Raw genomic sequence first — 56,704 nt, forward strand, 5'->3', positions numbered from 1 at the left:
GGCTGGCCGCGGGATAGCATCCGATAGACTGTTTTGACGCAATTCCGGACAAAAACCGTTTCACACTTTTCCTGGAATAGCTCTAGATGACGCCATCGAAAGACATTTCGCGCCTGATCGAGATCATGGCGGCGTTGCGAGCCCCAAAGACCGGTTGTCCCTGGGACATCGAACAGGATTTTTCGACCATCGCGCCCTATACGATCGAGGAAGCCTATGAGGTGGCGGATGCCATCGCGCGCGGCGACCTCGACGATCTGCGCGACGAGCTCGGCGATCTTCTGCTGCAGGTCGTCTACCACGCGCAAATGGCTGAAGAGGCGGGTGAATTCGCCTTCGGCGACGTGGTCCAGGCGATCACCACCAAGATGATCCGCCGCCACCCGCATGTCTTCGGCGACAAAAAGGCCCGCAGCGCCGGCATGGCCAAGGGCATGTGGGAAAAGATCAAGGCCGAGGAGAAGGCGGAGAAACGACAAGCACGCCTCGCCCGGGGCCTCGACCCCGAGGACAACGGCAAGGGGTTTCTCGACAGCGTGCCGGTCGCCCTGCCCGCTCTGACGCGAGCCCTGAAACTTCAGGAGAAGGCCGCTCGCGTCGGCTTCGACTGGAGCGAGGCAGCCCCCATCCTCGACAAGATCGAGGAAGAGATCGGCGAATTGCGCGAGGCTCTGGCGAAAGGCGAGACGGCCTCGATCAAGGACGAGTTCGGCGACATGCTGTTTGCCGTCGTCAATCTCGGCCGGCACCTTAAGCTCGATTCGGAAGCAGCGCTGAGTGGCACCAACGAGAAATTTCGCTCACGCTTCCATTATGTCGAACAGGCCCTGGAAAAATCCGGCAGCACGCTGGAAAAGGCTAATCTGGCCGAGATGGAAGCGCTGTGGCAGGAAGCCAAAGGCGTGAAATAACCCGCGTTAGCCGTTGTTTTTCCGACGCAATCTGCTTTCGATCTCTTCGCGGGCGCTTTGCGTGGCCTTGAGCGAGATCGTGGCGCTGCCATCATCATTGTCGCTTCGCGAAACGACATCGCCATTGCGATAGAGCCAGTCGACAAGGCCGAACTGCGCCGGCTCGATCGTCACCGTCAGGTCTTCGAGTTCGCCCGCCATCCGTGTCTCGATGATCGCCTTCAGCGCATCGATCCCCTCGCCGGTCACCGCCGACACCGCAATCGGCGGCGCCTTGCTGGCATCGGCGCCATCGGCGAGCAGCCGGCCTCTGTTGCCTTCGTCGAGCCGGTCGATCTTGTTCCAGACTTCGATGACCCGTTTGGCGTCACCGGCGTCGACACCGAGGTCGGCGAGGATGCGCTCGACATCCTCGGCCTGAGCCGCGGTGTCCGGATCGGAAATGTCGCGCAGGTGGATGACGAGATCGGCCTCGACCACCTCTTCCAGGGTGGCGCGGAAAGCCGCGATCAGATGCGTCGGCAGGTCCGAAATGAAGCCGACCGTGTCCGAAAGGATGATCGGCGTACCATGCGGCAGGCGCACGCGGCGAAGCGTCGGATCGAGCGTGGCGAACAGCATGTCCTGCGCCAGTACATCCGCTCCGGTCAGCCGGTTGAACAGCGTCGACTTGCCGGCGTTGGTGTAGCCGACGATCGCCACCACCGGAAACGGCACCTTCTTGCGCTTGGCGCGGTGCAGGTCGCGGGTGCGGCGCACCGTTTCCAGCTCTTGCTTCAGCTTGATGATCTTTTCCTGCAACTGCCGCCGGTCGGATTCGATCTGCGTTTCGCCAGGGCCGCCGAGGAAGCCGGCGCCGCCGCGCTGGCGCTCGAGGTGGGTCCAGCTGCGCACGAGGCGACCCTTCTGGTAGTTGAGATGGGCGAGCTCGACCTGCAGCGTGCCTTCCTTGGTGCGCGCGCGTTCGCCGAATATCTCGAGGATCAGCCCGGTGCGGTCCAGCACCTTGGCGTCCAGCTCTTTCTCGAGATTGCGCTGCTGCACCGGGGTCAGCGGATGGTCGACGATGACCACTTCGGCATGCCCCTCTTTGACGATTTCCGCGAATTCCGCGACCTTGCCGCTGCCGAGCAGCGTCGCCGGGCGCGGATCGTTGACGGTCACCACCGCGGTATGGATCAGATCAAGGTTGATGGCGCGGGCAAGGCCGACGGCCTCATCGTGACGAGCATCAGCCGAACGCATCAGCCGTGGACGGTTGGTCTCGTCGTCGTTGCGCTGGTGGCGGGTAAGGACGGGCACGATGACAACGGCCCGGGTCGGGCCCTTGGCTTCCGTCCCGGGATGATGCGCTGGTTTTCCGCGAACGGTAGCGTCCGCGTCTTTCTCACGTGCCAATCAGGCGCCCTGACTTTCCTCGCCATCGAACATCTGAACCGGCTGGCTCGGCATGATCGTGGAAATGGCATGCTTGTAGACGAGCTGGGAGTGACCGTCACGGCGCAGCAGGACACAGAAATTGTCGAACGAAGTGACCACGCCGGTCAGCTTGACGCCGTTGATGAGGAAGATGGTGAGCGGGTTCTTGCTCTTGCGAACTGAATTCAGGAACAGGTCCTGAAGGTTTTGCGATCGTTCCGCCATTGTTCTTGTCTTTCGCCGATCCCCTTCGGTTTGCAAGCCAATGCGCCAAATTAACGGGCGCATGTCAAGCTCGCAAACACCGTCTTGTCGTCAGTAACGACAAGCAGAACGAGATATATTGATGTTCATTCCACCTGTGCGGTTATCAGGCTGGACTTTTTTCCGCAATGTCAAAAAAGGCTTGCCGCAACGAAAGTGTTACTGAGCCGGGGTGCCCATTGGCGACCGGATCGCCGTCGATGGCCACGACCGGCATGGCGATTGTCGTTGCGGAGCTGATGAACGCCTCGCGTGCCGCCTTGGCCTCGGCGACGGAAAAGCCACGCTCCTCGATCTTCAGGCCTAGCTTGGCCGCCACTTCAAACATGGTCGTGCGGGTGATTCCGCGCAGGATGCCATGCTCGGCCGGCCTGGTGACAAGGACACCATCCCGGGTGACGATCCAGGCGTTGGACGACCCGCCTTCCTTGACGTTACCATCGGTGTCGACGAACCACGCCTCCTGCGCGCCAGCTTCCTTGGCCTTCTGCTTGGCCAGTACATTGGGCAGCAGCCCGACACTCTTGATGTCGACGCGATCCCAGCGGTTCTCCGGCACCGTGATGACCGAGATGCCGGTCTCGGCGCGCTTTGCTCCAGCGGCAGGATCGGCCTTCCTGGCGGTCACCACCAGGGATGGCTTGGTGTCGGCGGACGGGAAGACAAAGTCGCGGCTGGCGACGCCGCGCGTCACCTGGACATAGACCAGGCCGTTGGCGACATGATTGCGGTTGACCACCTCGCGCAGGATCAGCGGCAGCACGCCTGCAGTGACCGGCCAGGCGATCGACAATTCGGTCAGCGAGCGGTTCAGCCGGGCCAGATGGCGCGGCATGTCGACGATGAAGCCACGCGCCACCTCGCAGACCTCATAGACGCCGTCGGCGAACTGATAGCCACGATCCTCGATATGCACGGCAGCGTCCGCGTGAGCGACGTAGCGCCCGTTGACATAGGCAATGCGCGGCATTGGCGACCCCTCGGAAATTCTCGGGCTTTCTTATGCGATTCCGCCGCCGCCGTAACCGGCAAATGGTTGGCCCAAGTGCGGATGGCCGGACGCCGTGCTCAGACGCCCAGGGACTTCAGCTTGCGATGCAAGGCGGAGCGCTCCATGCCGATGAACTCGGCGGTTTTCGAGATGTTACCGCCGAAGCGATTGATCTGGGCGATCAGGTAGTCCTTCTCGAACTGTTCGCGCGCCTCGCGCAGCGGCAGCGCCATGATGTGCTGGTCGGATTGATTCGGCGTGCGCGGCATGACATCGCCGATCTCGGCCGGCAAAAGGTCGGCGGTGATCGGCGCATCGACGTCGTCGCCGCGGGCCAGGATCATGAGACGCTCGACATTGTTGCGCAGCTGACGAACGTTGCCCGGCCAATTGTGCGCCTGCAGTACGGCCAGCGCGTCATCGCCGATGCGGCGCGGCTTGATGCCGGCCTGGCGCGCGATCTGCTTCATGAAATTGTCGACGAGGTAGGGAATGTCCTCGCGCCGCTCGGCCAGTCCCGGCACCATGACCGGAACCACCGCCAGGCGGTGGTAAAGATCCTCGCGGAAACGGCCGTCGGCTATCATCGCTTCGAGGTTCTGCGAGGTCGACGAGATGATGCGGACATCGACCTTGACCCGCTTGGTGCCCCCTACCCGCTCGAACTGCTGCTCCACCAGCACGCGCAGGATCTTGTTTTGCGTTTCGCGCGGCATGTCGGCGACTTCATCGATGTAAAGGATGCCACGATGGGCCTCCTCCAGCGCGCCGACCTTGCGCTCGACACCGTTCGATTCGGTGCCGAACAGCTCGATCTCCATGCGCTCGGGCGTAATGTTGGCGGCGCTCAGCGTCACGAACGGCGCGGTTTTACGCGCCGACAGCGTGTGGATGGCACGCGCGGCCAGTTCCTTGCCCGAACCTGACGGGCCGATGATCATCACGCGGCTGTTGGTCGGGGCGACGCGTTCGATGGTCTGGCGCAACTGGCTCATCGCCGACGACATGCCGATCAGATCGAAGGTTTCGCCGCTGCGCAGCTTGAGGTCGGAAACCTCGCGCCGCAGTTTCGAGGTCTCGAGCGCACGCTCGGCAATGAGGATCAGCCTGTCGGCCTTGAACGGCTTTTCGATGAAGTCATAGGCGCCGCGACGGATGGCGGAGACCGCCGTTTCGATGTTGCCGTGGCCCGAGATCATCACCACCGGCAAGGTCGGGTGCATCGTCTTGATCTCGTCGAGCAGCGCTAGGCCGTCCAGACGCGAGCCCTGCAGCCAGATGTCGAGGAAAATCAGCCGCGGCGCCCGATCGGCGATCGCCGCCAGCGCGCTGTCGGCATCGAATGCCGTGCGGGTTTCGTGACCTTCGTCGCTCAGGATGCCCGCGACGAGTTCACGGATGTCTTCCTCGTCATCGACGATGAGAATATCAGACGCCATTACCGACCTTTTCAGTTTCTCTTTCGTTTTCCGTCCTGCTTTCGCCGCGTGGAGCCGCGGCGGCCGCGGGCGGCAGGATGATGCTGATCATCGCGCCGCGTCCGTCGTGGAAATCCGGGGGCGCATCGTGAAGTTCCAGCCTGCCACCATGGTCCTCCACGATCTTCTTGACGATAGCGAGGCCAAGCCCGGTACCTTTCTCGCGCGTCGTCATATAGGGCTCGAGCAACCGCTGGCGATTTTCGCGCGGCAGGCCTTTGCCATTGTCGATGACGTCGATGCGAATCGCACCATTCTGGCGCCCGGCTTGAATCCGGATTATGCCGTGCGAACCATCCTTTTGTTCCAATCCGTCAATCGCCTCGGCGGCGTTCTTGATCACATTGCCGAAAGCCTGCGCCATCAGACGGCTGTCGAAGGTGCCCTTGAGCGGCTCGTTGCCGAAGACGCGTTCGAAGGCAATGTCGGCCCGGCTGACTTCAACCAGGAACGAGGCCTCGCGCAACGATTCGCGCAGGTCGATAGCCTTCATCTCGGGCTTTGGCATACGGGCGAAAGCCGAGAATTCGTCGACCATGCGGCCAATGTCCTCGACCTGACGGATGATGGTGTCGGTGCACTGATCGAAAATTTCGCGGTCCTCGGTGATGACCTTGCCGAAGCGTCGCTTGATGCGCTCGGCCGAAAGCTGGATCGGCGTCAGCGGATTCTTGATTTCGTGGGCGATGCGCCGCGCCACGTCGGCCCAGGCGGAGGAGCGCTGCGCCTGAACCAGATCGGTGATGTCGTCGACCGTCACGACATAGGATTTTTCCTCCGAGCCGTCATCGCCGGCCTCGATGGTGATCTGCACGTTGAAGGTCCGCTCGGCACCCGCACGGTAGAAGGTCACCTGCTCGCGGTAGACAGGCTTGCCGGACTTGCGGCCGATCTCGAAGACGCGACCGACATGTGGCAGCACGGCTGAGAGGTTCTGCCCAAGGGCGGCGTTGGCTGAAATGGCCAGCATCGCCTCGGCCGAACGGTTGACGATGGTGACGATGCCGTAGGGGTCGACGCCGATGACGCCGGCGGTAACACCGGCAAGCACGGCTTCCGAAAAGCGGCGCCGTTCGTCGATCAGGTCCTTGGCCGACAGGATCTCGTTGCGCTGTGATTTCAGCTCCAGAAGCATCTTATTGAACGTGTCGCCGAGCGAGGCGACATCGCCATCCGATGGCCTGACGGGAACTGCAACGTCGAGATTGCCGGTCGCCACCTCGTCGGCGGCACCGATAAGCTGGCGAATAGGCCGGACCAGACGGTCGGCGACGGCGATGCCGGTCCAGATCGCGGACAGGATGATGATCAGCGTCAGCGACAGATAGGGCAGCGCGAAGGCCACCTGCGAAGTGCGGCGGTTGTCTTCCAGCCCGCGATATTCGTCGGTGTTGGACCTGACGATCTGCCTTGCCTTGATCACTTCCGGATCGACGAGGCGAATGGTGTAGAGATAGAGCCCTTCGATCTCGCGCAGCTTGACGATGGCGCCCATGATGTTGCGCGTTTTCGGCTCGATCAGCACCGGCTTGCCGTCGGCAGCGCTCGCCACGGCGCCTTCCGGCGGCTCGGGCATGGCGAAATTCGTATCGGTCTTGGCGCTCATCACGAAAGAGCCGTCAGGCTTGATCAACGCCGCATGCGCCAGCGACCGGCCCACGGCTTCCTTGTTCATCAGGTCGAGGAAACCGGTTCGATCGAGACCGTAGAGCGTGCGCGACGCATCGAGATCATAGGCCATCGACAGTGTCGTGCCCTGCAGGTTGCGGGCATTTTCCTGGACATAGGCGTCGGCGATCGACAGCGACGAATTGACGATCGTCTTGGTGCGGATCTCGAACCAGCGGTCGAGGCCGATATCGAGTGTGATCGAGGCGATGATGGCCACCATGATCGCGGGAATGGCGGCAACCAGAGCGAACATGGCGACGATGCGCACATGCAGCCGCGAGGCCGCCTTGCCGTGCCGGCGCGCCATCAGGATGCGGTGCACTTCACGCCCGACCAGCGCGATGAGGAACAGGACGAAAGCGGCGTTGAGGGCAATCAGCGCCAGCGTCGTCGACTCGTTCGGCGTGATCGGCGTGGCGCCGACAAGGATGGTGAACGAGATCGCCGCCGTCATCAGCGCGCCGACGACCGCGACCACGCCGGGCAGCGCCAGCAGCCGGCGCCCGTCACGCGCGCCGGGTTCGCTGAAAAGCGGTTGGTTTGTTGTCGGTGCCTGCGGAGCCATGTCGCCGTCTAGAGCCATGATTGCGTCGGATGTATGCAACGCATTGTGGCGATTATGCAACAAGTGTGACCGAGACGGAAATCTTTCGCGAGCCGTCCCCCGAAAAGAGAGCGAGGTTCGGATTGGGCTCAGCCCTGCCGCGACGATTTGTAGACGTTGACGCCGAGTTCGCGAATCTTCTTGCGCAGCGTGTTGCGGTTCAAGCCCAGCAATTCGGCGGCCTTGATCTGGTTGCCGCGGGTGGCCGTCATCGAGGCCAGGACCAACGGATATTCGACCTCGGCCAGAATGCGCTGGTAGAGGCCGGCGGGCGGCAATTCGCCGGCAAAGGAGGCGAAATAGCGCTGCAGGAAATGCTCGGCCGCCTGGCCGATCGACAGGTCGTCGGGAATGAGGTTGCCGCCGCCCGGCACTACCGGACGTTCGCCGGTCTTGAGCTCGGCTTCGATGATCTCGGCGGAAATCTCGTCCTGCGAATAGAGCGCGGCGAGCCTGCGAACCAGGTTTTCCAGTTCGCGCACATTGCCCGGCCACGGATAGCGCTTCATCAGTTCGATGCCGCCCGACGAGATGCGCTTGGTCTGCAGGCCTTCCATCTCGCCGAGCTTGAAGAAGTGGCGGACGAGGTCCGGCACGTCCTCGGAGCGCTCGCGCAACGCCGGCAGCCTGAGCGGCACGACGTTGAGGCGATAGAAGAGATCCTCGCGGAAAAGCCCCTGGTTGATCAGCGTGCGCAGATCCTTGTTGGTGGCGGCGACGATGCGTACGTCGGTCTTGATCGGCGTGCGTCCGCCAACGGTCGTGTACTCGCCCTGCTGCAGGACGCGCAGCAGGCGCGTCTGCGCCTCCATCGGCATGTCGCCGATCTCGTCGAGGAACAGCGTGCCACCCTCGGCCTGCTCGAAGCGGCCGGTCGAGCGGTTCTGCGCGCCGGTGAAGGCGCCCTTCTCGTGGCCGAACAGCTCCGATTCGATCAGATCGCGCGGGATTGCCGCCATGTTGATGGCAACGAACGGGCCGCCGCGACGGCGGCCATATTCATGCAGCGCGCGCGCCACCAGCTCCTTGCCGGTGCCGGATTCGCCCGAAATCATTACCGTCAGGTCGGTCTGCATCATGCGCGCCAGCATGCGGTAGATGTCCTGCATGGCTGCCGAGCGGCCGACCAGGGGCATTGCGTCGGGCTGTTCTTCCGGCCGCGCATCGATCTTCGGCCGCCGCGGTTCGGAAAGCGCCCGGTTGACGATGTTAAGCAGCTCGGTCAGGTCGAACGGCTTCGGCAGGTATTCGTAGGCGCCGGTTTCGGAGGCGCGGATCGCCGTCATGAAGGTGTTCTGGGCGCTCATGACGATAACCGGCAGTTCCGGCCGCGCCTTCTTGATGCGCGGCAGCATGTCGAAGGCATTCTCGTCCGGCATCACCACATCGGTGATGACCAGATCGCCCTCGCCCGCCGCCACCCAGCGCCATAGCGTCGAAGCGTTGGAGGTGACGCGCACCTCGTGGCCGACGCGCGATAGAGCCTGGTTTAGGACGGTGCGGATCGCCGCATCGTCGTCGGCGACGAGAATATTGCCGCGAACGGTCATTTGCGGTCTCCTTCACCGTCTTCATCGGCGCCGTGTGGCGTCTCTTTCCAGGCCGGCATCAGGATGCGGAATGTGGTCCCGCGCGGCGTCGATTCGCATTCGATGATGCCGCCATGCTCGCCGACGATCTTGGCGACCAGCGCCAACCCCAGCCCCGAGCCGTTTGGCTTGGTGGTGATGAACGGGTCGAACAGGATCGGCAAAATATCTTCCGAGACGCCCGAGCCGTTGTCGCGCACGCAGAATTCCAGCGGCAGCGAGACGCGGTCCTGCGTGCCCGGAACGGAAACGCGGATGCCCGGCCGGAAGGCGGTCGACAGAACGATCTCGCCCTGTGGGTCGCTGCCGATCGCCTCGGCGGCGTTCTTGACCAGGTTGAGGAACACCTGGATGAGCTGGTCACGGTTGGCAAACACCGGAGGCAATGAAGGATCATAATCCTCCAATATCTTGATTCTCTTGGCAAAACCGTTCTTGGCAATTGCCTTCACATGGTCGAGCACGACATGGATGTTGACGGGGTAGCGATCGATCGGCCGCTCGTCGGAAAACACCTCCATGCGGTCGACCAGCGACACGATGCGGTCGGTCTCGTCGGTGATCAGCCGCGTCAGCGCACGGTCCTCGTCGGAAGCCGACAGTTCGAGGAGCTGGGCAGCACCCCGGATGCCGGAGAGCGGGTTTTTGATCTCATGGGCTAGCATCGCCGCCAGACCGGTCACCGAGCGCGCCGCGCCCCGATGCGTCATCTGCCGGTCGATCTTGTCGGCCATCGACCGTTCCTGGAACATCACCACCACGGAACCCGGAAATTCCGGCACCGGCGCGACATAGAGATCGACGACCTTCTCGATGCCGAGGCGCGGCGACGATACGTCGACCCGGTATTCGTTGACCGGAGCCCGGCGCTCGCGCACCTGATCGACCAAGGTCAGTAAAGGGCTGCCGAACGGAATGAGCTTGGACAGGGTGTTGCGCGCCAGCATCGTCGCGCTCGAGCGAAAGAAATCCTCGGCATCGGCGTTGGCGTAGGTGATGAACCCGTCCGTATCGACCATGATTACCGGGCGGCGGATGGTGTTGAGCACGATATGGGCGGCGTCGGCCATCTCGCTGCCCTGTGTGACGTTGGCGTTCATGCCGCGCTCCGCAGGTTCAATGGTTGCGGATCGCGCGAAAACACGTCGCGCAGCAAGCCAATGACGCGCGCGGGCTCGAATGCGGTCAGTATGGCCCTTCGGCTGTCGTCGGCGACACCGCCGGCATGGCGGTCGAGATACCAGCCGAGGTGCTTGCGCGCCTGGCGTAGGCCGCTCTCGACGCCATAAAGTGCCAGCATGTCCTCATAGTGGGCGACGACATAGTCGGCCAGCGCCATCGGGCCCCGTGGAAGCTTTGGCGTCGTCTCGCCTGTCGCTTCCGCCGCAATGCCGCCGGCGATCCAGGGAGCACCACAATGCGCCCGGCCGACCATCACGGCATCGGCGCCGGATTGGTCGAGAATGTCGGCAGCTTCCGCTGGCGAAGAAACATCGCCATTGGCGACGACCGGGATGGACACGGCTTCCTTGACGCGGGCGATGGCGCGCCAGTCGGCCTTGCCTTGATAGAATTGGCAGCGCGTGCGGCCGTGCACGGTCACCATCCTGACGCCGGCCTGCTCGGCGCGGCGCGCCAGCATAGGCGCGTTGAGCGCGCCTTCGTCCCATCCGAGCCGCATCTTGACCGTCACCGGCACGTCGACCGCGCCGACAACGGCGTCGATCAGCGACAGCGCATGGTCGAGATCCAACATCAATGCCGAGCCGGCATAGCCGCCAGTAACCTTCTTGGCCGGGCAGCCCATGTTGATGTCGATGATGTCGGCGCCCTCGCCGGCGGCTATCCTGGCGCCTTCCGCCATGTGCGCAGCCTCGCGGCCGGCAAGCTGGACCATATGGACCGGCAGCCCGGAGTGGCGTATGCGCAGGTTGAAACCGGTCCTGCCCTTGGCAAGCTCGCCGCTGGCCACCATTTCGGACACGACCAGGCCTGCGCCATGCGCGTGGGCGCGTTGCCGGAACGGCTCGTCTGTAATCCCCGACATCGGCGCGAGGAACACGCGATTGCGGATTTTCACACCACCGACATCGAGCGGCGCGGCCAATTTGGTCAAGTTAACCATGCACAAAAACCAAGCACGTTCATTCGCTGCACATTCTCTAGCCAGAACCGCCGCAATGTGCAACGCGGAATGACGCCACATTAAGGCGCAATTGGAAAAATGCCGGCCTTCGGGATTGGCGGCGACCAAAGCGCCGCGCGTCACTCAGGACGGGCTTTGACACTTTGGAATTTCACACTTAGCGCATGATCTTTCCGAAAACCGATTACACTTTTCGGGATCGTACGTTAGGACCAGTCAACATGACTGACGCAAGTGAAAATCGCGTTTCAAGTGAGGATGGCAAGGTCGCCGTGGTGATCGTTGCGGCCGGCCGCGGCGCGCGTGCCGGACAGGCCAATGGGCCGAAGCAATATCAACACATTGGCGGCTATGCCGTCATCGCGCACACAATGGAAATTTTTCTGACCCACTCGCGAATCGGCGAGGTTGTTGTCGCCATCCATGCCGACGACCACGAACTGTTCCTGCAGGCGGTGGGCGCCAACGCCGAACGGGTCATCCTCATCATGGGCGGGGCGACCAGGCAGGCATCGGTCCGGCTGGGACTGCTTGCGCTGAGAAGCCACGCGCCAGGGCGGGTTCTGATCCACGACGCCGTCCGTCCGTTCGTCGACGCGGACCTTATCGACCGCACGATCGCTGCCATCGGCGAGCGCGAGGGGGCGTTGCCTGCCCTGCCCGTCGCCGACACGCTGAAACGTGAGTCGGCCTCTGGCGTGGTCGGAGAAACCGTTTCCCGCAGTGGGCTTCACGCGGCGCAAACGCCACAGGGCTTTCCGTTCTGGCCCATTCTTGCCGCGCACGAGAAAGCCCATCATCTGGGAAAAATGGATTTCACCGACGACGCCGCGATCGCCGAATGGGCGCATATTCCGGTCAGGATCGTTCCGGGCTCGCCGGATAATGTCAAACTCACCTGGGCACGGGATATTGCGATGGCGGACCAGAGACTTTCCGGCGAACGCGTGCGCTTTCCCGACATCCGGACCGGCAATGGTTACGACGTCCATGCCTTCGAGCCCGGCGACCATGTCACCCTGTGCGGCGTCGCCATTGCGCATGACAAGAAACTGTCCGGCCATTCCGACGCCGATGTCGGCCTGCACGCCTTGACCGATGCGCTGCTGGCGACTTGCGGCGCCGGCGACATCGGCACGCATTTCCCGCCGTCCGACCCGCAGTGGAAAGGCGCTGCGTCCAGGATATTCGTCGAGCATGCGGCAAGGCTGGTGCGCGAGCGCGGCGGACGCATCGCCAATGCCGATATCACGCTGATCTGCGAGGCGCCGCGTGTCGGCCCGCATCGTGACGCGATGACCGCGGCTCTGTCGCGGATGCTGGCAATTTCACCGGACCGCATCTCGATCAAGGCGACAACCAACGAGAAGCTCGGCTTTGTCGGGCGCGAGGAAGGCATAGCGGCGATCGCAACCGCCAGCGTGGTGTTTCCCGGCGAGGTGCCGGAATGAGTAACAACGAGTTGGCAAATGCCTTGCTGCAAGCCTGCCAAAAGCGCGGCATCATGCTGGCGACGGCGGAAAGCTGCACCGGCGGCATGATCATCGCCGCGTTGACCGACATCGCCGGCTCCTCCGCCGTGGTCGATCGCGGCTTCATCACCTATTCCAACGAAGCCAAGATGGACATGCTCGGTGTCTCCGCCGCCACGCTTGAGACATACGGCGCGGTTTCGCGCGAGACCGCGATTGAGATGGCGAAAGGCGCGCTTGCCCGTTCGCGCGCCGGGCTCACCCTTGCGGTCACCGGCATAGCCGGGCCAGGCGGCGGCTCCGTGGAAAAGCCTGTCGGCCTGGTCTGGTTCGGCATCGGCCTGGACGGCCAGGCCGTGACCGCCGAACACAAGATCTTTGCCGACAAAGGTCGCGATTTCATCCGCCGTGAAACGGTCCGGCACGCGTTGGAACTGGGTTTGCGTGTGCTTGGCTCGCGTCAAGTAGAAGGTGCTGCACCGTAGATGACGTCCGCGCGCTTCTCGAAAGCCTCGGCGAACATGCGGAAGGCGCGATCGAACATGGTTCCCATCACCGCGCCCAGAATGCGGCTTTTGAACTCATAGTCGATGAAGAAGCGGACCGTGCAGCCGGCGTTGCCGTCGGGCTCGAAACGCCAGACATTGCTCAGATATTTGAACGGGCCGTCGATGTATTTCACGTCGATGGTGTTCTCGTCGGGTTTCAGCAGCACCTGCGTCGTGAAGGTTTCGCGGATCGCCTTGTAGCCGATGCTCATGTCGGCGAGGAGAACCGTGCGTCCGTCACGCTCCTTGCGCGAGCGAACCGTCAGCGCCTCGCAAAGCGGCAGGAATTGCGGATAGGATTCTACATCGGCGACCAGCGCGAACATCTGGTCCGGCGTGTGGGATACGCGGCGGGTGGCTTCAAACTTCGGCATGCAACCAGCGCTAGACCGATTTCTGAAGTTGCGCTTCCCGTGCCGCGCGCAGCCTGGCGAAATCGTCGCCGGCATGATGCGACGAGCGCGTCAGCGGGCTCGACGCCACCAGCAGGAAACCCTTGGTCCGGCCGATCGTCTCGAAGGACTTGAACTCCTCCGGCGTGACGAAGCGGATCACCGGATGGTGCTTCTTCGACGGCTGCAGATACTGGCCGATGGTCATGAAGTCGACATTGGCCGAACGCAGATCGTCCATCAGTTGCAGGATTTCGTTCCGCTCTTCGCCGAGACCCACCATGATGCCGGACTTGGTGAAGATCGACGGGTCGAGTTCCTTGACCCGTTGCAGCAGCCGGATCGAATGGAAATAGCGGGCGCCCGGACGAACCGTCAGATAGTTCGACGGCACGGTCTCCAGATTGTGGTTGAAGACGTCGGGCTTGGCCGCCACGACGATCTCCAGCGCGCCTTCCTTGCGCAGGAAGTCGGGCGTCAGGATTTCGATCGTCGTCGAGGGCGTTGCCGCCCGGATGGCGCGGATAACTTCGGCGAAATGCTGCGCACCGCCATCGGCGAGATCGTCGCGGTCGACCGAGGTGATGACGACATGGGTCAAGCCCATCTGCTTGACAGCGTGCGCTACGCGAGCCGGTTCATCAGGATCCAGTGCTGTCGGAATGCCGGTGGCGACGTTGCAGAACGCGCAGGCGCGCGTGCAGATTTCGCCCATGATCATGAAGGTGGCGTGCTTCTTCTCCCAGCACTCGCCGATGTTGGGACAGCCGGCTTCTTCGCAGACCGTCACCAGCCTGTTCGACTTCACGATTTCGCGCGTTTCGGCATAACCCTTCGACATCGGCGCCTTGACGCGGATCCAGTCGGGCTTGCGCAGCACGTCCTGGTCAGGCTTGTGCGCCTTTTCCGGATGCCGCAAGCGCGGTGCGTTGGCAATCGTATCGAGGACAGTGACCATCGGGAAACCTGGTTCGTTCGCGATCGCCAGTCAGGCGTTCGCTGTCATAAGGTCATCTAAGGCTTTTCAGCGCAAAGAAAAAGGCCGCGGCGGCGCATGCCGCAACAGCCTTTTTCGCATAGCGGATATTCAGCGGTGTTAACGGCGCACAAGACGCCCAGCCCAGATCAGCAGGCAGGCGCCGATAAAGCCGGTGATCAGATAAGCAGTCCAGCCGACGCCGAACGGGCCGAAATTGAGTGCCTGCAGAATGGCGTTCAGTACGATCGCGCCGACGATACCCAAAATAATGTTCATGAAGATGCCGGTGTTGCTCTTCATGACCATCTCGGCAAACCAACCCGCCAGCCCGCCGATGATGATGGCTGCGATCCAGCCCACGCCATTCACGTCCATATGTCCTCTCCTTGCACGAGTGAAAATGCATCCGGAAGCGAACTGCCTTGCCGCCGAGATCCCGCGGCTTGCGCGCTTGAGTCTCGTGCGGCCAATCTATCATGCGTTAAGCGCGCGACCATAGGCGTCGAGCACGCTTTCCTTCATCATCTCCGACAGCGTCGGGTGCGGGAAGATGGTGTGCATCAACTCTTCCTCGGTCGTTTCGAGGTTCATCGCCACGACAAACCCCTGTATCAGTTCGGTCACTTCGGCGCCGACCATGTGCGCGCCGAGCAGTTGACCAGTCTTCTTGTCGAAGATGGTCTTGATGAAGCCTTGGTCTTCGCCCAGCGCGATGGCCTTGCCATTGGCGGCGAACTGGAAGCGCCCGACCCGGATATCCTTGCCTTCCGCCTTGGCCTTGGCTTCCGTCAGGCCGACGGAGGCGACCTGCGGATTGCAGTAGGTGCAGCCTGGAATCTTGAGCTTGTCGGTGGCATGCACGCCGGGGAAATTGGCGATCTTTTCGACGCACACCACACCCTCATGCTCGGCCTTGTGGGCAAGCATTGGCGGGCCGGCGACATCGCCGATGGCGTAGATGCCCGGCACATTGGTCTTGCCGTAGCCGTCGACGACGACGCAGCCGCGCTCGGTCTTCACGCCGAGTGCCTCAAGCCCGAGATTCTCGATGTTTCCCTGCACGCCGACGGCCGAGATCATGCGGTCGGCGGTGATCTTCTCGACCTTGCCATCCTTCATCTCGACATGGGCAGTGACCGAGTTGGCACCCTTCTCGACCTTGCTCACCTTGGCTTCGAGGATGATCTTCATGCCTTGCTTCTCGAACTGCTTCTGCGCGAATTTCGAGACTTCGGCGTCCTCGACCGGCATCACCGCCGGTAGCAGTTCGACCACCGTCACGTCGGCGCCCATGGTGCGGTAGAAGGAGGCGAATTCGATCCCGATGGCGCCTGATCCCATGACCAGCAGCGACTTCGGCATCTCCTTCGGCACCATGGCCTCGAAATAGGTCCAGATCAGTCTGCCGTCCGGCTCGATGCCTGGCAGCGCGCGCGGCCGCGCACCGGTCGCCAGGATGATGTGTTTGGCGGTGTAGGTGCCCTCGCCCTTGACGCCTTTCGGCACCGGCGGCTGCGGCTCCATCGGCTTCTTGGCGGTCTTCGACACGACAACCTCGCCGGGTTTCGAGAGCTTGGCCTCGCCCCAGATGACGTCGACCTTGTTCTTCTTCATCAGGAAGGCAACGCCGCCATTGAGCCGCAGCGAGACTTTTCGCGAGCGGTCGACCACGGCAGCCGTGTCGACGCTGACCTTTCCGTCGAGCTTCAGCCCGTAATCCTTCAGATGATCCGAATAGTGCATGATCTCGGCCGAGCGCAGCAGCGCCTTGGTCGGTATGCAGCCCCAGTTGAGGCAGATGCCGCCGAGATGCTCGCGCTCCACAATCGCCGTCTTGAAACCGAGCTGGGCGGAACGCACCGCCGTGACATAGCCGCCGGGGCCGGAGCCGATGATGATGACGTCGTAGTTCTCAGCCACGATTTTTCTCCTTGATTCACAGTTCCAGCATGACGCGCACGAGCGGCGTCAGCGCCTTGCCGATGTTCCGTGTGTTTTCGGCATCGAGGTGGACGCCGTCGAGCGGGGTGGTTTGCGCCACCGTGCCTGCATCGAAGAAGCCGCAACCAACCTCATCGGCAAGGGCAGCATAGAGCGGCGCCAGCCGGGTCGAAGCATCGTCACCGCCGGCAAACATTTCCTTGAATTCGGCATTGTCGGTGCGGCTGACCACGGGCGGCGAAACGATCAGGATCTGCGGCGCCGGCCAGTCGAACGGGTAGTCATGACCACGCACGATGTCGAACAGACGCTGGATGCCTTGCTTGGCCGCTACCGGGTTGCCATGGATCCACGGCTTCATATCGTTGGCGCCGAGCATGAAGACGATCAAATCGATCGGCGCGTGCGTTGTCAGGATCGTCGGCAGCAGCCTGGCGCCATTGCGATCGGCGCCGGCCAGATGGTCATCGAAGGCGGTGGTGCGGCCATTGAGGCCCTCGGCAATGACTTCGGCGGCACCACCGAGCCCCGCCTGCAGCACGCTTGGCCAGCGGTCTTCAAGCGGGTGACGGCCACCTTCGGCGTTGTAGCCCCAGGTCAGCGAGTCGCCGTAGCAAAGAACCGTCTTCATGCGCCCACCTATGCGTTAATCAAACCGCGTCTCAACCGCCGGCGCACGAACAGCCAATCATGAAGGCAAAAAGGCTGGTGAAGACTATCCGCACCGCCCTCTCCCTTCCTAGACCAGCATGCCCATCGGGTTCTCAATCAGCCGCTTGAAGGCGACCAGCAGTTCGGCACCGAGCGCACCGTCGACGGCACGATGGTCGGTCGACAATGTCACCGACATCACGGTGGCTATTCTGATCTCGCCATTCTTGACCACAGCCCGCTCTTCGCCGGCGCCAACCGCCAGGATCGTCGCATGCGGCGGGTTGATGACCGCGGCAAAGTCCTTGATGCCGAACATGCCGAGATTGGACACCGCCGTGGTGCCGCCCTGATACTCTTCCGGCTTCAGCTTGCGGCTGCGCGCGCGACTGGCCAGATCCTTCATCTCGTTGGAGATGGTGGACAGCGTCTTTTCGTCCGCCTTGCGGATGATCGGCGTGATCAAGCCACCCGGGATCGACACGGCAACGCCGACATCGGCATGCTTGTGCTTGACCATGGCGCTTTCCGTCCACGACGCATTGGCATCCGGCACCGCCTTCAGCGCCATCGCCATCGCCTTGATGACCATGTCGTTGACCGACAGCTTGTAGGCGGGAGCCTCGCCCTTTTCGGTCTTCTTCACCGGCGCCGCCGCATTGATCTGCGTGCGCAGCGCCAAGAGCGCATCGAGTTCGCAGTCGAGCGTCAGGTAGAAATGCGGGATGGTGGTCTTGGCCTCGACCAGCCGGCGCGCGATGGTCTTGCGCATATTGTCATGCGGGACGAGGTCGTAGGAGCCTTGCTCGAATAGTTTGAGCACCTGATCGTCCGACATCGCCTTCACGGCAGGGGCAGCCGCCGGAGCGCCAGCGGGAGCCTTGGCGGCAGGCGCCGCCTTGGCGCCGCCACCGGCAATCGCCGCGTCGACATCGGCCTTGACGACGCGGCCATGCGGGCCGGTGCCGGATAGGGCAGTGACATCGACGCCGGCTTCCCTGGCGATGCGCCGCGCGAGCGGCGAGGCGAAGATGCGCTCGCCCGCCGATTGGCCAATCTCCCCCGTTGTGGGGGAGATGCCCGGCAGGGCAGAGGGGGGCGTGACAGAATGAGACGTTTGCGGAACAGCGCCCCCCTCTGTCGACTTGGTCGACATCTCCCCCACGGGTGGGGAGATTGGCGCGATATCCTGCTTGGCCTCGGCTTTCGCTGGTTCGGCAGCCCCACCGCTTTTCGCGGCAGCGCCCGCATCTTCACCCTCGGCAGCCAGCACGGCGATCAGCGCGTTGACCTTGACGCCCTCGGTGCCGGCGGGAACGACGAGCTTGGCAACCGTGCCCTCATCGACTGCCTCGACTTCCATCGTAGCCTTGTCGGTCTCGATCTCGGCAATGACATCGCCCGGCGAAACCTTGTCGCCTTCCTTGACCAGCCACTTGGACAGATTGCCCTCTTCCATCGTGGGCGACAGGGCCGGCATGGTGATGTTGATTGGCATTTTTGTCCTCCCGCCCGATTCAGCGATACGTGACGGCTTTGACCGCCTCGATGACCTCGCCGATATTGGGCAAAGCCAGCTTTTCGAGGTTGGCCGCATAGGGCATTGGCACATCCTTGCCGGCAACGGTGATCACCGGAGCGTCGAGGAAGTCGAAGGCGCGCTGCGACACCTGGTTGGCGATATGGTCGCCGACCGAACTCTGCGGGTAGCCTTCCTCCACCACGACCAACCGGTTGGTCTTCTTGACCGAGGCGATGATGGTGTCGAGGTCGAGCGGCCGGATGGTCCTGAGATCGATGATCTCGACGTCGATGCCCAGGCCGCGCAGTTCGGCCTCGGCCTTGACCGCATAGGTCATGCCGATGCCGAAGGAGACGATGGTGACGTCCTTGCCGGTCTTGTGGATGCGCGCCTTGCCGATCGGCAGCACGAAATCATCCAGCTTCGGCACGTCGAAGGACTGGCCGTAGAGGATTTCGTTCTCGAGGAAGATAATCGGATTGGGATCGCGGATCGCAGCCTTGAGCAAGCCCTTGGCGTCGGCGGCGGTGTAAGGCATCACCACTTTCAGGCCCGGAATGTGGCTGTACCAGGCGGCATAGCACTGCGAGTGCTGGGCGGCGACCCGGGCGGCGGCACCGTTCGGTCCGCGGAACACGATCGGAGCGCCCATCTGGCCGCCCGACATATAGAGCGTCTTGGCGGCCGAGTTGATGATCTGGTCGATCGCCTGCATGGCGAAGTTGAAGGTCATGAACTCGACGATCGGCTTCAGGCCGGCCATCGCGGCACCCACGCCGACGCCGGCAAAGCCGTGCTCGGTGATCGGCGTGTCGACGACGCGGCGCGGTCCGAATTCCTGCAGCAGGCCTTGCGTGATCTTGTAGGCGCCCTGGTATTCGGCGACCTCCTCGCCCATGACGAAGACATCGCCATCGCGGCGCATTTCCTCGGCCATCGCATCGCGCAGCGCCTCGCGCACCGTGGTCGAGACCATTTCCGTGCCGGCCGGAATATCCGGATCGGCGGCGATTTCCGTCCTGGGGGCGGCGGCGACCGGCGCGGCGGCGGGCTTAGCGGCCTCAGCCTTGTCCTCGGCTGCTGGAGCCTTCGCCTTATCAGGCGCTTCCGCCTTGGCGGGAGCAGCGGCCTTGCCGATATCTCCAGCACTTTCGCCGTCCTGCAATAAAACAGCGATCGGCGTGTTGACCTTGACGCCTTCGGTGCCGGCGGCGATCAGGATCTTGCCCAGCGTGCCTTCGTCAACGGCTTCGACTTCCATCGTCGCCTTGTCGGTCTCGATCTCGGCGAGGACGTCGCCGGCGACGACCTTGTCGCCCTCGTTCTTCAACCACTTGGAAAGATTGCCCTCTTCCATGGTCGGCGAGAGAGCGGGCATGAGAATTTCGATCGGCATGTCCTTGCCCTCCCGTTACAATACGATATCGGTCCAGAGCTCGGACGGAGCCGGCTCCGCGTCGTTCTGGGCAAATTCGGCGGCGTCCGCAACGACGTCACGAACCTCCTTGTCGATGGCCTTGAGCTCGTCCTCGGTCGCCCACTTCTTCCCGGTCAGCCGCGCCTTGACCTGCTCGATCGGGTCATGGTCCGAGCGCATCTTCTGCACTTCTTCCTTCGAGCGGTATTTCGCCGGGTCGGACATCGAGTGACCGCGATAGCGGTAGGTCTGCATTTCGAGAATGATCGGTCCGTTGCCGGCGCGGCACCATTCGGTCGCCTGGTCGCCGGCGGCCTTCACGGCGCGCACGTCCATGCCATCGACCTGGATGCCGGGGATCTTGAACGAGGCGCCGCGATGCGAAAAGTTGGTTTCCGCCGAAGAGCGCGAAACCGAGGTGCCCATGGCATAGCGGTTGTTCTCGATGATGTAGATCACCGGCAGCTTCCACAGCGAGGCCATGTTGAAGCTTTCATAGACTTGGCCTTGGTTGGCCGCACCGTCGCCGAAATAGGTCAGCGAGACATTGTTGTTGTCGCGGTAGCGGTTAGCGAAGGCCAGCCCGGTGCCGAGCGAAACCTGCGCGCCGACGATGCCGTGGCCGCCATAAAAATGCTTTTCCTTGGAGAACATGTGCATGGAGCCGCCCTTGCCCCGTGACAGGCCGCCACGACGCCCGGTCAGCTCGGCCATGACGCCACGCGGCGACAGCTCCATCGCCAGCATGTGGCCGTGGTCGCGATAGGCGGTGATCATCTGATCGCCGTCGATCAGCGCCATCTTCATGCCCGTGACGACCGCTTCCTGGCCGATATAGAGGTGGCAGAAGCCACCGATGAAGCCCATGCCATAAAGCTGGCCGGCCTTTTCCTCAAAACGGCGGATGAGCAGCATGTGCCGGTAGGCGGCAAGCTCTTCGTCCTTGGTGAATTCGGCAGGCTTGGGGGCCGAAAGCCCCGATTTGCCGTCGGATTTGGATTTGGCAGGCGCTTTTCTGGCGGCGGTAGCCATGCATCACTCCCTGTTGGCGTCTCTTTGTGGACATTAGAGCAGATGAAATCTGCTCTGGGGAGATGAGCTCCTCCCCATCGATTTATGGGAAGCTAACACGCGTAAGAGCGTTGCGCCATGCCGAATTTGCATAGCTGGCATGCACCTAAGCGATTAAAATCATTGAAAATATTGCCGATTAACTGGATATCAGTTATTTCTCGACGGACGGCAACATGATGGTGATTTCGTCTGCCTGGGACAGATTGAGCGCCTTGCGCGCCTGCTCGTCGAGCATGTCCTTCTCAAGCGTGCCTTCATGCATGAGCCGAACGCGGCGCTCAAGTTCCATGCGGCGTGCCTTGATCGCATCGAGTTGGCCTTGCAGCGCTACCGTCTGGGCTTCCAGCTGGTATTTCGAGTAGATGCCGAATTCGCCGTGATAGGCATGAAAGCCGAAATAAGCCAAAAACGCCGCGCAGAGCGAGGGGATGATCAGCCGGCCGGTGTTTCTCTGCTTGTGCTGACGCGTCCACATCGCCCGATTCCTCTCGGCCGCGAACTCAGGCGGCTCACGATCTTTTTCGCTCGATTGTGCTTAACGGACGGTTACGGATGACCGGCGGGGCCTTGTCGAAATGAAAAAGGGCGGGAATGCTCCCGCCCTTTCATCCGATATTCGACGTTAGCGTGCTTACGGATCAGCCCTTGACCACCGACTTGCCGGCGTAGCTTGCTTGCTTGCCGAGCTCTTCCTCGATGCGGATCAGCTGGTTGTACTTGGCCATGCGGTCGGAGCGCGACAGCGAGCCGGTCTTGATCTGTCCGCAATTGGTGGCGACCGCGAGATCGGCAATGGTCGAATCCTCGGTTTCGCCCGAGCGGTGCGACATGACGGCGGTGTAGCCGGCCTTGTGCGCGGTTTCGACGGCGTCGAGCGTTTCCGTCAGCGAGCCGATCTGGTTGACCTTGACCAGAATCGAATTGGCAACGCCCATGCGAATGCCGTCGCGCAGCCGTGCGGTGTTGGTGACGAACAAATCGTCGCCGACCAGCTGGGTCTTCTTGCCGATCAGATCGGTCAGGTACTTCCAGCCTTCCCAATCGTCCTCGGCCAGGCCGTCCTCGATCGAGATGATCGGATAGTCGGCGGCAAGCTTGGCCAGGTACTTGGCCTGCGCCTTGGGGTCGCGCGTCTTCTTCTCGCCCTCATAGACGTAGTTGCCGTCCTTGAAGAACTCGGTCGCGGCGCAATCGAGGCCGAGCGCAATCTCCTCGCCCGGCTTGAAGCCGGCCTGCTCGATCGATTCCATGATGAAATCGAGCGCCACAGGCGCACTTTTCAAATTCGGGGCAAAGCCGCCCTCGTCGCCGACATTGGTGTTGTGGCCGGCATCCTTCAGCTTCTTCCTCAGCGTGTGGAAGATTTCCGAACCCCAGCGGACACCTTCACGCAGCGTCGGCGCGCCGATCGGCAGGATCATGAATTCCTGGAAGTCGATCGGGTTGTCGGCATGCGCGCCGCCATTGATGATGTTCATCATCGGCACCGGCAGGAGATGCGCCTTGGTGCCGCCGACATAGCGGTAGAGCGGCAGGCCGGCTGCTTCGGCGGCGGCCTTGGCCACCGCCAGCGACACGCCGAGAATGGCGTTGGCGCCGAGCCGGCTCTTGTTGGGTGTGCCGTCGAGCTCGATCATGGTCTGGTCGATGTGGATCTGATTTTCGGCTTCCATGCCGCCGATCGCCTCGAACAGCTCGCCATTCACCGCCTCAACAGCCTTGAGCACGCCCTTGCCGAGATAGCGGGCGCCGCCGTCGCGCAGTTCGACGGCCTCGTGGGCGCCGGTCGAAGCGCCCGACGGCACCGCCGCGCGGCCCATCGAGCCGTCTTCGAGAATGACGTCGACCTCGACGGTCGGATTTCCACGGCTGTCCAGGATTTCACGCCCGACAATGTCGATGATGGCGGTCATTGCGATGTCCTCGATTGATCTTAAGAAGCGTCGCGCACGTCTTAGCCAAAGTGCCGTAAAAGGCAATCGGCCGGCTCGCAATTATTGCCGTGGCGTCAGCCTAAAGCGCGTCGCGTTTGAACGGATTTAGGCGCCGCGCTTTAGATGTTTGTTTTTATGCATGTCGTTCTCCCAAAACCGGGGCCACTTTTGGGCGACATGCATCACGATTCACGAAGCGCAAATCGCTGTCATCATAAGTCATGTGCGGCAGAGCGGCTTCCGGCTATGGTGCGGATGCGCGGGGCGAAACAGGAGGAGTTTCGCCATGTCCCAGTTGAGTGGTATCGTGAGTCTGTTCCTGATCGCGGCGGCCTTTCTGACGTCGTGCGACAATCAGCAGTCGCCGCCCAAGGCTGCGGCGCCCTTGTCGGCGCCGCATATAAGCGGATAGGTGTGCCTCGAATCCAAAAGGCCCCGTCGATCTCTCGACGGGGCCTTTTGCTAGCAGGCATCAATGCCAGTAAGGCGTGACCTTGTAGTAGTCATAGGACGCGTCGCGTGCCGCCTCGCCATCCGCGCCGGCCAGTTCGTTGATCGAATAGGCGGGTGCGGCCTTCAGCTGTTCCTTGGAGAACGGCACGACATAGCCGCCCTTGTCCTCGTCGTAGTCCAGGCTTGCCCACGGTATCGCGTGATACTTCTCGCCGATGCCGAGGAAGCCGCCAAAACCGATCACTGCGAACATGATGCCGTTCGACGTCTTGTCGAGCATGACGTCCTGGATGCTGCCGATGCTCTTGCCCTCGGTGTTGTAGACCGACGTGCCAATGACTCGCGAAGCCGCGATGGCCTCGGTGTGGCCAGTCTGGGTTGTCATGATCTTGCTCCTCATTGTCGTTAACTCTGCTTGGACAATGAGGGGCGCGGGCGAAAGTTCCCGACTTTTTTCGGCTGCGGGCCGGTCACTCCGCGAGGATGAAAGTCACCTTCATGTTGACGCGATAGGCGGTAATCTTGCCGTCCTCGACGACGATCTTCTGATCCTGGATCCAGGCGCCTTCGACGTTCTTCAGGGTTTTCGATGCGCGCGCAATCCCCTGTTCGATGGCGTCCTGAAAGCTCTTGTTCGACGACGAGGTGATTTCGGTGACGCGGGCGACGGACATGGCTTCCTCCTGCCAAAACGCTCATTTGCCGGGCAAGCGTACAGTCGGCTTATGCCGATCACAAGCGCCGACAGTCGGCGAAGGATGTGCCTGGCTTAGTGACCCTTGGCGATGCGATCGAATGCCATCAGCCGCTCGAGCAGGGCCGGCATGTCCTTCAGCGGCAGCATGTTCGGGCCATCGGAAGAGGTCGAATTATCCGGATCCTGATGGGTCTCGATGAACACGCCGGCAACGCCGACGGCGACGGCGGCGCGTGCCAGAGTCTCGACAAAGCGGCGCTCACCACCCGAGGAGCCGCCCTGCCCGCCCGGCTGCTGCACCGAATGGGTGGCGTCGAAGATCACCGGCGCGCCGATCTCGGCCATGACAGGCAAAGCGCGCATGTCGGAGACCAGCGTGTTGTAGCCGAAGGAGACACCGCGCTCGGTGGTCAGCACATTGGCGTTGCCGGAGCCGGTGATCTTGGCGACGACGTTCTTCATGTCCCAGGGGGCAAGGAACTGCCCCTTCTTCACGTTGATCACCTTGCCCGTTTTGGCGGCGGCGACCAGCATGTCGGTCTGGCGCGACAGGAAAGCCGGAATCTGCAGGACGTCGACATGCGGCGCGACGATGGCGCACTGCTCCTCGGTGTGGACATCGGTCAGCACGGGGAGCGAAAATGCCTTGCGCAGTTCGTCGAAGACGGGAAGTGCCGCATCCATGCCGGCACCCCGCGTCGCCGACAGCGAAGTGCGGTTGGCCTTGTCGTAGCTGGTCTTGTAGACGAGGCCTATGCCGAGCTTGCCGGTCAGTTCCTTCAGCGCGCCGGCCATATCGAAGGCATGCTGGCGCGATTCAAACTGGCAAGGGCCGGCGATCAGCGCCAAGGCTGCATTGTTGTCGAAGACGACATTGCCGACGGTTACCGATGAATTGGGCGCCAGGGGTATGCTCATGGGATCTCCCGGAAGATGAAGGCCGCGCCCTGTCCGGGTGCAGGCCGCACGACAATATCATTGCCCGCTATATCGTGTTGGATGGAATTGGCTGCAAGCAGCCGCGATGTGACATCGGCGCTCCGGACCGAAAAGACCACCGCGGCGAAGCGAAGGTCCGTCGGCGCACCGGCCGGCAGGCCAAAGCGCGCGGTGAAAGAGGCTGGGTCGAGCACGCTCAGATCCGCATTCGGCAAGTGAAATGTGCCGCCCGGGCTGTCGGTGGTCGGATTGTCCACCGCCACCGAAATCAATCCATGCTGTTCGGCAGGTTGGTCGCTGACAGCTACGATCTCGACAATTCCAGTGGCGCCGTTGGCGTGCGCCTGCAAAGCCGCACGGTCCACGTCAGGCGCGTTGACCCGCTCGCAGGCAAACAGGAAAGCGTCCGTGGCCTTGGCTCCCGCCGCAAAGGCGAGCTTGAACGATGCGACGTCGCTTTTGCCCGCCGGGTCCGTGAAGGCGCGCGAAAAGCTAAGCGTGTCCCCCGCCGAGATGCCGGCCTCGAGGTAGCGCGCATGATCGGCATCGGCATTGCCGGTAGAGAGAACCATGGCGGAGAATCCCTCGTCACCACGGTTGTCGCGATAGATGCGGTCGCGCGCGACGAAGACATTGCCTTCGGCAATGGCCGTCGTCGCGGCCTGCGAATCGCCGACAGCCAGTGGTTCGAGATAGGTGCCGTCGGCGAGGAACACACAACAGTTTTCGGTCCCGAAGGGATGGACCCCGGTCGGTGCAACGACGAAGCCGAGCGTGGTGAGCCGGGCTCGCGCCACATCGAGGCTCTGCGTCGGCAGCACCAGATGATCGAGCGGATGGGCGCCGGTGGCTGTGGTTCGGGTCATGCAGGCGCGATGTGCATCATTCCGCAAACCGGTTCAAGACTTGATCGCAATCCGGGCCAGTCCACCCGGCTATTTCATGGGACGCCTAAAGGCCGGAGCGTGGTCTCGATCAGCTCCCCGCGACGACATCGGCGGAGTAGCGCAGCTCGCGCAGTGGTTTGACCTTGCTGGTGGTCCGCGCATAGAGCGGGTGCGCCTTGTAGGCGGCCAGCGCGGCGTCATCGGCGAATTCCGCATAGACGACCACATCGACCTCATCCGACAGCGGGTCCACCTTGGTGTTCAAGGTGACCTCGAAAAGGCTGGAATGAGGAATGTTGCCGAGCGCCAGCAGGCCGGTGCGCACTGCCTCCACGTCCTCCTTACGCCGCGCGCTGAAGAAAACGATATGCCGGATCAACGCCGCCTCCTCGATCTAAATGCCGGAGGTCTTTTGTGACGGCAGCACGGTGGCGTCAATCGACAAGGATGTCGCGGCCGCCGGTCGTTCGAGCAGACGTTAGATATTGTTGGTGACGGACCGCGCGAAGTGCGTGGCGCCCCTCACCGTGGAGTCGAGATACCGGCCCTGATTGTATATGCCATCCCAGATCAGGAAAAACGCGATGGCGGCAATGACGACTACATAACGCATGGCTAAATCTATCGCACACGCAATGCCGCAGCCATAGGCGTTTTTGGCGCGTTCGGCCCTTGCTGTGCAAAAAGGCAGATCCACGCCGGCGAGAGCAACCCACTTGGCACAGCCCAGCTTGCAGCCTGCCTCTTGAAGTTCCCCCTCATGACGTGGAAGATTGTCGCAAGGATTCACTGGGAAGCGCTGAAGCTCAGGCGAAAAAGGGCGCGCGCTTCGTTCGAGACCGCCGATCGCCGAACCGGTCAGCTGCCGGGACCACGCAACGGTGTTCGAACCTGGCGAATGAACCGCGAGAACCGGGGCTCGGCAATTTGCGCCGACACCGCGGAAGTCAGGGGCGCGTGAGATGGCACACAAGGAACATCATGGCATGGCGTTGAGCGACGCGATCAGGCTCGACGAATTCAATTTCGCCGAGATCGTCAAAGGTCTGCCGGCCAAGGCACGCATGGTGCTGTCGGCGGCGATGAACCTGCCGCGCGGTTCGCTCAAGGTCAGGATGCCGGACGGCCGCGCCGTCCTCGTCGGCGGCAAGGGACCCGGCCCGGACGCCGAACTGGTGCTCAAGAACTGGCGCTTGCCCGGCCGCGCCTTTTCCGGCGGCACGATCGGCGTTGCCGAATCCTACATGGATGGCGATTGGGATAGCCCCGACGTGACCAGCTTCCTGGAGCTGTTCGTGATCAATTCGGCCATCGGCGAGCGTATCGCGGGCGGCACCAGCTGGCTCATCAACACCGTCCAGCGCATCCGCCACTGGTTCAACCAGAACACACGCACCGGCTCGAGGCGCAACATCTCGGCGCATTACGACCTTGGCAACGCCTTCTACAAGGAATGGCTCGATCCGAGCATGACCTACTCCTCGGCGCTCTATACGACCGGTGCCAACGACCTGGAAAGCGGCCAGGCCGCCAAATATCGCGCGCTGGCGAAGGATATCGGGATCGATCCGAAGGACCATGTGCTGGAAATCGGCTGCGGCTGGGGTGGCTTCGCCGAATTCGCGGCGCGCGAGATCGGCTGCCGGGTGACAGGGCTGACAATCAGCCGCGAGCAGCACGATTTCGCCACGGCGCGCATCGCCAAGGCCGGACTTGCCGACAAGGTCGACATCAAGCTGCAGGATTATCGCGACGAAACCGGCACCTATGACCGCATCGCCTCGATCGAGATGTTCGAGGCGGTCGGCGAGAAATACTGGCCACTATTCTTCAGCAAAATGAAGGCCTGCCTGAAGCCCGGCGGCACTGCTGGCCTGCAGATCATCACCATCAACGAAGCTTCTTACGACACCTATCGCGCAAGGCCGGATTTCATCCAGCGCTACGTGTTCCCCGGTGGCATGCTGCCGACGCCGTCTATCCTCAAGGCGCTCGGCAGGGATCATGGCCTCGCCCATCTGCGCGAACACGTGTTTCCCGACGACTATGCCCGCACGCTCGCCGAATGGCGCCACCGATTCTGGGCGTCATGGGAGAAGATCGTCCCGCTCGGCTTCGACGACCGCTTCAAGAAGCTCTGGGAGTTCTACCTGCACTATTGCGAGGCCGGATTCCGCGCCAGCTACATCGACGTGCGCCAGGTGGTCTACAAGGCTTATTAGATCGACGCCGCCGTGACGGCATGGAACCGAGCTTCGAACGGAAGTGGTCAGAGCAGGATGCGGTATTTCGCGAATCCTGCCTCGCCCTCACCCGCCGGTTCGATCTTCAGCGATTTCACCCGCCCAATAAAATCCTTCGCCTTGGCGCCGGTTTCGAACACGGCGCTGGTTCCGGGCAGCGGCACGAACGACCAATTGTCGTCCGCCGACGGGTTGATCGTGCCTTCGCTCACAATGTAGCGAACGATGACGTCGCGATTGGTGTCAGGCGCTTCATAAATGATCTTCGAGGCATTGATGTCAGGGAAATTGCCACCGCCGCCGGCACGGTAATTGTTGGTCGCAACGACGAATTTCTGTTTGGTATCAATCGGTTTTCCGCCGAACATCAAGTCAATGATACGATTGGCACCGGCATTCGCCAGCCCGCCCTTGGCATCGTATTTCGGTGGCTGCGACAGGTCTATCCTGTAGGTGACGCCGTCGATGACGTCGAAATTGTAGGATGGGAAGTCGGTGTTGATGAGGGCCTGGTCGGCCTTCCCCCGCTCGATCCGGTTGAAGATGCCAGCCGACATTTCCAGCCATTCCTTGACCTGCGCACCGGTGATTTCCACCGCCCGCACCGTGTTCGGATAGAGGTAAAGATCGGCAACGTTCTTGATGGCGATGTCGCCGGCCGGCACGTCGGTATAGTAGTCGGCGCCGTTGCGCCCGCCGGCCTTGAAGGGAGCGGCGGCCGACAGCAGCGGCACATCCTTCCATTGCGTGTTCTTCAGAATATCCCGGAGGTACCAGGTCTGCGCCTGGCTGACGACCTGCACCGACGGATCGTCGGCGACCAGCGCGAAATAGGAATAGAGCGGCGCGGAGGTCTTGCCGACGGGGCGGCGCACATAAGCCAATGTCGCCTGGTGGTCCTGTTCGAGCGCCGCGATGATGCGCTTGTCGTCCGGGACGGTCGGCTTGTTCTTGTTGTCGACGCGTTCGAAGATCGGCCGTGCCTCGGAAGTGGCTGAAACGACCTTCCATTTCGACCCATCGCGCTCCAGCATCAGGTCGACCAGCCCCATATGCGAGCCCCAGAAGCCACCCATGACGGCGGGTTTGCCTTGCAGCGTGCCTTTCTGCGTGTCGACGCCCTCGAGCGACTGGAAATCCTTCTTGCCGGGGAACACCAGATGCTGGTGACCTGTGAACACCGCATCGATGCCGTCGACCCCGGCGACGAAGAACGAGGCGTTCTCCATCATCTCGCCCTGCTTCACGTCGATGCCGGAATGCGAGAGCGCGATGACGATGTCGGCGCCCTCCTCCTTCATTTGCGGCACCCAGGCCTTGGCCGCCTCGACGATGTCGCGCGTCTTGACGTTGCCTTCCAGGTTCTTGAGATCCCAGACCATGATCTGCGGTGGCACGAAGCCGATGATGCCAATCCTGATCGGTTGCTCGGCGCCCGAGCCGTCCTTGATCTTCTTGTCGAGGATGACGTAGGGCTTCAGATAGAGCTTGTCGTCGCGCGGGTTCGCGGCAAGCTCGGTGCCGCGTATCAAATTGGCGCAGACGAAGGGAAAATTGGCGCCGGCCAGCACCTTGTCCAGGAAAGACAGGCCGTAGTTGAACTCGTGGTTGCCCAGTGTCGAGCACTCGTAGCCGAGCAGGTTCATGCCTCTCATGACCGGATGCAGGTCGCCGTCCTTCAGGCCCTTCTCATAGGCGATGTAGTCGCCCATCGGATTGCCCTGCAGCAGGTCGCCATTGTCGATCAGCATCGAATTGACGGCTTCCTTGCGCACCGCGTCGATGAGGGAAGCCGTGCGCGACAGGCCCATCGTGTCGTTCGCTTTGTCGGCGTAGTAGTCGTAAGGCAGCACGTTCACATGGATGTCGGTGGTTTCCATGATCCGAAGATGCGCCTGGTTGCCTTGAGCGCGGGCCGAGAACGGATGCAGCATGACCAGCGCCCCTGCGGCGGCGACGCCCGCAAGGAGATCGCGGCGGGAGACGGGATGGAGCAGTTGCGACATGTTTTCTTCCTCGACGACACAACAAGCCCTGCCCCAGAGCGAACTTCGCGCTGAAACTCATCCGAGTCCATTCAAGAAGTCGCGCGCATCGAACATCGGTCGATCAGCAACGGATGACGCGCGGATGAACATACGCAGCCGGGGAAGATCAGCCCTTGTCGTCGTCGCCCTGGGTGATCAGTCGCGCGCTGCGCTGACCCGTCGCGTAAATCCATAGCCAGCTCAACGAAACGGCGAGACGGTTGCGGAAGCCGATCAGGAAATAGATGTGTGCAATCCCCCACAGCCACCAGGCCGCCCAGCCGGTGAGCTTGATCCAGCCGAAGTCGATCACGGCGGCACGCTTGCCGATCGTGGCGAGATCGCCGTCATGCCTATAGTGGAACGGGCGCGAGGTGGTGTCGCCGGCAAGCCGCGCCTTCAGCGTGGCGGCAACATGCCGGCCCTGCTGCTTGGCGGCGGGCGCCACCCCAGGAACGGGCCGCCCGTCAGGCCGCAGGACATGAGCGGCATCGCCGATGACGAAAATCTCCGGGCTGCCAGGGACGCTCAGATCGGGCTCGACGAGCACCCTGCCCGCCCGGTCCGCCGCCGCGCCGAGCCACTCGGCGGCCGGTGAAGCGGCAACGCCTGCCGCCCACAGGATCGTCTTCGCCGCCAGGTGCTTGTCGCCGAAGACGACGCCCTCGGCGTCGCAACGCGTAACAGCCCGGCCGAGTTCGACCGTCACGCCGAGCCGCTCGAGCGCCTTCGAGGCATAGTCGGAAAGCTTCGGTGCGAAATTGGCCAGAATACGGTCACCGGCCTCGATCAGCACCACGCGCGTGTCGCGTGTATCGATGTTGCGGAACTCGCCATGCAGCGTGTCATGTGCCAGCTCGACGATGGTGCCGGCCAGCTCCACGCCGGTCGGTCCGCCACCGACGATCGCAATGGTCAGCAGCGCCTGGCGTTTGGCGGGATCGGTCTCACGCTCGGCCTGCTCGAAAGCCAGAAGTATGCGCCGCCGAACCGTGGTGGCGTCCTCCAGCGTCTTCAGGCCAGGCGCGAAAGGCTCCCACTCGTCATGGCCGAAATAGGCATGGCGGGCACCGGTGGCGAGCAGCAGCGTGTCGTAGGCGACCGCGCTGCCGTCTTCGAGCAGCACGCGTTTGCCGGCGCGATCGACGCCGACGACATTGGCGAGCAATGTCGTCACGTCCTTACGCTTGTGCAGCAGATGGCGGACCGGCCAGGCAATCTCGGATGTCGCCAGCGCCGTGGTCGCCACCTGGTAGAGCAGCGGCTGGAAGAGGTGATGGTTACGCTTGTCGATCATGGTGATGCGCACCGGCGCACCGCCAAGCGCACGTGTGAATTCGAGACCGCCGAAACCCGCGCCGACGACGACGACATGATGGCTGGCTTGGTTCATCTCAATTCACCCCAATGCATCTGACCTGATGTAGGTATTTTTGTGCACTGCAACAACGCTCCATCCTTTGATGATTGCCCGGGAGTCGCCTTCGAATGTCGTGAATGCACATGTCGGGCACCGTGGCCCGGTATAGCGTTCTTCAAACGGCACCACGAGGTGAGGCATGGCCAACGATCGAGACGACGCCGCTCCGGCGCGGTATTCTTCGCCGCCCTGTTTCATGCATGAACTCGATCCGGAATTCAGAGCGCCTCTGAGCGACTGGACCGATGTGAGACGCTGGCGCAAGCCCGAGCGCGAACGCCTGATCACGGCCCGCCTTGCCGTTTCGGCCGACGCGAGAACGGTCATGTCGCAACGGATCGCCGATGGCCTCGACGCGATCATTGGCAAGATCGCCGGCCGCATGGTCAGTCTTTACTGGCCGTTTCGCGGCGAGCCGGACTTGCGGCCATGGATGGCGTCCGTCAATGCACGCGGCGGCCGCACCGCCCTGCCCATCGTTGTCGAGAAAGGGCACCCGCTGACCTTTCGCACCTACGCGCCGGGCGACAGGCTGGAGAAAGGCGTCTGGAACATCCCGATTCCAGCCGAGGGCGATCCGGTGCTGCCGGACATCGTCATCTCACCGATCGTCGGCATCGATCCCCAGAACTACCGCCTGGGCTATGGCGGCGGCTTCTTCGACCGCACGCTGGCCGCGATGCCGTTCAAGCCCCTGGTCATCGGCGTCGGCTACGAGCTGCAGCGCATCGCCACCATCTACCCGCAGCCGCACGATATCCCGATGGATCGGGTGGTGACCGAGGCATTCAGGATCGGTTAGCGGTGTTGAGATTCAGGTTAGGCCGAGTCGAGAATGGCGGGTTCCGAGAACCGGAACGGAGCGGACGTTAGAGTCCGTGAGTGCCGGAAGCACAGGAAACCGCCGTTCGCAGGCCGGCATCACCTGAATCGATATAGCTCAGGCCATTTCCGGCTTCATGCCCATGGCCGTGCGGTCGACGATTTCGCGTAGCGCAAAAGACGAGTTGATCTTGGTCACATGCGGCATCGCCGACAGCCATTCCTTGTGGATGCGCTCATAGTCGACGAGATCCTTTGCCGCGATCCTGAGAATATAGTCGTACTCGCCGGACATCAGATGGCAGGACAGCACGTTCGGACAGCGCTTGATCGCCGCCTCGAAATCCGACAACGTCTTCTCGAATTGCCCCGACAAGGATATGTGCACGATCGCCGTCATCTGGTGGCCAAGCGCAGCATTGGAGAGCCGGGCATGGTAGCCGCGGATGGTTCCGGATTTCTCCAGATTGTCGAGCCGGCGCGAACAGGCCGACTGCGATAGACCGACCTTCTCGGCGAGTGCCGCATTGGGTATCCGGCCATCCTTCTGCAAAGTCTCGAGAATGGCGATATCAATCCTGTCGAGCGGCATTTTTCGTGAATCCTGCGAAAATCTGACTGTTTTGCGCAACGATTATCGAAACACTGCCGCTGCCGCAAGCGCATTCGCAAACACTTGCACACCGATTCGTGGTTCACTCCTGCAATACAGGGAACGAGCCCAAAAGGGCCGGATCAGGAAAAGAAAAATGCGCGTCGGCTGCCCCAAGGAAATCAAGAACCACGAATATCGCGTCGGCCTCACGCCCGGCTCGGTCCGCGAATATGTCGCCCATGGCCACGAAGTGCTGGTCGAGACGGGAGCCGGAGCCGGCATCGGGGCCGATGACAACGCCTATCGCGCCGCCGGCGCGACGATTGCCAAGACGGCTGCCGACGTGTTCGCCAAGTCGGACATGATCGTCAAGGTCAAGGAGCCGCAGCCCACCGAATGGGCGCAGCTTCGCGAAGGCCAGATCCTGTACACCTATCTTCATCTTGCTCCGGATCCGGAGCAGACCAAGGGCCTGCTCGCTTCCGGCGTGACGGCAATCGCCTACGAGACCGTGACCGATGATCGTGGCGGCCTGCCGCTGCTGGCGCCGATGTCCGAGGTCGCCGGACGCTTGTCGATCCAGGCCGGCGCCACGGCGCTGCAGAAGGCCAATGGCGGCCGCGGCGTGCTGCTCGGCGGCGTGCCCGGCGTGCTGCCCGGCAAGGTCACCGTGCTTGGCGGCGGCGTTGTCGGCCTGCACGCTGCCAGGATGGCGGCGGGGCTTGGCGCCGATGTCACCATCATCGACCGCTCGATCCCGCGCCTGCGTCAGCTCGATGACCTCTTCGCCGGCCGCGTCCACACCCGTTACTCGACGGTCGAGGCCCTGGAAGAAGAGTGTTTTTCGGCCGATATCGTCGTTGGCGCCGTGCTGATCCCCGGTGCCGCGGCGCCGAAGCTGGTTTCGCGCGAAATGCTCTCAGGCATGAAGAAGGGCTCGGTGCTGGTCGACGTCGCCATCGACCAGGGCGGCTGCTTCGAGACCTCGCACGCCACAACCCATGCCGATCCGACCTATGAGGTCGATGGCGTCATCCACTATTGCGTCGCCAACATGCCGGGCGCGGTGCCGGTCACCTCGGCCCATGCGCTCAACAACGCAACGCTTCACTATGGCCTGCAGCTTGCCGACAAGGGCCTGAAGGCGCTGATCGACGACCACCATTTGCGCAACGGCCTCAATGTCCACAAGGGCAAGATCACCAACCGGGCTGTCGCCGAGGCACTCGGCTACGAACTGGTCGAGCCGAAAGCCGTTCTGGCCGCCTGATTTCACAAAAAGACTGCTTCTTCCCGTCTCACCCGCCGGTTTCATGCCGGCGGGTTTTTCTTTGGGATCGAAGCAGGCAACAAAAAAGCGGAGCCAAAGCCCCGCTTCCTCGATGTCGAGATTTGCCGCCGGTTCATCCGCGGTCGGCCAATCGATCGACAATCGCGTTCTATCGCGATTATGCGACGGGAGTACGACAGCGTCTCCTGTCGGCGATCCCAGCGCCTCATGCGCGCTCGATGCGACACTGGTAGCAATTGTTGCGAGCCGAACGGACATGGACGTAGGCGATATCGTCGCGCTCGAACAGCGCCTCTGCCCGTGCGGCGATTGCTCCGGTCGGGATGACACCGCCACTGCCATAGACGATGCGATCATCCCTGCCATAGCCGCGCACGATGTAGTCGGGACTTTCGAGGATCTCGGGAAGCGCCTCGCTTCCGGCGGCGCGTTCGCATTCCTCGGCATGCAGGAAGATCGGCCCGGTTTCGGCGTAGGGCTGGAGCTCCGGAAATGGCCGGTAGGCCAGGATGAGGTAAGCGTCGCCGGCGGCGATGTTCTTCAGGCAGTGCCGGCAAGGCATGCCGTCACCGTCGGAGATCTTTCGCTCGGGCGTGTCACCGTAAGCATCGGGACCGCCCCGCTGCAGGTTCCTGACATCGTCGGTCGGCAACGCTTTGAACTGGATGGTCATGGTGAATTTCTCCGGTGTCGTTGACCGGAAATTATGTCGCCAGGTCCGCGCCTCCCACCCGATTCCTGCCAAGGTGCAGGACCGATCGATTCTCGGCAATCGGTCCTGCGACCAGTTCTGTTCGGATCGGGTTTTGTCCGTCCGGCATATTGCGCCGGCTAAAGAATACTGTCCCGCTCAGCGGATAAAATCGTCGAAGCGGCGGAGCGTCACGCGCCGGTTCTGCCAATTCTCGTTCTGCGTTTGCACGAGCAAAAACTCCTCACCGTAACCAACCGTTTCCAGTGCATGACCGGGCACACGGAATTCGCGCACCAGCGTGCGCTTGAGCGAAGCGGCGCGCTGTTCGGACAGGGCCTGGTTCGACTGGAAGGAGCCGACGGCGTCGGTATGGCCCTCGATCAGCACGCGGGCGCCTGGATCGCGGCGCAGGATGCGCCGCAGCGCGTCAGCAATGTTCTCGATCTTGTCGTATTGCGAGTTGGAAATGGCCGCCGAACCGAAGGCGAAATTGATCGACTGGATATCGATCGAGCGGGCCATGCGGCGCAAATCCGGGCGCCGCTTGAATTCGCGGATGGTGACGCGTTCATTCGGCCGCAGCTTCACACGCGGTGCCGCCTCGAGCTTCCTCTCGATCGTCGCGGCCGAAGGCGTTGTCGCCTGGGCGGCGGCAAGGCTCGGCATGGCAATGGCCGCGATCAGCGCGGCGGCAAGTGTACGGCGGGTCAACATGTCTTCGTCTCCTTCGGCCTTGGCCGCATTGATGGTGCGGGCAACATGCCAAAGGCAGCCTGAAGCGCCGATGAACGACGGGTTCAGATTCCGGCTGGCATCACGGCCGCATGACGCTGGCCGAGCGTTCGGCGAAAGGCAGCGGATGCACGGTCTCTTTCTTCTGCGCCACAGGTGCAAAGCCGAGCTTCTGATAGAGCGGCAGAGCCGCCGGATGATCGAGCGTGCAGGTCTGCACCGTCACCCGCTTCGGACCATACGACCACGCGGCGGCGATCGCGGAGCCCAGGAACCAGCGGCCGATGCCCTGCCCGGTGGCATGTTCCATCATGCCGAAATAGGCAAGTTCGACTTCTTCCGGCAGATGCGGCTTGAGATCGAAGAAGCCGGCCGGTGCCCCGTCGAGATAGAGCACCCTGATGTCGCGATCCTCGCGGTGGATGCCGGCGGAAAGCTCGTCATCATCCAGTCTCAGCACATTGACCCAGTGCCATTTGCGCCCCACCCGGTCCATCAAATACCGGTAGAAATGCAGCGGAATGTCCTTGGTCTTCAGCAGCGCGACCTGACGGTTATAGGGCACAGGCGGCAAATAGGCCGGCGGCATATGCATCTCGAGGAACGTCACCGTGACTTCGATGTCTGCCAGCACGCCGTTTTCCATCGTCTTCATTCCTTGCCGGTCACGACAGGCGTGTCGGAAAGCCCACCCCACTCCGTCCATGAGCCGTCGTAAAGCCTGTTGTCGGTGTGGCCAAGCGTTTCCAGCGCCAGCGTTGCCACCGCCGCGGTAATGCCGGAGCCACATGAGGTGACGACGGGTTTCGACAGATCGATACCGGCCTCCTCGATCACCTTGCGCAGGCGGTCCTTCGACAACAGCTCGCCATTTTCCGACAGCGCCGAATAGGGCAGATTGCGCGCGCCAGGCATATGGCCCGAGCGGATACCCGTGCGCGGTTCTGGCTCGGTGCCGGTGAAGCGGCCCGGCCCACGGGCGTCGGCGATCTGGCTTTCCCCGGTGTCGACGATCCGGCGCATGTCGGCGAGGCTGGCGACGCGACCAGCGTCGAAATCGGCATGAAACACGCTTGGCGCGATCTTCGTCGGTTCGGCCGTTACCGGCCGGCCGGCCGCCTTCCACCCATCGAAGCCGCCGTCCAGAATATAGGTCTGGAAGACGCCCATCACCCGGAACATCCACCATGCCCGAGGCGCAGAGAAGAAACCCGGGCCGTCATAGACGACGATGGTGTCATCCGCCGAAACGCCCATGGCACCCACATACTGGGCGAAGTGCCGCGGCGACGGCAACATGTGCGGCAGCGGCGAGTCCGGGTCGGAAACGGCATCCTGATCCAGGAACCGCGCGCCCGGAATGTGCGCCGCCTCGTATTCGCCGCGCGCATCGCGCTTTTGCGCCGGGAGATACCAGGACGCATCGATGATCGTCAGGCCCGGCTCGCCGAGACGCTGCTGCAGCCAGTCCGCATCGACGGTGAAAGGGCTGTCCTCTGCCATTCTTGTTCTCCTGCTTCGTCTTCGGCCAACATTGAGCCTGCCTTCTTGGCCGACCGCAATCCTTTGGCTGACCTTCGGTTCGGGATCATGTTCGGCTCGACAATCCGGATGTGTTGTGAGCGCACGACATGTCTGCCGTGGCAGTGCGTTGATTCCGATTGTTTTCGTGTTTCGTGGCGAGTACGGAGTGATGGTTATGATCTGGGGTGGGCGGGGTCAATAAAATCTCGACATGAGCAATCTCCTGTTTTCCCGTGTTCCCAGCAATCCGGTTTCGCTCGGGCTTGTTTGCAATTTTATTGCGCACTATCCGCCTTTTGACGGTTACGAGTTCGGCTTGATGGTGAAGACGCTGCGCTATCAACTGGACCAGCAGACACACATGATCGGCTCGATTGACGACGCCATCGTCGCTTATGTCGGTTGGATACAGACCAGCCGCGAGATAGCAGAAGCCTGGGCGACGAACGGCGGACCACTCAATCCCCTTCCCGGGGGCGACGCCACCGCGGTGACGGTTCTGGCGACGCGGTCCTCGTCCCACATCCTGCCGATGATCAAGAAGGCCAAGCTCATCAACCTCGACAAGTCGGTATTCTGGAAACGCGACTTCATCGACAACCGCGGCTCGGTCAAGCGTGCCGTCCGCAAGCGCGACGTCTGATGGATTCGGCCGACTCCGCCGAGGCGCTGACGCAAGAAATCCTCATCCGGCTGGATGATCGCTACGCCGCGATGTTCGTGCGCATCTGGCGGCCGGCCGGCACGTCGCGCGCAACGGTCTTCTGCCTGCACGGCTTCACCGGCAATGGTGCCGACTTTGACTACCTTGCCACATTCCTGTGCCGCAATGGCTTCCTGGTGATCTGCCCAGACCTGTTGGGACGCGGGCGCAGCGCCTATCTGGGTTCAGGATACGATATCAACGTCTACTCCAAATGCCTGCGTGCGCTTGGCGAGTTCGCCGGGACAGAGAACCACTTCATCGGCACTTCGTGGGGTGGCACGATCTTGCTGTTGTTCCTGCATATGACTCGTTCCAAGGCCGCGAAAATCGTTCTCAACGACGTGCCAATGCTCGGCGGGCCGAAGGTCGACGCGATGCGAAGCGGAGTCACGAAGGAAAGTGCGCTCAAGTTCGAGACCCGCGCAGCGGCGAAGGAGTATCTGGGCGCCTCCAGAGCCGTCATGGGGTCGGTCGAGGAAACGGTCTTCAACCGCTATGTCGAGAACAGAATCGCCGCCAGCCCGGATGGCTTCCGACTTGCCTATGACCCGGCCACGACCGGAAACTTCGACGCCATGACCGGGCGCGATTACGATCTGTTCCCAATCGCAGCCAAGATCGATGCCCGCATCCTCATGATGTACGGCCGCGGCAGCCAAGTCATCGACCGGCAGGCCATCGACCGCACGCGAAAGGCACGGCCCGATCTGTGGCTTGCCGACAATATCGATGCGGGCGATCCGCCGTCGCTGATGACGCTGGACCAGGCCCTGCTCATCCTGGGTTTCCTGTCTGCTGTCTGAAACTGGATTTGTCGTGGCGGGGTTGGTTTCGGAAAATGCATTTCGACGATTTATACAGTGAATATATCGCCGCGACTTATGATCGCCAAAGCTCGGCTGAAAATCCCGCCAAGATCCTGATTTGCACGACTCCGCGAACCGCCGGGCATTCCTATTGCCAGGTCTTGCAGCAGTTCGGCCTTGGAATACCCACCGAATATTTTCAGTGGCAATATGCCTTGCCGTTGATGAGACGATGGTCGGCCGACGACACCATTGACCTCGAAAAACTCAATGAGCAGGCGCCGGTCTTCGGTCGGCATCTCCTGAAGAAGAGGACTGAAAACGGCGTATTCGGCGCCAAGATCTTTTTTGAAAACCTGCCATTCGCGCGCAGTTCGATCGGCGATGACGACGGTAACTCGTTCTACGTGTTCCTCTCCAGGAGAAACAAGGTAGAGCAGACCATAAGCCTGCTCTCGATGCTCCATACAGGCCAGCCCTTCGACAGTCAGGAGACACTGCCTGGGATTCCCACGGTGACAATTTTGAGCGAGAGGGTTGTCCGAGATACCGCGCAGTACATTTTCGACAGCGAGATCAGGTGGAAAAATTACCTGAACAGCATTGATCGCCAGAGAGTGGCTGATGTTTGCTACGAAGACTTTGTCGCGAACCAGCAGGAAAACGTATCCGTCACAATGAGCAATTGGTTCCCGGACTTCGAGCTGAAGTCAAAGGCCATATCGACAAGCAAGCGCTATGCGCATGATGTCGAGTTCAAGACCATGGTCGGAAGGCAATTCGGGGACTACATCCGGCGGTTTTGGCGAGAACGCGCCTGACGTTGCGCTTCATCGACGCGAAACACTGACCGAAGACCCCTCCGCCGGGCGTAATGCCAGCGCATAGTCGAACCGGATCACATCGTCGGCCCGACTGAAGGCGAACTGGCGTACCACGGCGAGAATAGCCTCCTTTACTTCCAGCCGGCCAAGACGCGCGCCACCGCACATGCGCGGTCCGGTGAGAAACGGAATAAAAGCCCGTCGGTCGAAGCTGTTCTCGATGAATTCCTTCCTGCTTGCATCGAACGTGCGCGGGTTTTCCCAGAAGGCTGGATGTTGGTGCACGCCGATGATCGATACCATGATCAGCTGCCCGGCGCGCAGGTCGCGGCCGTCAAGAACGGTATCGGCGCCGACTTCTCGGGTCAGAAACGGTATCGGAGGGAAATAACGCATCGTCTCATTGATGATGCAATCGGTATACGGCGTGAGCACCTCGCCCGAGAGTATCTCGGCATGGATGCGCTCCTGCACCTGCTGATTGGCCCCCAGCCGGTCGATCACCCAAAGTGCCGTCGTCACTGTTGTCTCGACGCCGGCGAAGAAATTCATGACGAACTCCTCGACCGGCGAAAAGCCTTCAACGTCGTGGGCCTCGCTTCTGAAGCGGTCCATCTCGGCCGCCGCCCGTGGGTCCGCCATCAGCCGCGATCCGAAATCGGCGATCACTGCACGGGCGTCCTTGATCGCATTCGCGCGTTCGGCGGTCGTCGGCGACACCCAGGAATAAAATTGGAGACGCCTCAGCACCTCGCGCACCCTGTCGAGCAACACGAGTGTCGCCGCCATATCGGGAACAAGGCCGAAAGCCCGGTAAAATATCGTCATTGACGCAGCAAACAGGGCTTGCTGAATCGCGGGCAGCGTCGCCTCGCTCCCGGAAAGACTGGTGGCATAGATTTCCGCCACGGGATGCTGCTGCGCCGACCTGGCGGCTGCCAAATAGATATCCTGGGTAATGGCGCGCCGGACGGACCAGTCTTCATCATTGGTGTTGAAGCGGCTGAATCCGAGCGCCGAGATCAGAGAGAAGTTCTTTCGGAAAAGCTCCGGCGCCTTGACGATTACGTCGACGGCCTCGGGATTGTCGAAGACAGTCACATTGCCGAGGTCACGGGCCTTTCCATTGGGCCCCACCTGCCCGCTTTGGGCAAAAAGCGCGTAGACGAGATTGTTTAGAACGCTTTCGATTTGCGCCTGATTGTCCATCAATGCCCCCAAGCAGCCATGAACGCCACAGGCATCGCGCTGACGTCTCGACCAGAAAACCCAGCTCTATCATATTTGATTCGCAGGGATAAAAAGCCCTCTGTGGCAAACGCGTAACACTGCCCGACCTAATTATTTGACCAGCTATGACGCCAGATGCCGCTACGGTAATGTGCGGGTGGGCTAAAGCGAATTTATTTTGATTCCAGGCGGGGAAAAAATGCGAAATCATGTTTCAGGCAAGCTTCTTGCCACGGTTGCGGCGTCTGCCGCCTCGGTGACCTCGATCGGCGTGGTTGCAGCCCATGCGGCTGATGCACAGGTTACCGACCAGGCCGTGGTCGATTCCCGCATCAAGATCGCGTTTGAAGGCGCGGTCTATCAGTCCAATGTCGACAAGGTCGGCGACACCAGCGACAAGCTGGGCAGCGGCAGTGACTTTGGCGATCTCTATGGGTCGGTAGCGCTGACCAAACAGATTTCTCCGGATGTCGACTGGCGCATCGCCGGCGCTTTTCACGCCGGACAGGATAATGACTTCAATGTGGACGCGACGGTACCCGGTGGTGTTGTCGGTCTATCGTTCGGCAACAGCTACAATTTTCAAACGCTGGATTTTGATGTCGGCAAACACGTCCAAGTGCAGAGCGCCGACATTCGCTTCTTCGGCGGCGTGCGCTTGCTGCACTCCAAGGAGGAATTGAATTTCAACGTGAGCGCAACGCCGGATGATCCAACCGACAAGGGCGGCAATGTCGACAAGCTCGGCTCATCGGAATTCTATGGCATTGGTCCGCGCCTCGGCGCCGAAGTCTATTATCCGCTCAGCGAGACATGGGGGCTCACCGGAGCGGTTTCCGGCTCGGCCATGTGGGGCCGCCGGACGGACAAGATCAGCTTCCACGTACATGAGGACGATCCGAGCGATCCTACGCCCGATCCAGATGTCGACGTCAGCGAAAGCGAGCATTCCAGCGAGGTCGTGACGAATGTCGACCTTTCCGGCGGCGTGACCTTCAAGCCGTGGGAGAACACCACGTTCACCGCTGGCTATCGAGTTGAGCAGTGGCACAATCTTCTTCTTCTCTCCGACAAGAGCACCCAGACGTTCCACGGGCCGTTCCTGCGCCTCGAAGTCAAGATGTAGCCCAGCGGTTCGGGCTATCGAACTCGGACTGCAGCGTCGAATGGATTGCAATTGACTGAACTGGACGTGGTGTTTGAATCCAAGGTTGCGGTAAACGGCAACGTCAAACTGCACTACACGGCGGCGGGCTCTGGCCCGCCGATTGTGTTTTTGCACGGTTTTCCGGATCACGGGATGGGATGGCGACGACAGCTGCAGGCGCTTTGCGGGCGTTATCGCGTGATCGCGCCGGACCTGCGGGGCTTCGGACAAAGCGATGCGCCGCAAGGATACGGCAACTATGTGTTGGCAAACTTGGTCAACGACGTGCTGGCCGTTCTCGCAGCCGAAAAGCTAACCCAGGCCGCGATTGTCGGCCACGACTGGGGCGCCATTATCGCCTGGTGGCTGGCCATACGCGTGCCGCAGGTCGTGCGCCATCTCATTTTGTTGTCTACGCCGCACCCGCGCAATCATCTGCGCGCTATCGCCGATCCGGCCAATGCCGAGATCACGGAATATATACGTCGCTTCCAGGTGCCGGGCGCAGCCCAGATGCTGGATATCGACGAACTCACAGCCTGGGTGGCCGATCCGCAGGACAGGCAGGCCCTGGTCGACTCGCTCAGGCGATCCGATCCCGAGGCGATGCTCGGCTATTACAGAGCCAACATACCGCTTGGTAAGGTGACCGATGTCGGACCACTGCCTCTCGTCAAGGCGCCGACCCTTGTGCTGTTCGGCACCGACGATCCCTATGTTCCGGTAAACGCTTTCGATGGCACGTTTCGCGAGGTCGACAACGTGACCGCACTGGTGGCGTTGCCAGGCGCCGGCCACTTCATTCACCACCAGGCGGCCAGGTTCGTCACCGAGCAGATCGAAGCGTGGGTGGAGCGCCCGCCTTCCAGCTTCCGCCACTTTGGTTAGGTGCGTCGCGAGAGCACGAAACGGTCGAATGTAGCTTGCCTAGCTTGCCGGCATCGGGCCAAAACGTATGCGGAAGCGCCGGTTTTCGCGGCCTTTCTTCTCGATCTTGCCGATGTGGATTTCACCGACTTCGCCGGTGCTCTTCACATGGGTGCCGCCGCAGGGCTGGCTGTCCACCGAAGCGTTGTCGCCAATACAGACCAGGCGGATATTGCCGGTGCCGACCGGGGGCCGGACGTTCTTGGATTTCACCAGGCCGGGGTTGGCGGCCAGTTCCTCGTCGCTGATCAATCTGGTGAAGATGGGGTGGTCGGCCCGCACCAGGTCCATCAGGCTCGCCGTGACGTCATCCCTGGAGAAGCTGGCATCCGGCATGTCGAAATCGACGCGGCTGTCGTCCTCGGAAACCGCGGCACCCGTGATCGGAAATGGACAGACGACGGTGAGCAGATGGCAGGCGGCATGCATGCGCATCAACAGATGCCGCCGCTCCCAGTCGATCGCCAGCCTCACTGTCTCACCGATCCGTGGCGCCGCCTGTTCCGGCGCCGGCACATGGATGATCTCGTCCTTGGTCTCGCCGGTAATGGTGGCGGCAATGGCGATGCGGCTGCCGTCGCCGCGCTCGAGATGACCCATATCGCCCGGTTGACCGCCCGACGTGGCGTAGAAGATCGTCCGATCGAGAATGATGGCGCCGCGGTCGTTGATGGCAACGACCGTCGCGTCCGCCGTGCGCAGATAGGCGTCGTCGCGAAACAGCGCATGTGTCTTGTGCGGCATCACGCGACCTTTTCGAACGGCACCGAAATCTTGCTCTTCAGCTCCATCCAGCCTGGCACCGGCAGCTGCTTCCCGCGCAAGAATTCCGGATTGAACAGCTTCGACTGATAGCGTGTGCCGTAGTCGCAAAGAATGGTCACGATGGTGTGGCCGGGGCCCAATTCCCGAGCCAGACGGATCGCGCCGGCAATGTTGATGCCGGTCGAGCCGCCGACGCAAAGGCCTTCTTCCTGGATGAGGTCGAAGACGATCGGCAGCGCATCCTCGTCGGGGATCTGGAATGAAAAATCCGGCGTGAAGCCTTCGAGATTGGCGGTGATGCGCCCTTGCCCGATGCCTTCGGTGATCGAGCTGCCTTCGGACTTCAGCTCGCCGCTGGTGTAGAAGGAGTAGAGCGAAGCTCCCAGCGGATCGGCGAGCGCGATCTTTACATCCTTGCTTTTCGCCTTCAGCCCGAAGGCGACGCCGGCCAGCGTTCCGCCCGAACCAACCGCCGAGACAAAGCCGTCGACCTTGCCACCGGTCTGGTTCCAGATCTCCTCCGCCGTGGTACGGATATGGCCGTCGCGGTTGGCGACATTGTCGAACTGATTGGCCCAAATGGCGCCGTTCGGCTCCGTGCCCGCCATCTGCTCGGCCAGCCGGCCCGATAGTTTCACGTAATTGTTGGGGTTCTTGTAAGGCACCGCGGGCACCTCGATCAGTTCGGCGCCGAGCAGTTTGATCGTGTCCTTCTTTTCCTGGCTCTGCGTGTCCGGAATGACGATGACGGTGCGGTAGCCGAGCGCCTTGGCGACCAGCGTCAATCCGATGCCGGTGTTGCCTGCCGTTCCCTCGACGATCACACCGCCGGGCTTCAGCAGCCCGCGCTGCTCGGCGTCACGGATGATGAACAGGCCCGCGCGATCCTTGACCGATTGGCCCGGATTCATGAATTCGGCCTTGCCCAGGATCTCGCAGCCGGTTTGCTCAGAAGCTTTGTTGAGGCGGATCAGAGGCGTGTTGCCGATCGCGTCGATCACAGAACGGGGCATTCAGGATTCCTTGTGTAGGTGCGCCGAACCCTAGAAACCCGAAGCTTCGGTTTCAAGGCAAGAATTTGTCTGGTCCAGTCGCATTTGCGGTACTGTTGTTGCACCAACGCTTCCCGAGACCGCTCTCTTACGCCACTGTTCATTTTCCAGCTGAGGTTGAAAAGCAGCTTTTCATTCGATTTCTTCATCGCTAGAGCAAAGCACCAACAAGTCGACAGGGCGCAGCATGACACTCTACCGGGCCAACCCGAAGCACGGCGTCGCCTGGATCACGGGCGGCAGCAGCGGCATCGGCCGTTCGCTGGCCAGAGATCTTGCATCCCAGGGCTATGCCGTGGCGGTGACGGCGCTTGACGACGATCCGATCGACACGCTTGTCGTCGAGACCGCGCAGATGCCGGGCAGTGTCACGGCCTTTCCCTGCGACGTCACCGACGAACCGCGCATGACAAGAACCGTCGCCGCGATCGAGAAGGAACTCGGTCCCATCGTGCTCGCCATCTTCAATGCTGGAAACTACATTTCGACGCCGGGTGAAAATCTCGTCGTCAACGACTTTCGCCGGTCCTTCGAGGTCAACTATTTCGGCATCATCAATGGCCTGGTGCCCGTCATGGAACGCATGCGCGTGCGGGCACGCGGCCATGTCGTGCTGGTCGGCTCCGTCACGTCCTATTTCGGCTGGCCGACAACGGCCGCCTATGGCGGCACCAAGGCGGCAATCAACATCCTGGCCGAGTCGCTGAAGTATGATTTCGACAAGATGAACGTGCGCATCCAGGTGTTCAATCCGGGCTTCATCGACACCCCGCTGACCGAGAAGAACATGCTGCCGATGCCGGGACTGATGCCGGTCAGCCGCGCGTCGCGCCGCATGGCGCGGGGCATCAAGTCCGGCGGTTTCGAAGTCACCTTCCCGCGCCGGACAAGCTGGCCCCTGAAACTGCTCAGCGTCCTGCCGAGGCCGCTGTGCAGAGGATTTATCAGCCTGATGACCAACTGGAAGGCGCGGCCGCTGCATTACGACCGCAAGCCGCCAATCGAATAGGGTCGCTGGCGAAGTTGGCGGGCGCCCCGCTTCGGGCCGCCGTTTGCCTGCGGTGGCCGCCGCCATAGGTTGAGAGATTGTTTGCGTGGAGTCTGCGATGGGGCGACGGATCGTGCTTGCTGTGCTAGGCTTTGTCGCCATCCTCGCACTGGCCATCGTGCTCGGCCCACGCGTCCCCGTCGACACCACGATCCGCTTCGATCCCTCGGTCATCGGCGACGATCCGCAGGCCTATGTGGCAAAGGTCGAAGCCGCCATTCCCGGAATCCGCGACGGGCTGGAGAAGGAGATCGTCTGGGCCAACCCGATGCTGCATGCCAGGACGCCGCTGGCGATCGTCTACATCCACGGCTTTTCCGCATCGAAAGGCGAGGTCCGCCCGCTGCCGGACGAAGTGGCCGACCAACTCGATGCCAATCTCTTCTACACCCGTCTTACCGGTCACGGGCAGGACGGCGCGGCGATGACGCAAGGCAGCATCAATGCCTGGATCAACGACTATGTGGAGGCGCTCGCCATTGGCCGGGCGATCGGCGACAAGGTGATCGTCATCTCGACTTCGACCGGCGGCTCGCTGGTCACATGGGCGGCAACGCAGCCGGGCGCATCGGACGGGGTGGCGGCGATCGCGTTCATCTCGCCGAATTTCGGCATGAAGGCTTCGGGTGCCGAAATCCTGACCGTGCCATGGGGAAAACAGATCGCCAGGCTGGTTGCGGGCAAGGAACACATCTTCGTGCCGCGCAACGCGCTGCATGAAAAATTCTGGACCTACCGCTACCCGATCGAAGCGACCTTGCCGATGCAGGCGCTGACTGACCTTGCCTATGGCGCCCCGGTGGAGAAGGCGACCATCCCTGCTTTGTTCATCTTCTCGGATTCGGACAAAGTGGTGCGGCCCGACCGCACCCGCGAGATCGCCGGGCGCTGGGGCGCGCCGCATGAACTGGTCCCGGTCGACGACACCGGCGACCCGGACAACCACGTCATCGCCGGCGACGCGCTGTCGCCATCGACCACGGCCTTTCTGGCGCAAAGGATTGCCGTCTGGGTCGAGGCGGTGGTCAAGTAAGCGGATGAAAAAAGGGGCGACCGAAGCTTTGCTTCAGCCGCCCTTTTTGTCGGTCCCGGCAATCAGCCAGCCTGAGCCTGACTGATTGCGATACGGTCTGGCTTACGCAGCCCGCGCCGCCGGACGCTTGCCGCCGAAGCGGCGCTTATTGTTGCCTTTAAAGGCTGGCTTGGCGCCTTCCGGCTTGCGCTCGCCGGCGAAGGCCGGCTTGTCGCCGAAGCGCTTCTTGCCAAAACCGTTGCCTTTGTTCTCGCCACCGGGCCGCCTGCCGTCGCGACGACCATTGCGGTCATTGGCCGGTTCGAAGCGCTCGTTCTTTTCAGCCGGATTGCGCTGCGGATCGGGGCTGCCGAGATGGTCGGCAACGATCGGCAGCTTGGTGCGGATGATGCGTTCGACCTGGCGCAGCTTGCTGTTCTCAGAGGGATCGCAAAGCGTAATGGCGATGCCGTCCATGCCATTGCGGCCGGTGCGGCCGATGCGGTGGACATAGCTCTCCGCTTCGTCCGGCAGGTCGAAATTCACGACATGGCTGATGCCGGGGACGTCGATGCCACGCGCGGCAATGTCGGTCGCCACCAGAATGCGCACCGAACCCTCGCGGAAATCGTTCAGCGCCTTCTGGCGGGCGTTCTGCGACTTGTTGCCGTGGATGACGGCGGCCTTGAAGCCGTCGCGCTCGAGGTCCTTGGTCACCCTGTCGGCACCATGCTTGGTGCGCGAAAAGATGATGACGGACTTCATCGCTTCGTCGGCGAGCATCGTCGACAGCACCTGGCGCTTCTGCTTGGTGCGGGCAAAGACGACGCCTTGCACGATCTCGGCCGCTGCCGTGCTTTGCGGCGCGACTTCAACGCGAATCGGGTTCTTCAGCAGGCCCTTCGCCAGTTCGGCGATCTCATTGGGCATGGTCGCCGAGAACAGCACCGTCTGACGGTCGGGCGCGGTCGCCTTGGCGATGCGCTTGACGTCATTGATGAAGCCCATGTCGAGCATGCGGTCGCCTTCGTCGAGCACCAGCCATTTGGTGTCGGCAAGCACGAGGTCGCCTTCACGCACAAGATCGGTCAATCGGCCGGGCGTTGCGATCAGGATGTCGACGCCGGGCGCAACCTTCTTCACCTGGCTGAAGCGCGAGACGCCGCCGAGCACGAGCGCGGTCGAGACATGCGCGCCCTTGGCGAGGATCTTGATGGTGTCCTCGATCTGCACGGCGAGTTCGCGCGTCGGCGCCAGAATCAGCGCACGCGCCGTCTTGGCGCGCCGCTTGGTGCCGAGAGCGATGATCTTCGACAGGATCGGCAGCGCGAAGGCCGCGGTCTTGCCGGACCCCGTCTGGGCGATGCCGAAAATGTCACGGCCTTCCATCTGCGGCGGGATCGCCTGTGCCTGGATAGGCTTCGGTTCGGTGAAACCGGCGTTATGGGTGGCCTTGAGCAGCGCGCCCGTAATACCCAGTGCGGCGAAACCGGTAAGTTCCGCGGTGTTGCTACCGAGCAAAGTGTTTTCGTTTGTCAAAATAATCTTCTTTCACGCGGCTTCGGCCGCAAACATCGATGGCGGCAGGGCGCAACCTGCCGTCGAACAAATTGTCATGGAACGACAAGGCGGCGGACGTTTCCGTCCGCGCGGCTGCGCTGTCGTGCCCGCGGGCATCATGCCACGGGGCTTTTTCGCCGCTTTGTGATGTACCGGAAAGAGGGGCCGATATACCGGAAAGAGGGAAAACAGACGCAACCAGTCTCATTCGTCGAGAAGGCCGGAGTGTCCCGGCCCAAGCGCCTATGTCGCCGCATATGGCCCAGTTCGCCGCCAAATGCAAGGGGCGTCATGCTGCAGCGCAACAAAGACGGGCGTAAGCGGCGCTTGCGCTCGCCTGCAGGCACGATTACCACGAAATGCCGCTGGCCTGGGAGGTAATCGATGAAGGACGTGCTGAAGGAACTCGAGCGCCGGCGCGAGATCGCCCGCATGGGTGGTGGCCAGGCGCGCATCGATGCCCAGCATAAGAAGGGCAAGCTTACCGCGCGCGAACGCATCGAGGTATTTCTCGACGAGGGCTCGTTCGAGGAATTCGACATGTATGTCGAGCACCGTTCGACCGATTTCGGCATGGAGAAGACCAAGATCGCCGGCGACGGCGTGGTCACCGGCTGGGGCACGGTCAACGGCCGTCCGGTCTACCTCTTCGCCAAGGATTTCACCGTGTTCGGCGGGTCGCTGTCGGAGGCTCACGCCGAGAAGGTCATCAAGGTGCAGGAGATGGCGCTGCGCAATCGTGCGCCGATCGTCGGGCTTTATGATGCCGGCGGCGCGCGCATCCAGGAAGGCGTGGCCGCGCTCGGCGGTTATGCCGAGATATTCCAGCGCAATGTGCTGGCGTCCGGCGTCATTCCGCAGATCTCGGTGATCATGGGGCCTTGCGCCGGCGGCGACGTCTATTCGCCTGCCATGACCGACTTCATCTTCATGGTGCGCGACACCTCCTACATGTTCGTCACCGGGCCGGATGTGGTGAAAACCGTCACCAACGAGACCGTGACCGCCGAGAGCCTCGGCGGCGCTTCCGTCCATACGACGAAATCCTCCATCGCCGACGGCGCCTATGACAATGACGTCGAAGCGCTGCTGCAGATGCGCCGGCTGGTCGACCTGCTTCCGGCTTCCAACACGTCAGAGCTTCCCGAGATCGAATGCTACCAGTCGGTCACCGACCATGATTTGTCGCTCGACCGGCTTATCCCCGACAACGCCAACAAGCCCTACGACATCAAGGAGTTGATCCTGAAAGTCGCCGATGAAGGCGACTTCTTCGAGATCCAGCAGAATTTTGCGAAAAACATCGTCACCGGGTTCGGACGCGTCGAGGGCCGCACGGTCGGCTTCGTCGCCAACCAGCCGATGGTGCTGGCCGGCGTGCTCGATTCCGACGCCAGCCGCAAGGCGGCGCGTTTCGTGCGCTTCTGCGACTGCTTTTCGATCCCGATCGTCACCTTTGTCGATGTTCCCGGCTTCCTGCCCGGCACGGCGCAGGAATATGGCGGGCTGATCAAGCATGGCGCCAAACTGCTGTTTGCCTATGCCGAGGCCACCGTGCCGAAGATCACCGTCATCACCCGCAAGGCCTATGGCGGCGCCTATGACGTGATGGCGTCAAAGCATCTGCGCGGCGACATGAACTATGCCTGGCCGACGGCGCAGATCGCGGTGATGGGCGCACGGGGCGCGGTCGAGATCATCTACCGCAAGGACATTGGCGACGCCGAAAAGATCGCAGCCCATACAAAGGCTTACGAGGATCGCTTCCTGTCGCCTTTCGTCGCCGCCGAGCGTGGCTATGTCGACGAGGTGATCATGCCGCACTCGACCCGCCGCCGTATTGCGCGGGCGCTCAGGATGCTGCGCAACAAGGACATGCAGAACCCCTGGAAGAAGCACGACAACATACCGCTGTAAGGCGCCCGCACCAGTTTCAGCGTGGAATAATCGAGCGATTCAAATTCCGCGGCTTGGAATAGTTGGGTAATCGGATGATTGGCTTGCGCTACCGCGCGTCGAAGAGTTCGCGCAGCGCCGGCACCAGCGCCAGCGGCAGATCCTCGGCGATAAGACCGGGTCCGAACCGGCTGCCGGCTTCGGCGTGCAGCCACACCGCCGCGCAGGTTCCCGCGAAGGGCGGCATGCCTTGTGCGAGCAGGCCGGCAATGATGCCCGACAACACGTCGCCCGACCCGGCTGTGGCCAGCCACGGCGCGCCGTTGGAATTGATCGCCGCTTTGCCATCGGGAGCAGCGATCACCGTGTCGGCGCCCTTGTAGACGATGACGGCATTGGCGCGCTTGGCTGCCGCGCGCGCCTTGGCCAGCTTCGACAGGGTCTCATTCCCCGCGATATCAGGGAACAGTCGGCCGAATTCACCCTCATGCGGCGTTATCACCAACGCTGGAGCGTTCGGCTGACGGGCGGCTTCGAACAATGCCTCGGATTGGTGAGCCAGCGATGTGATGGCGTCGGCATCCAGCACGATCACACTTGCGTGGCTTGGGTTCGCCGACGCGCGCGCACCATCCTCCAAAGCCTTGATCAGTTGCAGGGCAAAATCGCCGACCTTGGGTTTGGGGCCGAGCCCCGGTCCGAACACCAACGCTTCGGGATGGCGCGCCGTCAGGAATTCCTGCACCTCCTCGAGCGAACCCGCCTCTCGCAGCATGATCGAGGTCAGATGTGTCGCGTTCACCTGCATGGCATTGGGCGGCGACAGCACGGTGACCGCCCCTGCCCCGCTTCTCGCGGCGGCCATCGCCGACAGCCGCGCCGCGCCCGTCGCGCTGGGGCCGCCGGAAAAGACGCCGACATGGCCGCGCTTGTATTTGTGCGCGTCGACCGCCGGTGCGGGAAAATCCCGCAACCACAGGTCCGGCCCATTCTCGAAAGTCGAGACGGCGAGTTGGGCGATGATGCCGTCGCCGATGCCGATATCGGCGAGCACGATTTCACCGCATTGCCCGCGCCCCGGCAGCAGCAGGTGGCCAGGCTTTTTCCGCGCGAAGGTGACGGTGACCTCGGCGCGAAACGCCCGGCCCAATATTTCGCCGCTGGCTCCCGAGACGCCCGACGGCAGGTCGACCGCGACCACCGGCAGGCGCAAGGCTGTCACGCTTTCGACAGCTTTCGCGGCATCGCCGGACAGCGGCTTGGACAGTCCGGCCCCATAGAGCGCGTCGACCACGATCGAGCCGGCCTCGGCATCAAATCCAGACAGCGGCCGCGGCTTGATCGGGCATTCCGAGGCCGCGAGCGCCGCATCGCTTTCCGGCCTCGGCGGTCCGGATGCCCAGATTGTGGTGCCGACGCCGCTGTCGGCCAGGATACGGGCGACGACGTAGCCATCACCGCCGTTATTGCCGGGTCCGCACAGCACATGGACGTGCGTCGCCGAGGGATATCGCATGAGAACCTCGGCCGCGACCGCCTCGCCGGCTCGGCGCATCAGGCCGATACCGTCGACTGGACCGGCGGCAATCGTCAGCCGATCCGCCTCGCTCATTTCGGCGGGGACAAGAAGTTCGTTGCTCATGGATTGCCGATCCGCATTCGATCAAGCATTGTCCAATTTTCGATCCGAAGCAAACAAGGGGGAGTTGCCGAGATCAGGAGTCATATCGTAGGCATGAGGGCATCGCAGGCACAAGATTGCCTGAAGGATAGGCGATACGCCTAATCTTTGTGCGAACGCAGGTGCCGGCGCTGTGTAGGCTCCAACAGCCCATGCCGGTTTCGGTGTAGCGTATGACGTGAATTTGCATCCAGGTGCGGTGCGACTTTGAAATCGTATGAGAACGCTTCGAATCCGTCTAATTGGCATAGTTCGTGCTTGATGGAAGCGCAAGCGGGGGTTCACAACCCGTTTTTTTGGCAGTGGAGGCCACTTTTTACATGAAAAAGATCGAAGCGATCATCAAGCCATTCAAGCTGGACGAAGTGAAGGAAGCGCTTCAGGAGGCCGGACTGCAGGGCATTACTGTCACCGAGGCAAAGGGCTTCGGTCGTCAGAAGGGCCATACCGAGCTCTACCGCGGCGCCGAATATGTCGTCGATTTCCTGCCCAAGGTGAAAATCGAGGTCGTTCTTGGCGACGATGCGGTCGAAGGCGCGATCGAGGCCATCCGCAAGGCGGCGCAGACCGGCCGTATTGGCGACGGCAAAATCTTCGTTTCCAATATCGAGGAAGTCGTGCGAATCCGTACCGGCGAAACAGGCATGGACGCGGTCTGACCCGACCCCGCATTCTCCTAGAACGTCATCATAAAAAAACGTCATCACACAGGGATACATGACATGACGACAGCCAAAGACATCATGAAGCAGATCAAGGACAACGACGTGAAATTCGTCGACCTGCGCTTCACGGACCCGAAGGGCAAGCTGCAGCACGTGACGATGGATGTCATCGAGGTCGAGGAAGACATGTTCGCCGACGGCGTGATGTTCGACGGATCGTCGATTGCCGGCTGGAAGGCCATCAATGAGTCCGACATGGTGCTGATGCCTGATCCGGACACCGTCCACATGGACCCGTTCTTCGCCCAGTCGACCATGGTCATCCTGTGTGACATCCTCGATCCGGTTTCGGGTGAGTCCTACAATCGCGATCCGCGCGGCACGGCCAAGAAGGCCGAGGCCTACATGAAGTCGGAAGGCATCGGCGACACCGTCTTTGTCGGCCCGGAAGCCGAGTTCTTCGTCTTCGACGATGTGAAGTACAAGGCCGACCCCTACAACACCGGCTTCAAACTCGACTCAACCGAACTGCCGTCGAACGACGATACCGACTATGAGACCGGCAATCTCGGCCACCGTCCGCGCATCAAGGGCGGCTACTTCCCGGTACCGCCGATCGACAGTGCGCAGGACATGCGCTCGGAAATGCTGACCGTGCTCGCCGAGATGGGCGTGCGCGTCGAAAAGCACCACCATGAGGTGGCGGCTGCCCAGCACGAACTCGGCATCAAGTTCGACGCGCTGGTGCGCAACGCCGACAAGATGCTGATCTACAAATACGTCGTGCATCAGGTTGCCAATGCCTACGGCAAGACGGCGACCTTCATGCCGAAGCCGATCTTCGGCGACAACGGCTCGGGCATGCACGTCCACATGTCGATCTGGAAGAACGGCAAGCCGACCTTCGCCGGCAACGAGTATGCCGGACTGTCGGAAACCTGCCTGTTCTACATCGGCGGCATCATCAAGCACGCCAAGGCGATCAACGCCTTCACCAATCCGCTGACCAATTCCTACAAGCGTCTGGTTCCGGGTTATGAAGCGCCGGTGCTGCTCGCCTATTCGGCGCGCAACCGCTCGGCCTCCTGCCGCATCCCGTTCGGCTCGTCGCCGAAGGCCAAGCGGGTCGAGATCCGCTTCCCCGATCCGGGCGCGAACCCCTATCTCGGCTTCGCGGCGCTGCTGATGGCCGGCCTCGACGGCATCAAGAACAAGATCCACCCCGGCCAGCCGATGGACAAGGATCTCTACGATCTGCCGCCGAAGGAACTGAAAAAGATCCCGACCGTCTGCGGGTCGCTGCGTGAAGCGCTGCAGAGCCTCGACAAGGACCGCGGCTTCCTGAAGGCCGGCGGCGTGTTCGACGACGACCAGATCGACAGCTACATCGAGCTGAAGATGGCCGAAGTGATGCGCTTCGAAATGACCCCGCATCCGGTCGAGTACGACATGTACTACTCCGTCTGAGATCCAATCTCGGACTAAGATTCAATATGATATTCAGGCCCTTGAAAGATTTTCCTCTTTCAAGGGCTTTTTGCTGCGCTCCAATACGCCGTGCTTACTGATCGGCCCGCTCTCGCGCGCGCCGACTGGGCGGCGTATCCACGCTGACTTTTCGACGATCGCGCGTGCCCGGATTCATGAGCGCGGTCCATTGGCGCGCACGGCACGTCAATCCGGTGACGTTGGCCTCAGGCACAGTAAGGTCCGATGGATGACAAGAGGATCACTGTTCGATCGCGAACATGAAGCCAGGAGCGAGCGGCGCACTGTCTCAGGCTACAGTGACCGCTCGTCCGGCGCCCCCGCCAATGCCGCCGTTCAAGAAAACCCCGCCCGTCCGAACAGCATTGCGTGACGTAACCCCAAGGCCTGCGAATACGCATGCTGCACCGCGACCTGTCAACGCCACCAAGCGGACTGTGGTTAGCCGATTTCGCAACGTGAACAGATGCTTATGGAAGGGTCTTTGCCATGAATAAGTGCTGAAAAAACGCTGTTTTCCGGGCTTTTTGACAAGTGATCGCCGGAATCGGACAGGGCGGCGACGGGGACGTAGGAGGGATTCCGACCGGCTGAATTGCCTGACTTTTTCTGGGTATGTTCTGGCGAGGATGCGATCTGCCGGCTAACGGGAAAAGAACCCGGACCCTTGGCCGGAGTTCTTGCTAGCGAGCCGGAGGGACCGTACACCGCCGCCACCACCATGATCAGCCCCGTTGCCATCGGGCTCAGACGGCGGAGGGCGACGTCCAAAGAGACTTGATCGCTCTCTATAAGGAAGCAGGCCTACAGGGTGATGGTTTGCTTGTAAGGGACCAACGAAAGCGCCGGCAACCCTGAGCAAGGCAATACTACCTGCGTCGATTGGAAATGGCGTCGACCGCTCCAAAGCTCAAACAGCGCGCCAAACTTGCATCACAGAAAAGACCCCGGCTTTCGCCGGGGTCTTGGGCAGATAGCTAGTTGGATGGACTTCAGACGGTCACGGCATAAACCCTTGGTCCGCGCCGTGACGAAGGCTTAAGCCGCGGCCGAAACCTGGGCGCTTTCCGAGACCGAAGCGATCGTCTTCAGGATCTGCGAGGCGATCTGGTAGGGGTCGCCCTGCGAGTTCGGACGGCGGTCTTCCAGATAGCCCTTGTAGTCGTTGTTGATGAAGGAATGCGGCACGCGGATCGAGGCGCCGCGATCGGCGATGCCATAGCTGAACCTGTTCCACGGCGCGGTCTCGTGCTTGCCGGTCAAACGCTTGTCGTTGTCCGGTCCGTAGACGGCGATGTGATCCATCAGGTTCTTGTCGAAAGCCGCCATGAGCGCCTCGAAATAAGCCTTGCCGCCGACTTCGCGCATATAGGCCGTCGAGAAGTTGGCGTGCATGCCCGAGCCATTCCAATCGGTGTCGCCGAGCGGCTTGCAGTGGTATTCGATGTCGATGCCGTATTTCTCGGTCAGGCGCTGCATCAAATAGCGTGCCATCCACATCTGGTCGGCGGCTTTCTTGGAGCCCTTGCCGAAAATCTGGAATTCCCACTGGCCCTTGGCCACTTCGGCGTTGATGCCTTCATGGTTGATGCCGGCGGCGAGGCAGAGGTCGAGATGTTCCTCGACGATCTGGCGCGCGACGGAGCCGACATTGGAATAACCGACGCCGGTGTAGTACGGGCCCTGCGGTGCGGGATAGCCGCTCTCGGGGAAGCCGAGCGGGCGGCCATCCTTGTAGAAGAAATACTCCTGCTCGAAGCCGAACCAGGCGCCCTCGTCGTCGAGGATGGTGGCGCGCTTGTTGGAGGCATGCGGCGTCACGCCATCGGGCATCATGACTTCGCACATGACCAGCACGCCGTTGGTGCGGGCAGGATCGGGATAGACGGCGACCGGCTTCAGCACGCAATCGGAGCTGTGCCCCTCGGCCTGCTGGGTCGAGGAACCGTCGAAGCCCCACAGCGGCAGCTGCTCGAGCGTCGGGAATTCGGCGAATTCCTTGATCTGCGTCTTGCCGCGAAGGTTGGGGACCGGAGTGTATCCATCGAGCCAAATGTACTCGAGCTTGTATTTCGTCATTCTAGCCTCTCGTTGCTTGATCACCGAACCTGGATGACGCCGGCGCGCCGAGCCATCCAGCAGCCCAGCTGCCAAGTCGATAAAATGCAATTCGTGTGCCATTTCCGCTGCGCCGGGTGCGTCAAAAATGCCCGTTCATCCCGGCGATGCAGCCGAGCCGCCTAAGCAATGCGCCACGATCGACCAGAAGCAGAATCTGCTTAAATAACATGCAAATACTGATCTTTCTTTAGGCATCTTGCCTAAATGGTTCGCAGGACTTACTTTCATGAAAAGATGAATCGGCAAGGGTCCGCAGAAGAAAGGAGACAGCCAATGGAGATCACCTCAGCCCGTCCGTCGGCAAAAATCCTGATGTTCCCGATGGCAGCGCGCATGGCTGCCTCAAATTTAGGCGTGAAGGCTAAGTTCGCGGCAGAGCTTGCCTCTTTGCGCGATCATCCGCTTGATCATGGCGAGGCCTGGTACCACGAGGCTGCCATCGCGGAAGC

General features: G+C 61.9%; 55 protein-coding genes (1 of these 55 only partly in view). 18 read left to right on the forward strand and 37 right to left on the reverse strand.

All coding sequences use genetic code 11. The features are described from left to right. Positions 1-86: 86 nt before the first annotated feature. The gene (gene mazG / locus NKH03_RS07275) at positions 87-911 is read left to right on the forward strand and encodes a nucleoside triphosphate pyrophosphohydrolase (protein WP_352967852.1); all 825 of its coding nucleotides are present in this window, start codon (positions 87-89) and stop codon (positions 909-911) included. 6 nt (positions 912-917) lie between these two features. Here mazG and hflX read toward each other — a convergent pair whose 3' ends face one another. From hflX to dusB, 8 genes are all read right to left on the reverse strand, one after another. Next, complete coding sequence (hflX, locus tag NKH03_RS07280; protein WP_352868439.1) at positions 918-2,309, reverse strand: GTPase HflX; 1,392 nt, start codon at positions 2,307-2,309, stop codon at positions 918-920. After that, the gene (gene hfq, locus NKH03_RS07285; protein WP_006202172.1) at positions 2,310-2,555 is read right to left on the reverse strand and encodes an RNA chaperone Hfq; all 246 of its coding nucleotides are present in this window, start codon (positions 2,553-2,555) and stop codon (positions 2,310-2,312) included. Positions 2,556-2,700: 145 nt separating this feature from the next. Then, a complete protein-coding gene (locus NKH03_RS07290; RefSeq protein WP_352868437.1) occupies positions 2,701-3,564 on the reverse strand; it encodes a D-amino-acid transaminase in 864 nt (287 codons plus the stop codon). A 98-nt stretch (positions 3,565-3,662) separates the two neighbouring features. Beyond that, positions 3,663-5,024, reverse strand: coding sequence for a nitrogen assimilation response regulator NtrX (gene ntrX / locus NKH03_RS07295; protein ID WP_056588733.1), 1,362 nt, complete (start codon positions 5,022-5,024; stop codon positions 3,663-3,665). Further along, positions 5,014-7,299: a sensor histidine kinase NtrY-like gene (locus NKH03_RS07300; protein ID WP_352967915.1), complete on the reverse strand. Its 2,286-nt coding sequence runs from the start codon at positions 7,297-7,299 to the stop codon at positions 5,014-5,016. The genes ntrX and NKH03_RS07300 overlap by 11 nt, the downstream gene beginning before the upstream one ends. 128 nt (positions 7,300-7,427) lie before the next feature. After that, positions 7,428-8,888, reverse strand: coding sequence for a nitrogen regulation protein NR(I) (gene ntrC / locus NKH03_RS07305; protein WP_352634499.1), 1,461 nt, complete (start codon positions 8,886-8,888; stop codon positions 7,428-7,430). Beyond that, entirely contained in the window at positions 8,885-10,027 is a 1,143-nt protein-coding gene (locus NKH03_RS07310; RefSeq protein WP_352967853.1) for a two-component system sensor histidine kinase NtrB, read from the reverse strand. Before NKH03_RS07310 ends, ntrC begins: the two co-directional genes overlap by 4 nt. Next, positions 10,024-11,052: a tRNA dihydrouridine synthase DusB gene (gene dusB, locus NKH03_RS07315; protein ID WP_352967854.1), complete on the reverse strand. Its 1,029-nt coding sequence runs from the start codon at positions 11,050-11,052 to the stop codon at positions 10,024-10,026. Before dusB ends, NKH03_RS07310 begins: the two co-directional genes overlap by 4 nt. 242 nt (positions 11,053-11,294) lie before the next feature. Between dusB and NKH03_RS07320 the strand changes: the two genes are divergently transcribed. Together NKH03_RS07320 and NKH03_RS07325 are read left to right on the forward strand one after the other, a co-directional pair. Beyond that, positions 11,295-12,524, forward strand: a complete 1,230-nt coding sequence (locus NKH03_RS07320; protein ID WP_352967855.1) for a bifunctional 2-C-methyl-D-erythritol 4-phosphate cytidylyltransferase/2-C-methyl-D-erythritol 2,4-cyclodiphosphate synthase — start codon at positions 11,295-11,297, stop codon at positions 12,522-12,524. Further along, complete coding sequence (locus NKH03_RS07325) at positions 12,521-13,030, forward strand: CinA family protein (protein WP_352967856.1); 510 nt, start codon at positions 12,521-12,523, stop codon at positions 13,028-13,030. The genes NKH03_RS07320 and NKH03_RS07325 overlap by 4 nt, the downstream gene beginning before the upstream one ends. Here NKH03_RS07325 and NKH03_RS07330 read toward each other — a convergent pair. From NKH03_RS07330 to NKH03_RS07405, 16 genes are all read right to left on the reverse strand, one after another. Continuing rightward, a complete protein-coding gene (locus NKH03_RS07330) occupies positions 13,006-13,467 on the reverse strand; it encodes a type II toxin-antitoxin system RatA family toxin (RefSeq protein WP_352876332.1) in 462 nt (153 codons plus the stop codon). The two genes, NKH03_RS07325 and NKH03_RS07330, sit on opposite strands and share 25 nt — an antisense overlap. A 10-nt stretch (positions 13,468-13,477) precedes the next feature. After that, a complete protein-coding gene (gene lipA / locus NKH03_RS07335) occupies positions 13,478-14,443 on the reverse strand; it encodes a lipoyl synthase (RefSeq protein WP_352967858.1) in 966 nt (321 codons plus the stop codon). Positions 14,444-14,581: 138 nt separating this feature from the next. After that, positions 14,582-14,839 carry a GlsB/YeaQ/YmgE family stress response membrane protein gene (locus tag NKH03_RS07340; RefSeq protein ID WP_352967860.1) on the reverse strand — a complete coding sequence of 86 codons (258 nt, stop codon included), beginning with the start codon at positions 14,837-14,839 and terminating at the stop codon, positions 14,582-14,584. Positions 14,840-14,938: 99 nt separating this feature from the next. Beyond that, complete coding sequence (gene lpdA / locus NKH03_RS07345) at positions 14,939-16,384, reverse strand: dihydrolipoyl dehydrogenase (RefSeq protein ID WP_352967862.1); 1,446 nt, start codon at positions 16,382-16,384, stop codon at positions 14,939-14,941. Positions 16,385-16,400: 16 nt separating this feature from the next. After that, positions 16,401-17,036, reverse strand: coding sequence for an SGNH/GDSL hydrolase family protein (locus NKH03_RS07350; RefSeq protein ID WP_352967864.1), 636 nt, complete (start codon positions 17,034-17,036; stop codon positions 16,401-16,403). Between the two features lie 108 nt (positions 17,037-17,144). Continuing rightward, positions 17,145-18,554, reverse strand: coding sequence for a pyruvate dehydrogenase complex dihydrolipoamide acetyltransferase (locus NKH03_RS07355; protein WP_352967866.1), 1,410 nt, complete (start codon positions 18,552-18,554; stop codon positions 17,145-17,147). 19 nt (positions 18,555-18,573) lie between these two features. Then, the gene (locus NKH03_RS07360; protein WP_352967868.1) at positions 18,574-19,974 is read right to left on the reverse strand and encodes a pyruvate dehydrogenase complex E1 component subunit beta; all 1,401 of its coding nucleotides are present in this window, start codon (positions 19,972-19,974) and stop codon (positions 18,574-18,576) included. 15 nt (positions 19,975-19,989) lie between these two features. After that, positions 19,990-21,027, reverse strand: a complete 1,038-nt coding sequence (gene pdhA, locus NKH03_RS07365; protein WP_352967870.1) for a pyruvate dehydrogenase (acetyl-transferring) E1 component subunit alpha — start codon at positions 21,025-21,027, stop codon at positions 19,990-19,992. Between the two features lie 193 nt (positions 21,028-21,220). Further along, positions 21,221-21,544 (reverse strand): FtsB family cell division protein, encoded by a 324-nt coding sequence (locus NKH03_RS07370; protein ID WP_352868403.1) that lies wholly within the window; start codon positions 21,542-21,544, stop codon positions 21,221-21,223. A gap of 163 nt (positions 21,545-21,707) precedes the next feature. Beyond that, positions 21,708-22,982, reverse strand: a complete 1,275-nt coding sequence (gene eno, locus NKH03_RS07375; protein ID WP_352657940.1) for a phosphopyruvate hydratase — start codon at positions 22,980-22,982, stop codon at positions 21,708-21,710. A gap of 493 nt (positions 22,983-23,475) precedes the next feature. Next, entirely contained in the window at positions 23,476-23,841 is a 366-nt protein-coding gene (locus NKH03_RS07380) for a PRC-barrel domain-containing protein (protein WP_352967872.1), read from the reverse strand. 85 nt (positions 23,842-23,926) lie between these two features. After that, positions 23,927-24,130, reverse strand: a complete 204-nt coding sequence (locus NKH03_RS07385) for a dodecin family protein (RefSeq protein WP_352868399.1) — start codon at positions 24,128-24,130, stop codon at positions 23,927-23,929. Positions 24,131-24,225: 95 nt separating this feature from the next. Then, positions 24,226-25,071 (reverse strand): 3-deoxy-8-phosphooctulonate synthase, encoded by an 846-nt coding sequence (gene kdsA, locus NKH03_RS07390; RefSeq protein ID WP_352868397.1) that lies wholly within the window; start codon positions 25,069-25,071, stop codon positions 24,226-24,228. Next, a complete protein-coding gene (locus NKH03_RS07395; RefSeq protein ID WP_352967874.1) occupies positions 25,068-25,958 on the reverse strand; it encodes a VOC family protein in 891 nt (296 codons plus the stop codon). The genes kdsA and NKH03_RS07395 overlap by 4 nt, the downstream gene beginning before the upstream one ends. A 109-nt stretch (positions 25,959-26,067) precedes the next feature. Next, the gene (locus NKH03_RS07400; protein WP_352868392.1) at positions 26,068-26,358 is read right to left on the reverse strand and encodes a Dabb family protein; all 291 of its coding nucleotides are present in this window, start codon (positions 26,356-26,358) and stop codon (positions 26,068-26,070) included. A 99-nt stretch (positions 26,359-26,457) separates the two neighbouring features. Further along, the gene (locus tag NKH03_RS07405) at positions 26,458-26,592 is read right to left on the reverse strand and encodes a hypothetical protein (RefSeq protein ID WP_352868389.1); all 135 of its coding nucleotides are present in this window, start codon (positions 26,590-26,592) and stop codon (positions 26,458-26,460) included. A gap of 78 nt (positions 26,593-26,670) precedes the next feature. Between NKH03_RS07405 and NKH03_RS07410 the strand changes: the two genes are divergently transcribed. Continuing rightward, entirely contained in the window at positions 26,671-26,940 is a 270-nt protein-coding gene (locus tag NKH03_RS07410; RefSeq protein WP_352967917.1) for a DUF1365 family protein, read from the forward strand. A gap of 1 nt (position 26,941) precedes the next feature. Further along, on the forward strand, positions 26,942-28,201 hold the full coding sequence (locus NKH03_RS07415) for a class I SAM-dependent methyltransferase (RefSeq protein WP_352868386.1): 1,260 nt from the start codon (positions 26,942-26,944) through the stop codon (positions 28,199-28,201). A 47-nt stretch (positions 28,202-28,248) separates the two neighbouring features. Here the strand turns inward: NKH03_RS07415 and NKH03_RS07420 are convergent, their stop codons facing one another. After that, a complete protein-coding gene (locus NKH03_RS07420; protein WP_352967876.1) occupies positions 28,249-30,228 on the reverse strand; it encodes a bifunctional 2',3'-cyclic-nucleotide 2'-phosphodiesterase/3'-nucleotidase in 1,980 nt (659 codons plus the stop codon). Between the two features lie 148 nt (positions 30,229-30,376). Then, a complete protein-coding gene (locus NKH03_RS07425; protein ID WP_352967878.1) occupies positions 30,377-31,642 on the reverse strand; it encodes an NAD(P)/FAD-dependent oxidoreductase in 1,266 nt (421 codons plus the stop codon). 166 nt (positions 31,643-31,808) lie between these two features. Here NKH03_RS07425 and NKH03_RS07430 point away from each other — a divergent pair, with 166 nt between their 5' ends. Further along, positions 31,809-32,471: a 5-formyltetrahydrofolate cyclo-ligase gene (locus NKH03_RS07430; RefSeq protein ID WP_352868381.1), complete on the forward strand. Its 663-nt coding sequence runs from the start codon at positions 31,809-31,811 to the stop codon at positions 32,469-32,471. A gap of 138 nt (positions 32,472-32,609) precedes the next feature. On the opposite strand, the gene NKH03_RS07435 is transcribed toward NKH03_RS07430, so the two are convergent. Further along, positions 32,610-33,083, reverse strand: a complete 474-nt coding sequence (locus NKH03_RS07435) for an Lrp/AsnC family transcriptional regulator (protein ID WP_010909317.1) — start codon at positions 33,081-33,083, stop codon at positions 32,610-32,612. 157 nt (positions 33,084-33,240) lie between these two features. Here NKH03_RS07435 and ald point away from each other — a divergent pair, with 157 nt between their 5' ends. Beyond that, positions 33,241-34,356, forward strand: coding sequence for an alanine dehydrogenase (gene ald / locus NKH03_RS07440; protein ID WP_352868377.1), 1,116 nt, complete (start codon positions 33,241-33,243; stop codon positions 34,354-34,356). A 226-nt stretch (positions 34,357-34,582) separates the two neighbouring features. Here ald and NKH03_RS07445 read toward each other — a convergent pair whose 3' ends face one another. From NKH03_RS07445 to sseA, 4 genes are all read right to left on the reverse strand, one after another. Continuing rightward, entirely contained in the window at positions 34,583-35,050 is a 468-nt protein-coding gene (locus NKH03_RS07445; protein ID WP_352868374.1) for a DUF1203 domain-containing protein, read from the reverse strand. Positions 35,051-35,227: 177 nt separating this feature from the next. Continuing rightward, the gene (locus NKH03_RS07450; protein ID WP_352967880.1) at positions 35,228-35,785 is read right to left on the reverse strand and encodes an OmpA family protein; all 558 of its coding nucleotides are present in this window, start codon (positions 35,783-35,785) and stop codon (positions 35,228-35,230) included. Positions 35,786-35,885: 100 nt separating this feature from the next. After that, entirely contained in the window at positions 35,886-36,449 is a 564-nt protein-coding gene (locus NKH03_RS07455; RefSeq protein WP_352967881.1) for a GNAT family N-acetyltransferase, read from the reverse strand. A gap of 5 nt (positions 36,450-36,454) precedes the next feature. Continuing rightward, the gene (gene sseA, locus NKH03_RS07460) at positions 36,455-37,306 is read right to left on the reverse strand and encodes a 3-mercaptopyruvate sulfurtransferase (protein WP_352967882.1); all 852 of its coding nucleotides are present in this window, start codon (positions 37,304-37,306) and stop codon (positions 36,455-36,457) included. A gap of 232 nt (positions 37,307-37,538) precedes the next feature. On the opposite strand from sseA, the gene NKH03_RS07465 reads away from it, so the two are divergent. From NKH03_RS07465 to NKH03_RS07475, 3 genes are read left to right on the forward strand one after another with little or no spacing between them, the layout of a single operon-like run. Then, on the forward strand, positions 37,539-37,970 hold the full coding sequence (locus NKH03_RS07465; protein WP_352868365.1) for a hypothetical protein: 432 nt from the start codon (positions 37,539-37,541) through the stop codon (positions 37,968-37,970). After that, positions 37,970-38,836: an alpha/beta fold hydrolase gene (locus NKH03_RS07470; RefSeq protein WP_352967883.1), complete on the forward strand. Its 867-nt coding sequence runs from the start codon at positions 37,970-37,972 to the stop codon at positions 38,834-38,836. The genes NKH03_RS07465 and NKH03_RS07470 overlap by 1 nt, the downstream gene beginning before the upstream one ends. A 35-nt stretch (positions 38,837-38,871) precedes the next feature. After that, the gene (locus NKH03_RS07475; RefSeq protein ID WP_352868359.1) at positions 38,872-39,660 is read left to right on the forward strand and encodes a Stf0 family sulfotransferase; all 789 of its coding nucleotides are present in this window, start codon (positions 38,872-38,874) and stop codon (positions 39,658-39,660) included. Positions 39,661-39,669: 9 nt separating this feature from the next. Here the strand turns inward: NKH03_RS07475 and NKH03_RS07480 are convergent, their stop codons facing one another. Next, positions 39,670-40,872 carry a cytochrome P450 gene (locus NKH03_RS07480; protein WP_352868356.1) on the reverse strand — a complete coding sequence of 401 codons (1,203 nt, stop codon included), beginning with the start codon at positions 40,870-40,872 and terminating at the stop codon, positions 39,670-39,672. 220 nt (positions 40,873-41,092) lie between these two features. On the opposite strand from NKH03_RS07480, the gene NKH03_RS07485 reads away from it, so the two are divergent. Together NKH03_RS07485 and NKH03_RS07490 are read left to right on the forward strand one after the other, a co-directional pair. After that, positions 41,093-42,019 (forward strand): Lpg1974 family pore-forming outer membrane protein, encoded by a 927-nt coding sequence (locus tag NKH03_RS07485; protein ID WP_352868354.1) that lies wholly within the window; start codon positions 41,093-41,095, stop codon positions 42,017-42,019. A gap of 51 nt (positions 42,020-42,070) precedes the next feature. Further along, positions 42,071-42,928 (forward strand): alpha/beta fold hydrolase, encoded by an 858-nt coding sequence (locus tag NKH03_RS07490; RefSeq protein WP_352868352.1) that lies wholly within the window; start codon positions 42,071-42,073, stop codon positions 42,926-42,928. A 39-nt stretch (positions 42,929-42,967) separates the two neighbouring features. Here NKH03_RS07490 and NKH03_RS07495 read toward each other — a convergent pair whose 3' ends face one another. Next, positions 42,968-43,711 carry an alanyl-tRNA editing protein gene (locus NKH03_RS07495; RefSeq protein ID WP_352868349.1) on the reverse strand — a complete coding sequence of 248 codons (744 nt, stop codon included), beginning with the start codon at positions 43,709-43,711 and terminating at the stop codon, positions 42,968-42,970. Then, entirely contained in the window at positions 43,711-44,745 is a 1,035-nt protein-coding gene (locus tag NKH03_RS07500) for a cysteine synthase A (protein WP_352868347.1), read from the reverse strand. The genes NKH03_RS07495 and NKH03_RS07500 overlap by 1 nt, the downstream gene beginning before the upstream one ends. Before the next feature lie 226 nt (positions 44,746-44,971). On the opposite strand from NKH03_RS07500, the gene NKH03_RS07505 reads away from it, so the two are divergent. Next, positions 44,972-45,793, forward strand: coding sequence for an SDR family oxidoreductase (locus NKH03_RS07505; RefSeq protein WP_352868344.1), 822 nt, complete (start codon positions 44,972-44,974; stop codon positions 45,791-45,793). Positions 45,794-45,890: 97 nt separating this feature from the next. Beyond that, positions 45,891-46,865: an alpha/beta hydrolase gene (locus tag NKH03_RS07510; RefSeq protein WP_352967884.1), complete on the forward strand. Its 975-nt coding sequence runs from the start codon at positions 45,891-45,893 to the stop codon at positions 46,863-46,865. Between the two features lie 102 nt (positions 46,866-46,967). On the opposite strand, the gene NKH03_RS07515 is transcribed toward NKH03_RS07510, so the two are convergent. Beyond that, complete coding sequence (locus NKH03_RS07515) at positions 46,968-48,383, reverse strand: DEAD/DEAH box helicase (protein ID WP_352967885.1); 1,416 nt, start codon at positions 48,381-48,383, stop codon at positions 46,968-46,970. Between the two features lie 405 nt (positions 48,384-48,788). Between NKH03_RS07515 and NKH03_RS07520 the strand changes: the two genes are divergently transcribed. Then, positions 48,789-50,321, forward strand: a complete 1,533-nt coding sequence (locus tag NKH03_RS07520; RefSeq protein WP_352868337.1) for an acyl-CoA carboxylase subunit beta — start codon at positions 48,789-48,791, stop codon at positions 50,319-50,321. Positions 50,322-50,409: 88 nt separating this feature from the next. Here NKH03_RS07520 and NKH03_RS07525 read toward each other — a convergent pair whose 3' ends face one another. Then, the gene (locus NKH03_RS07525; protein WP_352967887.1) at positions 50,410-51,942 is read right to left on the reverse strand and encodes an NAD(P)H-hydrate dehydratase; all 1,533 of its coding nucleotides are present in this window, start codon (positions 51,940-51,942) and stop codon (positions 50,410-50,412) included. Positions 51,943-52,301: 359 nt separating this feature from the next. Between NKH03_RS07525 and NKH03_RS07530 the strand changes: the two genes are divergently transcribed. Beyond that, a complete protein-coding gene (locus NKH03_RS07530; protein ID WP_006205430.1) occupies positions 52,302-52,640 on the forward strand; it encodes a P-II family nitrogen regulator in 339 nt (112 codons plus the stop codon). A gap of 63 nt (positions 52,641-52,703) precedes the next feature. Next, positions 52,704-54,113 carry a type I glutamate--ammonia ligase gene (gene glnA, locus NKH03_RS07535; RefSeq protein WP_352868332.1) on the forward strand — a complete coding sequence of 470 codons (1,410 nt, stop codon included), beginning with the start codon at positions 52,704-52,706 and terminating at the stop codon, positions 54,111-54,113. 1,059 nt (positions 54,114-55,172) lie between these two features. On the opposite strand, the gene NKH03_RS07540 is transcribed toward glnA, so the two are convergent. Next, on the reverse strand, positions 55,173-56,213 hold the full coding sequence (locus NKH03_RS07540; RefSeq protein ID WP_352868330.1) for a glutamine synthetase beta-grasp domain-containing protein: 1,041 nt from the start codon (positions 56,211-56,213) through the stop codon (positions 55,173-55,175). Between the two features lie 315 nt (positions 56,214-56,528). Here NKH03_RS07540 and NKH03_RS07545 point away from each other — a divergent pair, with 315 nt between their 5' ends. Further along, positions 56,529-56,704: the 5' portion of a DUF2735 domain-containing protein gene (locus tag NKH03_RS07545; protein WP_352868329.1), read on the forward strand. Its footprint extends 22 nt past the window's final position; 176 of the gene's 198 nt are visible here — the first part of the coding sequence; it begins with the start codon at positions 56,529-56,531; the stop codon falls past the right edge of the window.

This window comes from Mesorhizobium sp. M1406 (assembly GCF_040317555.1).
Classification (GTDB): domain Bacteria; phylum Pseudomonadota; class Alphaproteobacteria; order Rhizobiales; family Rhizobiaceae; genus Mesorhizobium.

Bases quoted from the DNA above. Each gene is read 5' to 3' on its own strand.
- sseA (WP_352967882.1), bottom strand. From the start codon at position 37,306: ATGGCAGAGGACAGCCCTTTCACCGTCGATGCGGACTGGCTGCAGCAG.
- NKH03_RS07465 (WP_352868365.1), top strand. From the start codon at position 37,539: ATGAGCAATCTCCTGTTTTCCCGTGTTCCCAGCAATCCGGTTTCGCTC.
- NKH03_RS07455 (WP_352967881.1), bottom strand. From the start codon at position 36,449: ATGGAAAACGGCGTGCTGGCAGACATCGAAGTCACGGTGACGTTCCTC.
- hfq (WP_006202172.1), bottom strand. From the start codon at position 2,555: ATGGCGGAACGATCGCAAAACCTTCAGGACCTGTTCCTGAATTCAGTT.
- NKH03_RS07395 (WP_352967874.1), bottom strand. From the start codon at position 25,958: ATGACCCGAACCACAGCCACCGGCGCCCATCCGCTCGATCATCTGGTG.
- kdsA (WP_352868397.1), bottom strand. From the start codon at position 25,071: ATGAGCATACCCCTGGCGCCCAATTCATCGGTAACCGTCGGCAATGTC.
- NKH03_RS07325 (WP_352967856.1), top strand. From the start codon at position 12,521: ATGAGTAACAACGAGTTGGCAAATGCCTTGCTGCAAGCCTGCCAAAAG.
- NKH03_RS07350 (WP_352967864.1), bottom strand. From the start codon at position 17,036: ATGAAGACGGTTCTTTGCTACGGCGACTCGCTGACCTGGGGCTACAAC.
- NKH03_RS07355 (WP_352967866.1), bottom strand. From the start codon at position 18,554: ATGCCAATCAACATCACCATGCCGGCCCTGTCGCCCACGATGGAAGAG.
- NKH03_RS07340 (WP_352967860.1), bottom strand. From the start codon at position 14,839: ATGGACGTGAATGGCGTGGGCTGGATCGCAGCCATCATCATCGGCGGG.
- NKH03_RS07430 (WP_352868381.1), top strand. From the start codon at position 31,809: ATGGCCAACGATCGAGACGACGCCGCTCCGGCGCGGTATTCTTCGCCG.
- NKH03_RS07310 (WP_352967853.1), bottom strand. From the start codon at position 10,027: ATGAACGCCAACGTCACACAGGGCAGCGAGATGGCCGACGCCGCCCAT.
- NKH03_RS07435 (WP_010909317.1), bottom strand. From the start codon at position 33,083: ATGCCGCTCGACAGGATTGATATCGCCATTCTCGAGACTTTGCAGAAG.
- NKH03_RS07475 (WP_352868359.1), top strand. From the start codon at position 38,872: ATGCATTTCGACGATTTATACAGTGAATATATCGCCGCGACTTATGAT.
- NKH03_RS07405 (WP_352868389.1), bottom strand. From the start codon at position 26,592: ATGCGTTATGTAGTCGTCATTGCCGCCATCGCGTTTTTCCTGATCTGG.
- NKH03_RS07290 (WP_352868437.1), bottom strand. From the start codon at position 3,564: ATGCCGCGCATTGCCTATGTCAACGGGCGCTACGTCGCTCACGCGGAC.
- NKH03_RS07485 (WP_352868354.1), top strand. From the start codon at position 41,093: ATGCGAAATCATGTTTCAGGCAAGCTTCTTGCCACGGTTGCGGCGTCT.
- NKH03_RS07330 (WP_352876332.1), bottom strand. From the start codon at position 13,467: ATGCCGAAGTTTGAAGCCACCCGCCGCGTATCCCACACGCCGGACCAG.
- NKH03_RS07480 (WP_352868356.1), bottom strand. From the start codon at position 40,872: ATGGACAATCAGGCGCAAATCGAAAGCGTTCTAAACAATCTCGTCTAC.
- NKH03_RS07525 (WP_352967887.1), bottom strand. From the start codon at position 51,942: ATGAGCAACGAACTTCTTGTCCCCGCCGAAATGAGCGAGGCGGATCGG.
- pdhA (WP_352967870.1), bottom strand. From the start codon at position 21,027: ATGGCTACCGCCGCCAGAAAAGCGCCTGCCAAATCCAAATCCGACGGC.
- glnA (WP_352868332.1), top strand. From the start codon at position 52,704: ATGACGACAGCCAAAGACATCATGAAGCAGATCAAGGACAACGACGTG.
- NKH03_RS07380 (WP_352967872.1), bottom strand. From the start codon at position 23,841: ATGACAACCCAGACTGGCCACACCGAGGCCATCGCGGCTTCGCGAGTC.
- NKH03_RS07360 (WP_352967868.1), bottom strand. From the start codon at position 19,974: ATGCCGATCGAAATTCTCATGCCCGCTCTCTCGCCGACCATGGAAGAG.
- NKH03_RS07495 (WP_352868349.1), bottom strand. From the start codon at position 43,711: ATGCCGCACAAGACACATGCGCTGTTTCGCGACGACGCCTATCTGCGC.
- NKH03_RS07520 (WP_352868337.1), top strand. From the start codon at position 48,789: ATGAAGGACGTGCTGAAGGAACTCGAGCGCCGGCGCGAGATCGCCCGC.
- NKH03_RS07470 (WP_352967883.1), top strand. From the start codon at position 37,970: ATGGATTCGGCCGACTCCGCCGAGGCGCTGACGCAAGAAATCCTCATC.
- NKH03_RS07300 (WP_352967915.1), bottom strand. From the start codon at position 7,299: ATGGCTCCGCAGGCACCGACAACAAACCAACCGCTTTTCAGCGAACCC.
- NKH03_RS07500 (WP_352868347.1), bottom strand. From the start codon at position 44,745: ATGCCCCGTTCTGTGATCGACGCGATCGGCAACACGCCTCTGATCCGC.
- NKH03_RS07320 (WP_352967855.1), top strand. From the start codon at position 11,295: ATGACTGACGCAAGTGAAAATCGCGTTTCAAGTGAGGATGGCAAGGTC.
- NKH03_RS07445 (WP_352868374.1), bottom strand. From the start codon at position 35,050: ATGACCATCCAGTTCAAAGCGTTGCCGACCGACGATGTCAGGAACCTG.
- NKH03_RS07415 (WP_352868386.1), top strand. From the start codon at position 26,942: ATGGCACACAAGGAACATCATGGCATGGCGTTGAGCGACGCGATCAGG.
- ntrX (WP_056588733.1), bottom strand. From the start codon at position 5,024: ATGGCGTCTGATATTCTCATCGTCGATGACGAGGAAGACATCCGTGAA.
- NKH03_RS07425 (WP_352967878.1), bottom strand. From the start codon at position 31,642: ATGAACCAAGCCAGCCATCATGTCGTCGTCGTCGGCGCGGGTTTCGGC.
- NKH03_RS07540 (WP_352868330.1), bottom strand. From the start codon at position 56,213: ATGACGAAATACAAGCTCGAGTACATTTGGCTCGATGGATACACTCCG.
- NKH03_RS07510 (WP_352967884.1), top strand. From the start codon at position 45,891: ATGGGGCGACGGATCGTGCTTGCTGTGCTAGGCTTTGTCGCCATCCTC.
- NKH03_RS07420 (WP_352967876.1), bottom strand. From the start codon at position 30,228: ATGTCGCAACTGCTCCATCCCGTCTCCCGCCGCGATCTCCTTGCGGGC.
- NKH03_RS07505 (WP_352868344.1), top strand. From the start codon at position 44,972: ATGACACTCTACCGGGCCAACCCGAAGCACGGCGTCGCCTGGATCACG.
- lipA (WP_352967858.1), bottom strand. From the start codon at position 14,443: ATGGTCACTGTCCTCGATACGATTGCCAACGCACCGCGCTTGCGGCAT.
- NKH03_RS07450 (WP_352967880.1), bottom strand. From the start codon at position 35,785: ATGTTGACCCGCCGTACACTTGCCGCCGCGCTGATCGCGGCCATTGCC.
- ald (WP_352868377.1), top strand. From the start codon at position 33,241: ATGCGCGTCGGCTGCCCCAAGGAAATCAAGAACCACGAATATCGCGTC.
- ntrC (WP_352634499.1), bottom strand. From the start codon at position 8,888: ATGACCGTTCGCGGCAATATTCTCGTCGCCGACGACGATGCGGCGATC.
- NKH03_RS07385 (WP_352868399.1), bottom strand. From the start codon at position 24,130: ATGTCCGTCGCCCGCGTCACCGAAATCACCTCGTCGTCGAACAAGAGC.
- NKH03_RS07370 (WP_352868403.1), bottom strand. From the start codon at position 21,544: ATGTGGACGCGTCAGCACAAGCAGAGAAACACCGGCCGGCTGATCATC.
- eno (WP_352657940.1), bottom strand. From the start codon at position 22,982: ATGACCGCCATCATCGACATTGTCGGGCGTGAAATCCTGGACAGCCGT.
- dusB (WP_352967854.1), bottom strand. From the start codon at position 11,052: ATGGTTAACTTGACCAAATTGGCCGCGCCGCTCGATGTCGGTGGTGTG.
- NKH03_RS07530 (WP_006205430.1), top strand. From the start codon at position 52,302: ATGAAAAAGATCGAAGCGATCATCAAGCCATTCAAGCTGGACGAAGTG.
- mazG (WP_352967852.1), top strand. From the start codon at position 87: ATGACGCCATCGAAAGACATTTCGCGCCTGATCGAGATCATGGCGGCG.